Annotated in this window: 60 protein-coding genes, 3 tRNA genes and 1 riboswitch (1 of these 64 only partly in view); of the genes, 22 read left to right on the top strand and 41 right to left on the bottom strand. The window is 65.6% G+C overall.

Annotation, left to right across the window (positions count from 1 at the left end; all coding sequences use genetic code 11):
- Positions 1 to 390, top strand: the 3' end of a protein-coding gene (locus tag GL284_RS16730; protein WP_341870495.1) for a M20 aminoacylase family protein. 780 nt of this gene lie to the left of the window's left edge; the window shows 390 of its 1170 coding nt (coding positions 781-1170); the start codon falls outside the window, past its left edge; it ends in the stop codon at positions 388 to 390.
- A gap of 177 nt (positions 391 to 567) precedes the next feature.
- On the opposite strand, the gene GL284_RS16725 is transcribed toward GL284_RS16730, so the two are convergent.
- The 18 genes from GL284_RS16725 to pqqA form a co-directional block, all read right to left on the bottom strand.
- Positions 568 to 643, bottom strand: a tRNA-Ala gene (locus GL284_RS16725).
- Between the two features lie 60 nt (positions 644 to 703).
- The gene (locus GL284_RS16720; RefSeq protein WP_230383134.1) at positions 704 to 2587 is read right to left on the bottom strand and encodes a pyrroloquinoline quinone-dependent dehydrogenase; all 1884 of its coding nucleotides are present in this window, start codon (positions 2585 to 2587) and stop codon (positions 704 to 706) included.
- 5 nt (positions 2588 to 2592) lie between these two features.
- Positions 2593 to 2958: a hypothetical protein gene (locus tag GL284_RS16715; RefSeq protein WP_155045790.1), complete on the bottom strand. Its 366-nt coding sequence runs from the start codon at positions 2956 to 2958 to the stop codon at positions 2593 to 2595.
- Between the two features lie 174 nt (positions 2959 to 3132).
- A complete protein-coding gene (gcvP, locus tag GL284_RS16710; RefSeq protein WP_155045789.1) occupies positions 3133 to 5958 on the bottom strand; it encodes an aminomethyl-transferring glycine dehydrogenase in 2826 nt (941 codons plus the stop codon).
- Between the two features lie 96 nt (positions 5959 to 6054).
- On the bottom strand, positions 6055 to 6411 hold the full coding sequence (gene gcvH, locus GL284_RS16705; protein ID WP_155045788.1) for a glycine cleavage system protein GcvH: 357 nt from the start codon (positions 6409 to 6411) through the stop codon (positions 6055 to 6057).
- 10 nt (positions 6412 to 6421) lie between these two features.
- Positions 6422 to 7534, bottom strand: coding sequence for a glycine cleavage system aminomethyltransferase GcvT (gene gcvT / locus GL284_RS16700; protein ID WP_155045787.1), 1113 nt, complete (start codon positions 7532 to 7534; stop codon positions 6422 to 6424).
- A 128-nt stretch (positions 7535 to 7662) separates the two neighbouring features.
- A riboswitch (glycine riboswitch) is annotated at positions 7663 to 7752 on the bottom strand.
- Between the two features lie 64 nt (positions 7753 to 7816).
- Entirely contained in the window at positions 7817 to 8599 is a 783-nt protein-coding gene (locus GL284_RS16695; protein WP_155045786.1) for an SDR family oxidoreductase, read from the bottom strand.
- A gap of 61 nt (positions 8600 to 8660) precedes the next feature.
- A complete protein-coding gene (locus GL284_RS16690) occupies positions 8661 to 9002 on the bottom strand; it encodes a hypothetical protein (RefSeq protein WP_155045785.1) in 342 nt (113 codons plus the stop codon).
- Positions 8999 to 9634: a hypothetical protein gene (locus tag GL284_RS16685; protein ID WP_155045784.1), complete on the bottom strand. Its 636-nt coding sequence runs from the start codon at positions 9632 to 9634 to the stop codon at positions 8999 to 9001. The genes GL284_RS16690 and GL284_RS16685 overlap by 4 nt, the downstream gene beginning before the upstream one ends.
- Positions 9635 to 9712: 78 nt before the next feature.
- Entirely contained in the window at positions 9713 to 11038 is a 1326-nt protein-coding gene (locus tag GL284_RS16680; protein ID WP_155045783.1) for an ATP-binding response regulator, read from the bottom strand.
- Positions 11038 to 12219, bottom strand: a complete 1182-nt coding sequence (locus tag GL284_RS16675) for an FIST N-terminal domain-containing protein (protein ID WP_155045782.1) — start codon at positions 12217 to 12219, stop codon at positions 11038 to 11040. The genes GL284_RS16680 and GL284_RS16675 overlap by 1 nt, the downstream gene beginning before the upstream one ends.
- Positions 12216 to 12926: a response regulator transcription factor gene (locus tag GL284_RS16670; RefSeq protein WP_155045781.1), complete on the bottom strand. Its 711-nt coding sequence runs from the start codon at positions 12924 to 12926 to the stop codon at positions 12216 to 12218. The genes GL284_RS16675 and GL284_RS16670 overlap by 4 nt, the downstream gene beginning before the upstream one ends.
- Positions 12927 to 13155: 229 nt before the next feature.
- Positions 13156 to 13929, bottom strand: coding sequence for a quinoprotein dehydrogenase-associated SoxYZ-like carrier (locus GL284_RS16665; protein WP_155045780.1), 774 nt, complete (start codon positions 13927 to 13929; stop codon positions 13156 to 13158).
- Positions 13926 to 15056 carry a pyrroloquinoline quinone biosynthesis protein PqqE gene (gene pqqE, locus GL284_RS16660; RefSeq protein WP_155045779.1) on the bottom strand — a complete coding sequence of 377 codons (1131 nt, stop codon included), beginning with the start codon at positions 15054 to 15056 and terminating at the stop codon, positions 13926 to 13928. The genes GL284_RS16665 and pqqE overlap by 4 nt, the downstream gene beginning before the upstream one ends.
- Positions 15053 to 15355, bottom strand: a complete 303-nt coding sequence (pqqD, locus tag GL284_RS16655) for a pyrroloquinoline quinone biosynthesis peptide chaperone PqqD (RefSeq protein ID WP_155045778.1) — start codon at positions 15353 to 15355, stop codon at positions 15053 to 15055. The genes pqqE and pqqD overlap by 4 nt, the downstream gene beginning before the upstream one ends.
- The gene (pqqC, locus tag GL284_RS16650; protein ID WP_155045777.1) at positions 15352 to 16137 is read right to left on the bottom strand and encodes a pyrroloquinoline-quinone synthase PqqC; all 786 of its coding nucleotides are present in this window, start codon (positions 16135 to 16137) and stop codon (positions 15352 to 15354) included. Before pqqC ends, pqqD begins: the two co-directional genes overlap by 4 nt.
- The gene (gene pqqB / locus GL284_RS16645; protein ID WP_155045776.1) at positions 16134 to 17024 is read right to left on the bottom strand and encodes a pyrroloquinoline quinone biosynthesis protein PqqB; all 891 of its coding nucleotides are present in this window, start codon (positions 17022 to 17024) and stop codon (positions 16134 to 16136) included. Before pqqB ends, pqqC begins: the two co-directional genes overlap by 4 nt.
- Before the next feature lie 59 nt (positions 17025 to 17083).
- Complete coding sequence (pqqA, locus tag GL284_RS16640) at positions 17084 to 17176, bottom strand: pyrroloquinoline quinone precursor peptide PqqA (RefSeq protein WP_155045775.1); 93 nt, start codon at positions 17174 to 17176, stop codon at positions 17084 to 17086.
- Positions 17177 to 17341: 165 nt separating this feature from the next.
- On the opposite strand from pqqA, the gene GL284_RS16635 reads away from it, so the two are divergent.
- From GL284_RS16635 to argC, 7 genes are all read left to right on the top strand, one after another.
- The gene (locus GL284_RS16635) at positions 17342 to 18397 is read left to right on the top strand and encodes a quinoprotein relay system zinc metallohydrolase 2 (protein WP_155045774.1); all 1056 of its coding nucleotides are present in this window, start codon (positions 17342 to 17344) and stop codon (positions 18395 to 18397) included.
- A gap of 61 nt (positions 18398 to 18458) precedes the next feature.
- A complete protein-coding gene (locus GL284_RS16630) occupies positions 18459 to 23981 on the top strand; it encodes an alpha-2-macroglobulin family protein (RefSeq protein ID WP_155045773.1) in 5523 nt (1840 codons plus the stop codon).
- 93 nt (positions 23982 to 24074) lie between these two features.
- Positions 24075 to 25040 (top strand): GAF domain-containing protein, encoded by a 966-nt coding sequence (locus GL284_RS16625; RefSeq protein WP_230383135.1) that lies wholly within the window; start codon positions 24075 to 24077, stop codon positions 25038 to 25040.
- Between the two features lie 107 nt (positions 25041 to 25147).
- On the top strand, positions 25148 to 26674 hold the full coding sequence (adh, locus tag GL284_RS16620) for an aldehyde dehydrogenase (RefSeq protein ID WP_155045771.1): 1527 nt from the start codon (positions 25148 to 25150) through the stop codon (positions 26672 to 26674).
- Between the two features lie 99 nt (positions 26675 to 26773).
- Positions 26774 to 27832 (top strand): DNA topoisomerase IB, encoded by a 1059-nt coding sequence (locus GL284_RS16615; RefSeq protein ID WP_155045770.1) that lies wholly within the window; start codon positions 26774 to 26776, stop codon positions 27830 to 27832.
- The gene (locus tag GL284_RS16610) at positions 27829 to 28170 is read left to right on the top strand and encodes a DUF779 domain-containing protein (RefSeq protein ID WP_155045769.1); all 342 of its coding nucleotides are present in this window, start codon (positions 27829 to 27831) and stop codon (positions 28168 to 28170) included. Before GL284_RS16615 ends, GL284_RS16610 begins: the two co-directional genes overlap by 4 nt.
- Positions 28171 to 28248: 78 nt before the next feature.
- A complete protein-coding gene (gene argC, locus GL284_RS16605; RefSeq protein WP_155045768.1) occupies positions 28249 to 29157 on the top strand; it encodes an N-acetyl-gamma-glutamyl-phosphate reductase in 909 nt (302 codons plus the stop codon).
- Positions 29158 to 29184: 27 nt separating this feature from the next.
- On the opposite strand, the gene GL284_RS16600 is transcribed toward argC, so the two are convergent.
- From GL284_RS16600 to trxA, 3 genes are read right to left on the bottom strand one after another with little or no spacing between them, the layout of a single operon-like run.
- Positions 29185 to 29385 (bottom strand): Trm112 family protein, encoded by a 201-nt coding sequence (locus GL284_RS16600; RefSeq protein ID WP_155045767.1) that lies wholly within the window; start codon positions 29383 to 29385, stop codon positions 29185 to 29187.
- Positions 29382 to 30020: an LON peptidase substrate-binding domain-containing protein gene (locus tag GL284_RS16595; protein WP_155045766.1), complete on the bottom strand. Its 639-nt coding sequence runs from the start codon at positions 30018 to 30020 to the stop codon at positions 29382 to 29384. The genes GL284_RS16600 and GL284_RS16595 overlap by 4 nt, the downstream gene beginning before the upstream one ends.
- A 7-nt stretch (positions 30021 to 30027) precedes the next feature.
- A complete protein-coding gene (gene trxA, locus GL284_RS16590; RefSeq protein ID WP_155045765.1) occupies positions 30028 to 30939 on the bottom strand; it encodes a thioredoxin in 912 nt (303 codons plus the stop codon).
- 160 nt (positions 30940 to 31099) lie between these two features.
- On the opposite strand from trxA, the gene GL284_RS16585 reads away from it, so the two are divergent.
- Positions 31100 to 31363, top strand: coding sequence for a hypothetical protein (locus GL284_RS16585; protein WP_155045764.1), 264 nt, complete (start codon positions 31100 to 31102; stop codon positions 31361 to 31363).
- An 8-nt stretch (positions 31364 to 31371) separates the two neighbouring features.
- Here the strand turns inward: GL284_RS16585 and GL284_RS16580 are convergent, their stop codons facing one another.
- From GL284_RS16580 to GL284_RS16570, 3 genes are all read right to left on the bottom strand, one after another.
- A complete protein-coding gene (locus tag GL284_RS16580; protein WP_155045763.1) occupies positions 31372 to 32157 on the bottom strand; it encodes an exodeoxyribonuclease III in 786 nt (261 codons plus the stop codon).
- 48 nt (positions 32158 to 32205) lie between these two features.
- Complete coding sequence (locus tag GL284_RS16575; protein ID WP_155045762.1) at positions 32206 to 32457, bottom strand: hypothetical protein; 252 nt, start codon at positions 32455 to 32457, stop codon at positions 32206 to 32208.
- A gap of 200 nt (positions 32458 to 32657) precedes the next feature.
- Positions 32658 to 33344, bottom strand: a complete 687-nt coding sequence (locus GL284_RS16570) for a response regulator transcription factor (protein ID WP_155045761.1) — start codon at positions 33342 to 33344, stop codon at positions 32658 to 32660.
- A gap of 135 nt (positions 33345 to 33479) precedes the next feature.
- Between GL284_RS16570 and ribA the strand changes: the two genes are divergently transcribed.
- Both ribA and GL284_RS16560 read left to right on the top strand, forming a co-directional pair.
- The gene (gene ribA, locus GL284_RS16565; protein ID WP_155045760.1) at positions 33480 to 34541 is read left to right on the top strand and encodes a GTP cyclohydrolase II; all 1062 of its coding nucleotides are present in this window, start codon (positions 33480 to 33482) and stop codon (positions 34539 to 34541) included.
- A gap of 11 nt (positions 34542 to 34552) precedes the next feature.
- Entirely contained in the window at positions 34553 to 35068 is a 516-nt protein-coding gene (locus GL284_RS16560) for a L,D-transpeptidase family protein (protein WP_155045801.1), read from the top strand.
- Between the two features lie 25 nt (positions 35069 to 35093).
- Here GL284_RS16560 and GL284_RS16555 read toward each other — a convergent pair whose 3' ends face one another.
- The 3 genes from GL284_RS16555 to GL284_RS16545 all read right to left on the bottom strand — a co-directional run bounded on the left by GL284_RS16555 (position 35094) and on the right by GL284_RS16545 (position 37206).
- Entirely contained in the window at positions 35094 to 35561 is a 468-nt protein-coding gene (locus tag GL284_RS16555) for a hypothetical protein (protein WP_155045759.1), read from the bottom strand.
- The gene (locus tag GL284_RS16550) at positions 35561 to 36031 is read right to left on the bottom strand and encodes a hypothetical protein (RefSeq protein ID WP_155045758.1); all 471 of its coding nucleotides are present in this window, start codon (positions 36029 to 36031) and stop codon (positions 35561 to 35563) included. Before GL284_RS16550 ends, GL284_RS16555 begins: the two co-directional genes overlap by 1 nt.
- An 86-nt stretch (positions 36032 to 36117) precedes the next feature.
- Entirely contained in the window at positions 36118 to 37206 is a 1089-nt protein-coding gene (locus GL284_RS16545) for a THUMP domain-containing class I SAM-dependent RNA methyltransferase (RefSeq protein ID WP_196216801.1), read from the bottom strand.
- A gap of 253 nt (positions 37207 to 37459) precedes the next feature.
- Between GL284_RS16545 and GL284_RS16540 the strand changes: the two genes are divergently transcribed.
- The gene (locus GL284_RS16540; RefSeq protein WP_155045756.1) at positions 37460 to 38248 is read left to right on the top strand and encodes a VOC family protein; all 789 of its coding nucleotides are present in this window, start codon (positions 37460 to 37462) and stop codon (positions 38246 to 38248) included.
- 153 nt (positions 38249 to 38401) lie between these two features.
- On the opposite strand, the gene GL284_RS16535 is transcribed toward GL284_RS16540, so the two are convergent.
- Positions 38402 to 39193, bottom strand: coding sequence for a metallophosphoesterase family protein (locus tag GL284_RS16535; protein ID WP_155045755.1), 792 nt, complete (start codon positions 39191 to 39193; stop codon positions 38402 to 38404).
- Positions 39190 to 40137 carry a diacylglycerol/lipid kinase family protein gene (locus GL284_RS16530; protein WP_230383136.1) on the bottom strand — a complete coding sequence of 316 codons (948 nt, stop codon included), beginning with the start codon at positions 40135 to 40137 and terminating at the stop codon, positions 39190 to 39192. Before GL284_RS16530 ends, GL284_RS16535 begins: the two co-directional genes overlap by 4 nt.
- A 340-nt stretch (positions 40138 to 40477) precedes the next feature.
- Here GL284_RS16530 and GL284_RS16525 point away from each other — a divergent pair, with 340 nt between their 5' ends.
- From GL284_RS16525 to GL284_RS16515, 3 genes are read left to right on the top strand one after another with little or no spacing between them, the layout of a single operon-like run.
- A complete protein-coding gene (locus tag GL284_RS16525) occupies positions 40478 to 41680 on the top strand; it encodes an isochorismate synthase (protein ID WP_155045754.1) in 1203 nt (400 codons plus the stop codon).
- 4 nt (positions 41681 to 41684) lie between these two features.
- Positions 41685 to 42332 carry an isochorismatase family protein gene (locus GL284_RS16520; RefSeq protein WP_155045753.1) on the top strand — a complete coding sequence of 216 codons (648 nt, stop codon included), beginning with the start codon at positions 41685 to 41687 and terminating at the stop codon, positions 42330 to 42332.
- The gene (locus tag GL284_RS16515; protein ID WP_155045752.1) at positions 42323 to 43096 is read left to right on the top strand and encodes an SDR family oxidoreductase; all 774 of its coding nucleotides are present in this window, start codon (positions 42323 to 42325) and stop codon (positions 43094 to 43096) included. Before GL284_RS16520 ends, GL284_RS16515 begins: the two co-directional genes overlap by 10 nt.
- A gap of 24 nt (positions 43097 to 43120) precedes the next feature.
- On the opposite strand, the gene GL284_RS16510 is transcribed toward GL284_RS16515, so the two are convergent.
- Positions 43121 to 43357: a phosphopantetheine-binding protein gene (locus GL284_RS16510; protein ID WP_155045751.1), complete on the bottom strand. Its 237-nt coding sequence runs from the start codon at positions 43355 to 43357 to the stop codon at positions 43121 to 43123.
- Positions 43358 to 43368: 11 nt separating this feature from the next.
- On the bottom strand, positions 43369 to 44985 hold the full coding sequence (locus GL284_RS16505; protein ID WP_155045750.1) for a (2,3-dihydroxybenzoyl)adenylate synthase: 1617 nt from the start codon (positions 44983 to 44985) through the stop codon (positions 43369 to 43371).
- A gap of 196 nt (positions 44986 to 45181) precedes the next feature.
- Here GL284_RS16505 and GL284_RS16500 point away from each other — a divergent pair, with 196 nt between their 5' ends.
- Complete coding sequence (locus tag GL284_RS16500) at positions 45182 to 46537, top strand: condensation domain-containing protein (RefSeq protein ID WP_155045749.1); 1356 nt, start codon at positions 45182 to 45184, stop codon at positions 46535 to 46537.
- Here GL284_RS16500 and GL284_RS16495 read toward each other — a convergent pair.
- Entirely contained in the window at positions 46534 to 46929 is a 396-nt protein-coding gene (locus GL284_RS16495) for a hypothetical protein (protein ID WP_155045748.1), read from the bottom strand. The genes GL284_RS16500 and GL284_RS16495 overlap by 4 nt on opposite strands.
- Positions 46922 to 47539 (bottom strand): DUF5671 domain-containing protein, encoded by a 618-nt coding sequence (locus tag GL284_RS16490; protein ID WP_155045747.1) that lies wholly within the window; start codon positions 47537 to 47539, stop codon positions 46922 to 46924. Before GL284_RS16490 ends, GL284_RS16495 begins: the two co-directional genes overlap by 8 nt.
- 193 nt (positions 47540 to 47732) lie before the next feature.
- On the opposite strand from GL284_RS16490, the gene GL284_RS16485 reads away from it, so the two are divergent.
- From GL284_RS16485 to GL284_RS16475, 3 genes are all read left to right on the top strand, one after another.
- Positions 47733 to 47807, top strand: a tRNA-Gly gene (locus GL284_RS16485).
- Positions 47808 to 47997: 190 nt separating this feature from the next.
- A complete protein-coding gene (locus GL284_RS16480; protein WP_155045746.1) occupies positions 47998 to 49281 on the top strand; it encodes a class I SAM-dependent methyltransferase in 1284 nt (427 codons plus the stop codon).
- A gap of 133 nt (positions 49282 to 49414) precedes the next feature.
- Positions 49415 to 49488, top strand: a tRNA-Cys gene (locus GL284_RS16475).
- Positions 49489 to 49556: 68 nt separating this feature from the next.
- On the opposite strand, the gene GL284_RS16470 is transcribed toward GL284_RS16475, so the two are convergent.
- The 7 genes from GL284_RS16470 to GL284_RS16440 form a co-directional block, all read right to left on the bottom strand.
- A complete protein-coding gene (locus GL284_RS16470) occupies positions 49557 to 50585 on the bottom strand; it encodes a site-specific integrase (protein WP_155045745.1) in 1029 nt (342 codons plus the stop codon).
- Positions 50582 to 50773: a hypothetical protein gene (locus GL284_RS16465; protein ID WP_155045744.1), complete on the bottom strand. Its 192-nt coding sequence runs from the start codon at positions 50771 to 50773 to the stop codon at positions 50582 to 50584. The genes GL284_RS16470 and GL284_RS16465 overlap by 4 nt, the downstream gene beginning before the upstream one ends.
- Before the next feature lie 26 nt (positions 50774 to 50799).
- A complete protein-coding gene (locus GL284_RS16460; protein WP_230383517.1) occupies positions 50800 to 51027 on the bottom strand; it encodes a hypothetical protein in 228 nt (75 codons plus the stop codon).
- Positions 51024 to 51449 (bottom strand): hypothetical protein, encoded by a 426-nt coding sequence (locus tag GL284_RS16455; RefSeq protein ID WP_155045742.1) that lies wholly within the window; start codon positions 51447 to 51449, stop codon positions 51024 to 51026. Before GL284_RS16455 ends, GL284_RS16460 begins: the two co-directional genes overlap by 4 nt.
- 31 nt (positions 51450 to 51480) lie before the next feature.
- Complete coding sequence (locus GL284_RS16450; protein WP_155097804.1) at positions 51481 to 51843, bottom strand: hypothetical protein; 363 nt, start codon at positions 51841 to 51843, stop codon at positions 51481 to 51483.
- A 148-nt stretch (positions 51844 to 51991) separates the two neighbouring features.
- Positions 51992 to 52192: a hypothetical protein gene (locus GL284_RS16445; RefSeq protein WP_155045740.1), complete on the bottom strand. Its 201-nt coding sequence runs from the start codon at positions 52190 to 52192 to the stop codon at positions 51992 to 51994.
- Positions 52193 to 52226: 34 nt separating this feature from the next.
- Positions 52227 to 52367, bottom strand: coding sequence for a hypothetical protein (locus GL284_RS16440; RefSeq protein ID WP_155045739.1), 141 nt, complete (start codon positions 52365 to 52367; stop codon positions 52227 to 52229).
- A 126-nt stretch (positions 52368 to 52493) separates the two neighbouring features.
- Here GL284_RS16440 and GL284_RS16435 point away from each other — a divergent pair, with 126 nt between their 5' ends.
- The 3 genes from GL284_RS16435 to GL284_RS16425 are packed head-to-tail and all read left to right on the top strand — an operon-like array spanning position 52494 to position 54174.
- On the top strand, positions 52494 to 52745 hold the full coding sequence (locus GL284_RS16435) for a helix-turn-helix domain-containing protein (RefSeq protein WP_155045738.1): 252 nt from the start codon (positions 52494 to 52496) through the stop codon (positions 52743 to 52745).
- A 37-nt stretch (positions 52746 to 52782) separates the two neighbouring features.
- Positions 52783 to 53952: an ATP-binding protein gene (locus GL284_RS16430; protein ID WP_155045737.1), complete on the top strand. Its 1170-nt coding sequence runs from the start codon at positions 52783 to 52785 to the stop codon at positions 53950 to 53952.
- Between the two features lie 54 nt (positions 53953 to 54006).
- Positions 54007 to 54174, top strand: coding sequence for a hypothetical protein (locus GL284_RS16425; RefSeq protein ID WP_155045736.1), 168 nt, complete (start codon positions 54007 to 54009; stop codon positions 54172 to 54174).
- Here the strand turns inward: GL284_RS16425 and GL284_RS16420 are convergent.
- Positions 54171 to 54381, bottom strand: a 211-nt coding sequence (locus tag GL284_RS16420) for a hypothetical protein (RefSeq protein WP_230383516.1), incomplete at its 5' end; no start/stop codon positions are given. The genes GL284_RS16425 and GL284_RS16420 overlap by 4 nt on opposite strands.

Raw genomic sequence — 54381 nt, 5'->3', positions numbered from 1 at the left:
TTCTTCAAACCTCAGATCCGCGATCTGATGCAGCGCCGCATGCGCGAGATCTGCGCGGGCTTCGCCCTAGGCTACGGCGTCGAGGTCGAGATCACCTTCCGCGAGATCTTCGAGGTTCTGGAAAACGACCCGGCGCTGTCTGACGAATGGGCGGCTGCGGCGGGCGACATTCTGGGCCTTGATGCGGTCCAGATCGAGACCGTCCCGCAGATGGGGTCCGAAGATTTCGCCGACATGCTGCAGCTGATCCCCGGCGCCTATGGCTATGTCCACCACGCGGGCACGGTTCAGCTGCACAATCCGGGCTTCGTGCTGGACACCGGCATTCTGCCGGTCGGCGCCTCGATCTATGCCCGGCTGATCGAGCGGCGCATGCCGCTGGCCGCCTGAGGCATGGCCTGATCCCGGCGGCGGGCCGGGCATCCCGCTGAACGGGTTTGCTTGTTGGCAAGCAGGTAGAACGGTCAAACCGGATTGGGGAGGTTCCGCGGATCTGTGGTCGCGATATGTGGGAAACACCAGCGGAACAACCGCTTCAACTTCGCACGTTTTGTACAGAAGGAGATATGGTGGAGCCGAGGGGAATCGAACCCCTGACCTCGTCATTGCGAACGACGCGCTCTACCAACTGAGCTACGGCCCCACTTGGGCCGTTAACTGGACGCGCGCGCGGGGATTGTCAAGATCCCCGCGCGGCCAAGGGTCACTCGGGCAGTGCGAAGGCCACCAGTTGATCGCCGACCTGCGGCTTGATGATCGAATTGCCGCCCGCGGTGAACAGCACATATTCGCGGCCCTTGTAATCGAACACCGCCGGGATCGAAACGGCGGGCGCATCGACCTGCGCCTTCCACAGCACAGCGCCGGTCTTGGCGTCCAACGCCCGGACGCGTGCGTCCATGGAACCGCCGATGAAGATCAGCCCGGTTTTCGTCACCACCGGCCCGCCGATGGTGGGCGAGCCCCAGCTTTCGGGCATGTAAAAGCCCCATTGTTGCACCTGGCCAAAGGGCTCTTGCCACAGCGTCTCGCCGGTTTTCAGGTCGATGGCCGACATCTGACCGAAGGGCGGCTTCCAGCAGGGCATGCCCAGCGGGTTCAGGAAGTTGGTCAGCCTGAACCCATAGGGCGCGCCGTTCATCGGAAACAGCCCGCCTTCGGCCTCGGACCCGCCCGAGGCCAGCTTGTCATACTCGGCCCGTTCGATCAGCTGATAGATCTGCACCACGTTCGAGTTGTTGATGTAGAAGATGCCGCTTTCAGGATCGACCGCGCCGCCGCCCCATTGATGCCCGCCCGCGGTGGCCGGGAAAGCCAGCGAGCCTTGCAGTGAGGGCGGCGTGTAGCGGCCTTCGCTGCGCAGCTCGGCCGCCTTGCGCGAACACCAGCCAAAGGATGCCACATCGGCCAGCTTGAAGACGCCGCTCCATTCGTCGGTGGTGGCGGCTTTCGGTAAGGTCGGGAAGGGCTGGACGGGGCTGGAAGCCTCGCCCTCGACATCCGATTGCGGGACGGGACGATCCTCGATGGGGAAGATCGGCTCACCGGTCAGACGGTTCAGCACGAAATACATGCCCATCTTGGTGGTCTGCACCAAGGCCGGGACCGTGCCGCCATCCTTGGGAATGTCGATCAGCGTCGGCGCGGCATTGATGTCGTAATCCCAGATGTCGTGATAGACCAGTTGCCGTGACCAGACGACCTCGCCGGTATCGCCGTTCAGCGCGGTGACCGAGGTGGCATAGGGGATGGTTTCCTTGCGGTCGCCGCCATAGAAATCCGGGCTGGGCGACGACACGGGCAGATAGACCAGCCCATTCGCCTCATCCACCGACATGGCGGTCCAGACATTCGCCGCGCCGGTCTTGCCGGGATAGTCGTCGGGGATGGAATAGAACTTCCATTTCAGCTCGCCCGTGCGGGCATCGACGGCATGGACCGAGCCCAAGGGGTTCTTGCTGTCCACCCAGTCCTTGCCCGCCCAGCCCAGCAGCAGCGTGTCCTTATAGACGGTCGGCGGCTGCAATTGCGACAGCGGGAAATTCGCATCGGGACGGTTCCACTGGTTCACGTCCAGAATGCCGCCTTCGCCGAAATCCTGACACAGCTCGCCGGTATCGGCATCCAGCGCGTGGATCTGGCCGGTCATCGTGCCCAGATAGATCCGCTTGGAACATGTCCCGGTCGAGCCGTCGCTGGCCGCCCAATAGGTCACGCCGCGGTTCTTCAGCTCGGGCTGGGTCAGCGCCTTCAGCAAGGTCTGCGGATCATAGGTCCATTTGACGCGGCCGGTATCCGGCTCGAGCGCGATGACGCGATAGAACGGCGTGCCGATATAGACCGTATCATTGGCGACGATGGGCGTGGCGGACCAGACCGTGCCGGGAATGTCGCCCTTCCCGTTCGATACATCGCCGGTATGCAACTCCCAGACCTTTTCCAACTGACCCACGTTTTCCGGCGTGATCTGGGTCGAGTGCGAATATTTCTGCGCCATCTTGTCGCCGTGAAAGCCGGTCCATTCGGCCTGCTGCGCAAGGGCGGGGGTGGTTGCCAGCAAAGCCAGCGCGGTTGCCAGAATACGCATTGCCATCACCTCGCGATCAGGACGAACAGCAGCCAGCAGACCAGCAGGGCCAGCATGGCGATCAGCACGAACGTGCTTTCCAGAAAGAACGCCGCCAGCGCCGTCAGCGCCGCGCCCAGCAGGATCAGCAGCGTGAAGGTGGTGCGCAGCGCCCCGCCCGACAGCCGCCCCACCAGCAGCGCCGCGCCGGTCAGCGCCACGGTCCCGAACAGCTGCAATCCCGCCCCGCTTGTCCATGCCACACCCGATGCGCGCAGGAAGAACTCGACCGCAGCCGCGATCAGCCCGATGACAGCCGGAACGGCCATGATATTGGCCACCAGTTCTTCCTGAGCGCGCGGCGGCGCCACGCCTGTTAAGCTTCTTGCCATGATGTCATACCATCTGTTTCGCGATTGGGTCGTGCTGCCATGGCCAAGGCTACGGTGACGGCACGCATCACGACAACGTCAGATTGGCTTGAGCAGTTTCGCAATAACCGACAGTTTCATGAAATCCGCATGAAAAATCAAAAAGGGCCGCCCGATCCGGCGGCCCCATGGCAGTCACTCGGCAGCTTCTGCGTAACTTTCCAGCGGCGGGCAGGTGCAGATCAGGTTGCGGTCGCCAAAGACGTTGTCCACCCGCCCGACCGGAGGCCAGTATTTGTCCACCCGGAACGCGCCCGCCGGGAAACAGCCCTGTTCGCGCGAATATTCGCGGCTCCAGTCCGCCACCAGATCCTCGACCGTGTGGGGGGCATGACGCAAAGGCGATGCCTCATGCGAAATGCGGCCCTCGGCAATATCGGTGATCTCGTCGCGGATCGACAGGAAGGCCGTGATCAGGCGGTCGATCTCGGCCTTGGTCTCGGATTCGGTCGGCTCGACCATCAGGGTGCCGGCGACCGGAAAGCTCATGGTCGGGGCGTGAAAGCCGTTGTCGATCAGCCGCTTGGCGATGTCGTCCACGGTGACGCCATGCGCCTGAAAGGGACGCGTGTCCAGAATGCATTCATGCGCCACACGGCCCCGGTTGCCCATGAACAGCACCGGATAGGCCCCGGCCAGACGGCTGGCGATGTAATTGGCGTTCAGGATCGCCACCCGCGTCGCCTGCGTCAGCCCCGCACCGCCCATCATCAGGATATAGGCCCAGGAAATCAGGAGGATCGAGGCCGAGCCCCACGGCGCGGCCGACACCGCACCCGCCGCCTCGCGCGGATCGGCCGGCAGGAAGGGCGCCAGATGCGCCTTGACCCCGATCGGCCCCATGCCGGGACCGCCGCCGCCATGCGGAATGGCAAAGGTCTTGTGCAGGTTCAGGTGGCTGACATCGCCGCCGATGGCGCCGGGCTGGACCAGACCGACCATGGCATTCATGTTGGCCCCGTCGATATAGACCTGCCCGCCATGGCGATGCGTGATGTCGCAGACCTCGCGCACGGTATCTTCAAAGACGCCATGCGTGCTGGGATAGGTGATCATCACAGCCGCCAGCTTCTCCCCCGCCTTCGCGGCCTTGTCGGCAAAATCCTCAAGATCGATGTCGCCATTCGGCGCGGATTTGACCACCACGACCTTCATGCCGCACATCTGCGCCGTCGCGGGGTTTGTGCCATGCGCCGAAACCGGGATCAGGCAGATGTCGCGATCCTCGCCGCGCGACCGGTGATAGGCGGCAATCGTCAAAAGCCCGGCATATTCCCCCTGCGCGCCGCTGTTCGGTTGCAGCGAGAACGCATCATAGCCGGTGATCGCGCACAGCTTTTCCGTCAGATCGGCAAAGACCTCGTGATAGCCCGCCGCCTGATCCTCGGGGGCAAAGGGGTGCAGCGCGCCGAATTCGGGCCAGGTGATCGGCATCATCTCGGCGGCGGCGTTCAGCTTCATCGTGCACGATCCCAGCGGGATCATCGCCCGATCCAGCGCCAGATCGCGGTCCGACAGGCGGCGCATATAGCGCATCATCTCGGATTCGGCCCGGTTCATGTGAAAGACCGGATGGGTCAGATAATCGCTGTCGCGGATCAGCGCCTCGGGGATCGCGGGGGCAAGCGCGGGCATCGCCGCATCGGTAATCCCGAACGCATCCAGCACGCGGGCGATGACCCCGGCATCGGTCGTCTCATCAAGGCTGATGCCCACGCGGTCGCGGCCGACCCGGCGCAGGTTGATGCCGCGATGCCGGGCGGCGGCCATGATGCCCTGCTGACCAACACCGACGCGGACGGTGATCGTGTCGAAAAACGCCTGCGGCTCGACCTCGGCGCCCGCCGCGCGCAGGGCATCGGCCAGCGTCACCGCGTTCAGATGCACGCGCTGCGCAATCGCGCGCAGACCGATAGGCCCGTGAAACACCGCATAGAACGACGCCATCACCGCCAGAAGCGCCTGCGCCGTGCAGACGTTCGAGGTGGCCTTCTCACGCCGGATATGCTGCTCGCGGGTCTGCAGCGACAGGCGGTAAGCCTTGTTGCCCTTGGCATCGATGCTGACGCCGACGATGCGCCCCGGCATGGCGCGCTTCATGTCATCGCGACACGCCATGAACCCGGCATGCGGCCCGCCATAGCCCATCGGCACACCGAACCGCTGCGCGCTGCCCACGGCAATATCGGCCCCCATCGCGCCCGGCTCTTTCAACACGCACAGCGCCAGCAGATCGGTCGCAACAACCGCAATCGCGCCCGCATCATGCAGCGCGGCGCAATCCCCGCTCAGATCGCGGACATGGCCATGCGTGCCGGGATACTGGAAGATCGCGCCGAACACCGCCGCCGGATCCAGCTCACCACGCACGATCTGGATGCCCAGAGGCGCCGCGCGGGTCTCGATCACCGAAACGGTCTGCGGATGCAGATCATCGCTGACAAAGAATGCCCGCGCCTTCGACTTGGCCAGACGCTGCGCCATGGCCATCGCCTCGGCCGCCGCCGTCGCCTCATCCAGCAGGCTGGCATTGGCAACCGGCAAGCCGGTCAGATCGGCCACCATGGTCTGGTAATTCAGCAAGGCCTCCAGACGACCCTGTGCGATCTCGGGCTGATAGGGGGTATAGGCCGTATACCAGGCGGGGTTTTCCAGAATGTTGCGCTGAATGGCGGGTGGGGTCACCGTGCCGTAATAGCCCTGCCCGATCAGGCTGGTCATCACGCGGTTGCGCGCGGCAACCTCGCGCATCCGGCCCAGCAGCGCCGCCTCGGACAGCGCGGGCCAGTCCAGCGCGCGTTCCTGCCGGATGCCCGACGGCACGGTCTGGCCGATCAGATCATCCAGACTCTCCGCGCCGACCACACGCAGCATCTCGGCCATTTCCGCAGGGGACGGGCCGATATGCCGCCGGTTGGCGAAATCGTCGGGGTTATAGTCGGTCGGCGTCCATTTCGTCATGGCCATGCCCTCAAACAATCCAGAAGCGCGCCTCCGAAGCGCGAACTCCAAAGGCTTCCTTGTTTTTCAAATACCCATGCGGCGCTGCCGCCGGGATCAGCCGATCAGCTGCTGATAGGCGTCTTCGTCCAGAAACCCCGACAGATCGGGATTGCTGGGCTTGATGCGAAAGAACCACGCCGTCAGCGGATCGTCATTCACCAGACCGGGCGTATCGGGCAGCGCATCGTTGACGGCGGTGATGACCCCCGCCAAAGGCGCCACGATATCCGAGGCCGCCTTGACGGATTCGATCACCACGATCTCCTCGCCCGTGTCGACCTCGCGCCCGACCTCGGGCAATTCGACAAAGACCACATCGCCCAGCTGTTCGCTGGCATGTGCGGTGATGCCGACGACGATCTCGTCGCCGTCCTGACGCAGCCATTCATGATCCGGAGTATATTTCAACATGCCTTGCCTCTCAGCGCTTGTAGCTTGGTTTGTGGAAGGGAAGCGGCGTCAGCGTCACGGCGACGCGCTTGCCGCGCAACTCTGCCCAGACGGTCGCCCCGTCGGAAAGATCGGCGGGCAGGACGGCCATGGCGATGGGGCCACCGACCGAAGGTCCGAACCCGCCGGAACAGACCTTGCCGATGGGCGCACCGCCTTCGTCAGCGGCAAAGATCGCGACGCCTTCGCGGATCGGGGCGCGGCCTTCGGGACGCAGCCCGCGGCGGGTGCGCGCGGGCCCCCGGGCCAGTTCGGGCAGCACGGCAGATGCACCGGGAAAGCCGCCCTGACGCGCGCCGCCCTGACGGCGCAGCTTGGGAACCGACCAGCCAAGCGCCGCCTGGGCGGGGCGGGTCTCGGCGTCCATGTCATGACCGTAAAGCGGCATCCCCGCCTCAAGCCTCAGGCTGTCGCGCGCGCCAAGCCCGATCGGGGCCACGTCGGGCGATGCCAGCAGCGCACGCGCCAAAGCCTCGGCCTCGGCCAAGGGAACCGAGATCTCGAACCCATCCTCGCCGGTATAGCCCGAGCGGCTGACCCACAGCGTCACGCCCTGCCAGTCGAATTCCGCCACATCCATGAACCGCATCACGGCCACACCGGGGATCAGCGCGGCCAGCACCGCCGCGGCCTTCGGGCCCTGCAGCGCCAACAGCGCGCGGTCGGTCACGGGCTGGACCTGAATGCCCTGCGCCTCAAGCTGGCGCAGATGCGCGATGTCGGCATCGGCGCAGGCGGCGTTCACGACCAGCAGCAGGTGATCGCCCTTATTGGCGATCATCAGATCGTCAAGGATGCCGCCCGCATCATTGGTGAACAGCCCATAGCGCTGGCGACCCGGCTCCAGCCCGACGATATCTGCGGGAACCAGCGTCTCAAGCGCCTGCGCCGCAGTGTCGCCGCGCAGGATTACCTGTCCCATATGGCTGACATCGAACAGCCCGGCGGCAGTGCGGGTGTGCAGATGTTCGGCCATGACGCCCATCGGGAATTGCACCGGCATGTCCCAGCCGGCAAAGGGGACCATCTTGCCGCCCAGCGACAGGTTCAGGTCATAAAGCGCGGTTCGCCGCAGATCGGCCATGGGCATCCCCTGTTTGACAGACGGAATAAGCCCGCCCGCTTCAGATGCCCCCTCTGTCCTTACCCCTGCGGGGCGCCTGAGATCGTTATCCCTTCGGCGGGCAGCACGCTGCCACTCTCCAGTCCTTCATATGGAAAACGGTTCGTTTTGCCTGAGAGTTTCCCGGGGCGGTTGCTCCTTCGGCCCTGACTTTCGTCAGCGTCTCCCGATTTCCACCTTTCGTCGTAGAGAGGCGGCGACATTCCGGCAAGTCCATTCTGCAAGAATGTCGCATCCATTCCATTACATCGTGCTGTTCGAGACGCCGCCGTCCAGCAGGATGTTCTGGCCGACCATGAAGCGGGCGTGCTGGCTGCACATGAACGCGCAGGTCGCACCAAAGTCTTCGGGCAGGCCATAGGTGCCGGTGGGGATCGTCGCCTCGCGCTTGGCGCGGGCCTCGTCCATGCTGATGCCCTCGGCCTTGGAAACGCCGGTATCAAGGCTGACGGCGCGGTCGGTGGCATGGATGCCGGGCAGCAGGTTGTTGACGACGACGCCATGCGGCGCGACCTGCCGCGACATGCCCGCGACAAAGCCGGTCAGTCCGGTGCGAGCGGTGTTCGACAGCCCAAGAATGGCGATGGGCGTCTTGACCGATTGCGAGGTGATGTTGACCACCCGGCCCCAGCCCCGGTCCATCATGCCGGGCACCAGCGCCTGCATCAGCGCCACGGCGGTCAGCATGTTGGCGTCCAGCGCCTTGATGAAATCGTCCCGGCTCCAGTCCGTCCACTTGCCGGGCGGCGGGCCGCCCGCATTGTTCACCAGAATATCGGCCTGCCCGCCCAGGGCCTCCAGCACGGCGGCGCGGCCGTCCTCGGTGGCGATGTCGGCGGCGACGGGCGTGACGCTGACGCCGTATTTCGCCGCGATCTCATCGGCGGTGGCCTGCAGCACATCGGCGCTGCGGGCATTGATGACCAGATCCACGCCCGCCTCGGCCAAGGCTTCGGCGCAGCCGCGGCCCAAGCCCTTGGACGCGGCGCAGACCAGCCCGCGCTTTCCCCTGATGCCAAGATCCATGCGCAATCCCCTTTTGTTTGATCCGGCAAAGGGAAGCGCGCGCAGCCCGGCTTGTCCAGCCCTAGAAGCACAGGATCTCGGCCTCGGCCTCGGCGCGGCGGTAATTGGCAACCATGTCATTGACCGCCGTGCCCTGCCGGAACATGCCCGCACGCTCGCCGGGTGTCTGGCGCATCGACAGCACGGTTTCGGCCTTCACATAGTCATCATAGGACAGCACGCCCGCGATCTGGTCGATGGCGCAGGAACAGCGGTCCAGCATGTCGCGGGTCTGGCCGTTCGTCGCCATGCAGACAAAGACGTAATCGGCCCGCGCATTGGTTGGATAGTCATTCACCGCCTGCGCGCCCGCGCTGCCCGCCCAGAAAGCGACGGCGGCGGCACATGTCAGCTTGCGGATCATTTCAGCACCATCCGGTTTTCATAGGCGGGTTGATTGCCTGCCAAGGGCCCGGTCCGCGCAGCCATCTGGCGGATCGGCTGTTTCGGATCATCCAGCGTGAACCGCAGCTCCAGCGTCTCGAAGCCCAGCATCCGGGCGCGGTTCTGATCCTGCTGAAACGGCATGAAAACGGCGACGCGGGCCGCGCCGTCCTGCTGCACCTCGCCGCCCCGGAACAGCGCGTCCTTCAGGCGGTTGCGGATATAGAACGGGCTGCCGCCGGTCAGCGCCGCCATATCGCGCGCCACCGTCTCAAGGAAGAACGTCAGCACCGGATCGCCGCCCGTCACCGGAAAGGGGCCGATCTTGCGGGTGATCCGCGTGGTCTGTTCGGCCAGTTCCAGAACCGGCTTTCCATCCGCCGGATCGGTCGCGGCGCTCAGCGTCACCGTGCCCTGCCCCAGCGGCTTGAAGCCTTCGACCACGGGGCCGGTCTGGTCGATCGACCAGATCAGCGGGTCCGCCAGTTGCCATGGGCCGCGTTCGGCAAAGACCAGATCGCCTGCCTCATTCGCATGGCCGGGCGCGGTGGCGGGCACGGCGGCTGCCAGCGCCAGCAGCCCGATCACGGCCATAGGACGCAAAATCTTCATCGTCATTCTCCCTTCGGGCAGCCTGCGCCCGTGGTGCGGGACGCGAAAGCCCGCGCCCGGTCTTATGCGGCTTTGGTCTTAGACCAGTATGTGATGCAGCATGGCCTGCAGATCCTCGAAGCGCAGCGGCTTTTCCAGCACCGGCACGCCCAGTTCCAGACTGGCGCGGCTGATTTCCGGGTCGCGCCGGGCCGAGACGATGATCGCAGGCACTACCTCTCCAGCCGCCTTGCGCAAGGCGCGGATCGCCTCAAGCCCGGTATCGCCATTGTCCAGATTGTAATCGGCGATGACGACATCGGGGGGATCGTCGCCCATCTGAGCCAGCGCCTCGGGGATGCCTGCGGTGACGCGCGCCACCATGCCCAGCCGGTCGCGCAGGATCAACTGATAGGCGCGGCGCATGGCGGTGTCGTTTTCCACGACCAGCGCCACCCGCCCGCGCAGCGACGGCCCGGCCTGCGGCAAGGCGATGCGCCCGATTTCGGCATGAGCCCCGATCAGGGGCAGGCTGACGCGAAATACCGTGCCGCGGCCCGGTTCGCTGTCCATGGCGATGGGATGGCCCAGCTTGGCGCAGGCGCGGCGCACGATGGAAAGCCCCAGCCCCATGCCCGGCGCGCCACCTTCGCGCCCAATGCGCTGGAACTCATCGAAGATGCGGGAGCGGTCGGCGGCGGCGATGCCGATGCCGGTATCCATGATCTCCAGCCATGCCCGCCCGCCGCGCTTGCGCACGCCGACCAGCACGCCGCCGCGGTCGGTATATTTGATCGCGTTCGAGACCAGATTCTGCGCGATCCGCCGCAGAAAGGTCGGGTCGCTTTCCACCATGGCACTGGTCGGCGCAAAGGCCAGCTTCAGCCCCTTCGCCTCGGCCATGGGGGCGTATTCGATGGCAAGGCGGCGGAACAGATCGCCCAGATCGACGGGTTTGCGCTGAAATTCGATCCGCTGGCTGTCCAGGCGCGAGATGTCCAGCACCGCGTGCATCAGCTCCTCGACCGATTCAAAGGCGCCCGACAGGCGGTCGGCCAGTTCGGTCTGCAACGCGTCCAGCGGCGTGTCCTTCAGCGCCGACAGAAACAGCTTGGCGGCGGACAGGGGTTGCAGCAGGTCATGGCTGGCCGCACGCAGAAAGCGGGTCTTGGAGCGGTTGGCCTCTTCGGCCAAGGCGCGCGCCACGGCCAGTTCGCGGTTTCGTTCCGACAGATCGGCCAGCGCCTGTTCCAGTTCGCGGGTGCGGACCTGCACCTCTTGTTCAAGGGCCATGGCGGCCTGAAACATCGACCACGATGAGCCGCGCGATTCCTCAAGCCGGTCGATGCGGGCGACAAGCACGTCGGAAATCCGGGTCAGCTTTTCCACCCGCCGCGTGTCGGGATCGTCGTCGCGCAGAAACATCACGCCCCCTCGGGCGGCATCAGCGCCATGCCGACAAAGGTCTGGTTCACATGCATGCCGCTGCATTGTTCGCCGAAGGTGTTGAACCCCGCCACGCGATAACGCGCCAGCAGCGCCGACATCTGCGCGGTCATGCCCGCGCGCTCCAGCGCAAGGCGGCGCAGGATGCAGTCGAAGCCCAGCACCATCAGCGGCGCGCGCGGCAGCGCGTCCATCGCATCGGCAAAGCCGCGCGTCATGTCGATGGCGCGGCCCAGCGTCAGGATGTTGCCGGCCTCGATCCCCGACAGCAGTTGCAGACCGCCATCCGGCGTCATGGCGCGGATGGCGCGGACGTGATGGCGCCGCCCGGTGCGCAGCAGCAGCGGGTGGCGGGCAAACTCGGTCGCGGTCAACTGCTCCAGCGGAATGCCGGTCAGCCGGGCATATTCCTGCGCGGCGGGTTCGGCGTTCAGTTCCCAGATGACGCGGTTATGCGCATCCGCCGCCGTCACCACGGCCCGCCGGTCGGTCGGGTGGAAATGCGCAAAGCTGACTTCGGCCACGGCAAGATCGGTTTCCACCATCAGAAACAGCGCCGCCCCCACCTGCGCGCGGCCATCGACCATCTGGCAGGTGGGCAGAAACTCGATCCCCTCGGCCGCCGAGCCGCCGACGACGGGCAGGCCGGGCATGGCCGCATCCAGCGTGGCGACCAGCACATCCTCTTGCCGGGCCAGCGCATCGGCCAGCAGGATGCCAAAGCCAGAGCGGCGCGGATCAGGCGCGAAATCGGCGTGAAAGCGGCGCAGCGTCGCCATCCAGTCCGAAACCGGGATCTGCGCCTGATCGCGCAGCACGCAGATGCCGACCCGGAAGCTGGCCGAGGGCAAACCCAGCGCGACGACGCTTTCGTTGCAATAGCCCTGCGGCCCGATCTCACCGGCCGAGGCGCAGCCGACCACCCGGCACCCCGCCCCCAGGGCGTGACGCAGTTCCGCGCCCACCTGCGCCATGCCCTTGGCGGGGCTTCCGAACAAAAGCACCAGCGCCGGATCCAGCGGCGCCATGCGCGACAGGATCTGCGCCACCAGATCGGGCGCGGCGGCCGGGACCGACAGGAAGGCAGGCGCTGCGGGCGCGGTGCGGGCCGCGCCCTGTCGCAGATCGCCCGGCCATGGCGCGGGCTGGACCTGCTTCATGCCGGCTCGAACAGCCTGACGCTATTGGCCAGAAGCACGGCCTGCGTGCGGCGCCGCGCGTTGATCTTGGACATGATGGCGGTGATATGGGTCTTGACCGTGGCCTCGGCGATGGACAGCTCATAGCTGATTTCCTTGTTCGCCTTGCCCTGACAGATCAGCCGCAGGATCTTCATCTGCTGCGGCGTCAGGCTGGCAAAGCGCCGCGCCAGTTCCGCGCGGGCCGCGTCCTCTTCGCCGGCATGTTCGGGCTGATAGCTGTCGGGGGTCACCCGCTCGCCCTCCCACATGCGGCGCAGGCTTTCGACCAGCGCCTCGCGGCCAAGGGATTTGCTGATATAGCCCTGCGCGCCCGCAGCCATCGCGGCCGAGATCATGGCGTTTTCCAGATCGGCCGAGATCATGGTGATCGGCACATCCGGGATCTGGCGGCGCAGCGTCACCAGCCCTTCGGCGCCCCGCGCATCGGGCAGGTTCAGATCAAGGATCACCGCATCCGGCGCGCCCTGCGCCCGGATCTGGTCCTGTGCGGCGGCAAGGCTGCGGGCGGTGCGGACATTTTTCAGCCCGAAGCTGATCTTCAGCGTCAACGCCAGTGCGTCGCACATCAGCGGGTGGTCATCGACGATCAGGATTTCGCGCACGCGATCCGCCGAAAGCCTTGGCGAGGGGGTGCGTTCGGATATCTGCAATGTGGCTAAGGCCATCGTTCTCCTCCCAAAGAAACGAATGGTTGCCGGGCACTTGGCATCTCCGGCGGCTGCCTGTCCCATCTTAGGCCGCTTGGCCCATCGTGCAAGCGTCATGGTGCCGCATGGCGGTTTCTGTTCCGGCGGCGGACCCGTTGGCCGGCCTTTTGCCCGCATCGCGGGCTGTCGCCGCTGGAAGAATCACCCTGCCAGCCCTCGGCAGGCCGGGATGCCGCCCACGAAGCGCCTAGCTTCCGCCGTTGAAGGACTGGTCCCAGACCCGGCCTTCGGTATCCTGCGCGTGGACGCTGACCGGCCCGTCCGCCCGATAGGCAAAGCGGAACACCGGATCCTCGGAAATCGAGATGCCCGCATTCATCGTGAACAGCTGGGCGCTGCCTTGCTTGACCTCAAGCGTCTGGATGAATTCCGCGGGAATGGTCAGCAGCGTCACCTGATCGCGCTGCAACCCCGAGAAATTGGGATGGCGGATCATCAGCGTGCCGATGTCGCGCCCGCCTTCGGCGGCCTGACGAAACCGCATCTCGCCCATGGTGGCGCGCACCTGATCCATGCTTTTGCCTGCAGGCGCGGCGCACCCGCCCGAGGCGCGCACAAAGCGCCCCGCCATCACCTTGCGCCCATCGGCCAGCGTGGCGATGGCGCGCACATCCGAATAGGTATCGACGCGCAGCCGCACTTCGAAATCAAGCGGCATCAGCGCCTTGCCAAAGGTGAATTCAGCGGCCACCGGCGCGGGGTTGCCATCCACGACCAGCGACAGCGCGGTCACATCGGGCGCGCCCGGCGGCTGGGTGATGTGGATCGGCACAAGCGCGGGATTGTCGGCGCGCTTGGGCGCATCAAGCAAAAGAACCGCCGGATCGACCGGCGGTTCCTGGTTGGTTCCAATGACGCTTTCCCGCATGTCATCCCATAATTCGGACGGCTGCAGCGGGTTTTCCACGTCCTGCGCCAAGGCGGGCGCGGCAAGCAATGCAAACACGAAAGCCAGTCTCATATCCGTCTTTCCTTTGCCATGCGCCGATAGACCAGCGCGGTGTCGTCGCTGGCGGCATCCGCCTCGGCTTCGGCGCGCAGCCGGGCGTTGAACGAGGACCGCGAGCAGACGGGATCGGTCGCGGTTGCATCGCCCGCCATCGCCATGGCCTGACAGCGGCAGCCCCCGAAATCGATCTCGCGCCGGTCGCAGCCCGCGCAGGGTTCGGGCAGCCATGCGGTGCCACGAAATGCGTTGAAGGCGGGGCTGTCGCGCCAGATATCGGCAAGACGGGCCTCGCGCACGGTCTGGAATTCCAGCCCCTTGATGGTCTGCGCCGCGTGGCAGGGCAGAACCACGCCATCGGGCGCGATATTGATGCCGGTGCTGGCCCAGCCGCCCATGCAGGCCTTGGGAAAGGCCGCGTGATGATCGGCGGGCACATAGTCGATGACCATGATGCCGCGCAGCCGCTGCCTTGCCTCATTCACCACGTCACGGGCGCGCTGCGCCTGCGCCAGCGTAGGCATCAGCGGGCGGCGGTTCAGATCGGCCCAGCCGTGGAACTGCACGGTCGCGACCTCGATCCGGCGGCAGCCCAGCCGCTCGGCCAGATCGATCATCTCGGGCAGGCGGTCAAGGTTCTGGCGATGCACCACGGCGTTCAGCGTCATGGGAAAGCCGATCTGACCGGCCCATTCGGCCACCTGCATCTTGCGCGCGAAGCTGCCGCCATAGCCGCTGATCCAGTCGGCCATCTCGGCGTCGATGCCCTGCAGCGACAGCTGGACATGATCCACCACGCCATCCAGCTCGGCCAGCCGCGCCTGTGTCAGCCCGATCCCCGAGGTGATCAGGTTCACATACAGCCCCGCATCCCGCGCCATGGTCGCGATCTGCGTCAGATCCCGGCGCGAGGCAGGCTCGCCCCCCGACAGATGCACCTGCAAGACGCCCAGATCCGCCGCCTGCCGGAACACGTCGCCCCATTCCTCGGCGGAAAGTTCGGTCTGCACCCGCGCCAGCTCCACCGGGTTCGAGCAATAGGGGCAGGCCAGAGGGCAGCGATGCGTCAACTCGGCCAGCATCGCCATGGGCAGGCCCACACGCACCGGATTGCCCCGGATATCGCGCGGCACGTCATTCATGGCTCGGCCCCCACGCAGGACAGATGCACCATGCGCCGGTCCACCAGCCCGGTCAGGAAATCGCGCACATCGCCCTCGATCTGTTCGACGGGGGCCTGATAGCGCTGGCACAGGATCAGGATGACTTCGGCTACACTGCGCTTGCCGTCCAGTTCGGACAGGATCGCATCGCCCACGGCATCCAGCTGCATCGCGCGTTCGGGCGCCAGCAGCACGCGAATGCCGCGCACCCGGTCGTCATGCAGCCGCACGCCGCGCGGCAGAAAGGGCACGCTGGCATTGTTCAGCCGATGGGTCATGACACACCCACCATGTCTGCGCCCTGCTGCAGCCTGGCCATGCCTTCGCCCGGTCGCCATGCGCCGGGGGGCGTGCGCCCTTCGACATAGCCATTCCACAGCGCGTCAAGCTGCGCCCAAAGCACATCGGTCTTGAACGTCAGCGCCGCCGCCGCCGCATCCTGCTTTTCCAGCGTGTCGGCATGGTCCAGCACATAGGTCAGGCCGAATTCCACATCCTTGCGCGCCTCGGTCAGGCGGTTGCGGAAATAGGCAAGGCTTGTCTCATCGGCGAAATCGTAATGCTTCAGCAGCCCCTCGATGCGTTCGGCATGGATCTTGGGGGCGAACATTTCCGTCAGCGAGGCCGCGACCGCATCCAGCAGCGGCATGTCGCGCACGAAGCGGACATAGGCATCGACGGCAAAGCGCGTGGCGGGCAGCACGCCCACGCCGCTGGCGACGTAATCGGGATCCAGCCCCACCGCCTGCGCCAAAGCCAGCCAGCGCCGGATGCCGCCGCCCGCATCGACGCCGCCATCATGATCCTCGATGCGACTGCGCCAGATGCGGCGCAGCTGCGGATCCTCCAGCCGGGACATGAAGGCCGCGTCCTTCATCGGAATGCGCGACTGGTATTGCCAGCGGTTGATGACCCATGCCCGCACCTCGTCCCCCGAACATTCGCCGCCATGCAGCCGCTTATGAAACGGGTGGCGGTCGTGATAGCGTTCGACGCCGATGCGGCGCAGGCGGTCGTGAAAATCGGCGCGGGACTGGGGCCGGTGGTCGGCAAGCTTCATGGCGTGATCTCCATGCCGTCATGGGCGATCTGCCAGCCCGCCGCGGCGGCTTCGGCGCGCTGCGGGCTGTCGGGATCGACCAGAGGGTTAGAATTGTTCAGATGCACATAGATGCGCTGACCGACCGTCAGCCCGGCCAGACCTGCCATGCTGCCCTCGGGGCCAAAGACCGAGACATGGCCCATCCGCCGCCCCGTCTTGGGGCCAAGGCCTGCGCGCACCATTTCGTCATCGGTCCACAGCGTGCCGTCGAACAGCAACACATCCGCCCCCGAGATCCGGGCCGCCAGCCAGTCGGGCACATGGGCGCAGCCGGGGATGTAATAGACGCGGCGGCCATTGGCGGTGAATTCGACCCCCACGGTCTGTTCGCCGACAAGGCCGGTGTCCACGGTGTCGCCCTCAAGGTAAAGCGGCACTTTTCCGGGCACGGCAAACAGCGTGGCCTGCAACCCCGGTGCGATCTGGAAGGGCTGGTCCATCACCACCGGGCGGCGCGCCACCTTGTCGGCCGCCAAGGCCGAAACCATGGGGTTCGCGGCCAGCACGTCATGAATGGCGGGCGTGGCAAACAGATCGAAGACCTGCCCTTCGCGCAGGGTCAGCAGACCCGCGACGTGGTCGATGTCGCCATTCGTCACCAGCACCGACCGGATGGGCGATCCGCGCAACTGCCCCGGCCACAGGGCGGGCGTGGCGGAAAGCTGCTGGCGCAGGTCGGGTGAGGCGTTGATCAGCGCCCAATCCGTGCCATTCGCCGATACGGCGATCGAGCTTTGGGTCATGGGCGGAATGCGCCCATCGCGGGCCGCGTCGCAATGCGCGCAGCCACAGTTCCACTGCGGCAGCCCGCCACCGGCGCCGGTGCCCAGAATTACGATACGCATGATCCACGCTTCCGGCGCGTCCGGCCCCAAGTCAGGGACCGGACGTTTCTAGTTTCGCTTCAGAACAGCACCGGCTCGTCATCGGCCGGGGCATACATGTTGATTTCCATGCCGCAGGAAATTTCCTTCAGCGCAGGTTTGGTCCAAGCCATGAGTAGTCTCTCCTCTTCAAGCAGCCGCAGATGCGGACAGGTTGATGCTAGGCGCATGACCCAGCCAGTCAACCCGCCAAAGGTCTTATGCCGAGGCCGCTATGGTGGGAAGGGGGCGGGCGTGTTAATCTTCGCCCCCGCGCCGAAGAAGATGAAGGGAACGGCATGTTCCATCTGGTCCTTGCCGCCTGTCTGGTGGCCAGCCCCGACACCTGCGCCCCGCGGCTTCTGCCCGCCGGAGACGCCGCGCAGCAGCAGCAATGCGAACAGCGCGCAGGCCCCATCGCGCGGGACTGGCTGGCGCGCCATCCCGACCTGACGGGTGGGGCCATCTCCTGCGTGCCGACCGCTGACCTCCCGGCGCTGAGCGTGCAGGAAATCGCGGATGATGTTTATCTGCATCAGGGCACAATCGCGCAGATTTCCCCGCAAAATCAGGGACGCATCGCCAATCTGGCCTTTGTGGTCGGCGACAGCGTGGCGGTGATCGACGCAGGCGGCACCCGCGCCGAGGGCGAGGCGCTTTACGCCGCGATCCGCCGCGTCACCGATGCGCCCATCAGCCATGTCGTCCTGACCCATATGCATCCCGACCACATTCTGGGGGCCGAGGTGTTTTCCGAAGCGGGCGCGACCGTCACCGCCAATGCCCGACTGCCCGAGGCGGTGGCGCAAAGGACCGCCGCATGGATGGTCTCGATCCCGCGCCAGATCGGGGCCGGGGCCTTTGCGGGCAGCCGCATCACGGGTGTCGATCAGCCGGTCAGCCAGCCGATCACAATTTCTTTGGGTCGCACGGAATTGCAGCTGACCCCGGTCGGTCCGGCCCATACCGACAATGATCTGACCGTGCTGGACACCGAGTCGGGGACGCTCTTTACCGGCGATCTGCTGTTTCGCGGTCTGACGCCTTCGCTGGACGGGTCGCTGTCGGGCTGGCTGGACTGGCTGTCCGCCCCGCCGCAGCCGACGCCCGCGCTGATCGTTCCCGGCCATGGCCCGGCCAGCGCGACATGGGATCAGGCCAGCGCGCCGACCATCCAGTATCTGACGCAACTGCGCGACACGACGCGCCGGGCGATCCGCGGCGGCATGGCGCTGTCTCAGGCGATCCCGGCGATCACCCAGATGATGAAGCCCTATTCCGAAGGCTGGGCCGATTTCAACGCCACCACCGCAAGGAACGCGGCCACCGCATATTCTCAACTTGAATGGGAATAGCGTGATTGCCTGATCCGCGCGGCAATGCGACAACGAAGCCGCGCGCGCAGGAGGGGACATCATGCAAGATCGCAGCTGGCTTCGGATCATTCCCGCAACCTTGGCCCTTGGGCTGTCGCTGGCCATGCCGGTTCACGCACAGGATGGGCCGCTGCCTGCCAAGCGCATCCAGTTGCAGGCCGATACCGACATGCCGGGCGGCGATCTGGGCCAGATCTTCGACACCACGTTGCAGGCCTGCATTCAGGCCTGTCTGGGCGATGCGCAATGCACGGCGCTGACCTATAACCAGAATGCCCGCGCCTGTTTCCCCAAGGGCGAAGGCGCAGGTGCGCCCGCCGCTTTCGCGGGCGCCCTGTCGGGCCGGGTCGTGGCCACCAGCGCCGAGATCCGGCTGCGGGCCGAATCGCGTGCGGCGGCCGCGCCCTTCATCGCCGCCCCGGATCTGACGGCGGCGCAGGCACAGGCGCGGACATTCGCGGCGATGAATGCCGCACTGGGTGCGGGCGACGCGCGTCAGGCCGCGACCCAGGCCGAAAATCGCGGCGATCTGGCCGAGGCGGCGCGCATCACGGCGCAGATCGTCGCCCGCGACGATACCGGCGCCGACTGGACGGACCTTGCGCGGCTGACGCTTTATACCAGCGATTCCGACAGCAGCGATGCCTCGGCGGCCATCGCCTCGATGGCGGTGAACGGCTATCTGCGCGCCGATCAGGACGCGGTCGCAGCCCGGGCGCTGTCATGGCTGGCCATGGCGCAGGAACGGCTGGGCCGTGGCCCCGACGCACTGAAGGCGCTGCGGCTGGCGGCGGTTCTGGTACCGGGCGACAGCGCCATCGCCACGGCATTGCAGGAATCCGAGGCCCGCAACGGCTTGCGCGTCACCGACAGTCAGGTCGGATCCGAAGGCCGGATGCCGCGCTTCTGCGCCGTCATGTCGCGCGAACTGGACAGCGGCACCGATTATGCGCCGTTCCTGCGCCTGCCCGCCGGCGATCTGACGGTCGAGGCGGACGGCAACCGTCTGTGCATCGGCGGGCTGACCCATGGCCAACAGGTCGCGCTGACACTGCGCGCGGGTCTGCCTTCGGCGGATGGCGAAAAACTGGCCCGCGACGTGGCGCTGACCGGCTATGTCCGCGACCGCAGCCCCGAGGTCCGCTTTGCGGGCCGGGCCTATGTGCTGCCCGCCTCGGGCGATCAGCGGCTGTCGGTGGTGACGGTGAATGCCGATCAGCTGAACCTGGGTTTGCTGAAGATCTCGGACCGCAACCTGATCCGCGCCATGACCGAGGACATGTTCGCCAAGCCTCTGGACAGCTGGCAGGCGGATTATTTCAGCGACCAGATGGCGCGCGAGGTCTGGAAGGGCACGGCGCAGGTGGCCAAGCCCGTGGGGCAGGACGTGCTGAACCGCGAACTGACCACCAGTCTGGCCATTCCCGCCGAGGCAGGCCCGCTGGAGCCCGGTATCTATATCCTTCAGGCCGGGATCCAGAACGAAAACGTCTCGGATACCGGGCTTGCGGCGCAGTGGTTCGTCATTTCGGATTTCGGGATTTCCACCTTCTCGGGGACGGACGGGCTGACGGTCGCGGTGCGCAGCCTGAAAGACACCTCGGCCAAGGTCGATGCCGAGGTGGCGCTGGTCAGCCGCTCGAACGAGGTGCTGGCCAAGACCGTGACCGACGATCAGGGCGTGGCGCGTTTCGCGCCGGGGCTGGCACTTGGCAAGGATGGCGCGGCCCCCGCGCTGGTCACCGTGACCTATTGGCAGGGCGAAGGCGACAATCTTGCGCCGCGTGACATGGCCTTTCTGTCGCTGTCGGACCCGGAATTCGATCTGTCCGATCGCGGCGTCGAAGGCGCGCCGCCTGCCCCGCCCATCGACCTGTTCGTGACGACCGATCGCGGCGCCTATCGCGTGGGCGAAACGGTGAACGCCACGATTCTGGCCCGCGACGCCGATGCCCGTGCGCTGGAGAACCTGCCCTTGACCGCCGTGGTCCTGCGTCCCGATGGGGTCGAGGCCACGCGCCTTGCCCCCACCGCCGCTGCTGCGGGGGGCGCGACCGTCAACTGGCAGATCCCCGGCAATGCGCCACGCGGCACATGGCGGCTGGAACTGCGCGCCGAGGCCGATGGCCCGGCCCTGGCCACCCAGCGCCTGCTGGTCGAGGATTTCCTGCCCGAGCGCATCGACTTCACCCCCTCCCTGCCCGAAGGCGCGGCGCGGGCGGGCGGCACGCTGGATCTGTCGCTGACCGCGCGCTGGCTGTTCGGCGCGCCCGCCGCCAATCTGCCGGTCGAAGGCCAGTTGCGCCTGTCGCCAACCCGCAGGCTGGCAGGCTTTGACGGCTTTGCCTTTGGCCGCGAAGACGACGATGCCTCGCCGGTGACGAACAGCCTGCCCGGCGGTTCGACCGATGCGACGGGCAGCTATCAGACGCAGATCACCCTGCCCGGCGATCTTGGCCCCCGCCCCTATGACGCGCAGGCGATCATCGACATCCGCGAAGGCGCAGGCCGCCCGGTCGAGCGTGTGGAATCGCGGGTGGTGATGCCGGATCAGCCGGTCATCGGCATCCGCCCGCTGTTTCAGGGCGACACCGTGTCCGAAGGGTCCGAGGCGCGCTTTGCCGTGGTTGCCGTCGGCCCCGATCTGAAACCGGCAGCCCAGCCCGTGCGCTGGGTGCTGAACCGCATCGACACGGATTATCAGTGGTATTCCATCGGCGGACAATGGAACTGGGAAGCGATCACCTCGCGCAGCCGGATCGCCGAGGGCACGGCCGAACCCGGCGACGCCCCCGCCGAGATTACCGCCACCGTCGCATGGGGGCAGTATGAGCTGGTGGTCGAACCTGCCTCGGGTCAGGGCGGCGCGTCCTCGGTGCAGTTCCATGCGGGCTGGGGCGCGATTGCCGATGCAGGCACGCCCACGCCCGACCGGCTGCAGGTCGTGCTGGACAAGCCCGCCTATCGCAGCGGCGATACCGCGCAGGTGAAGGTGCAGGCGGCCAGCGACGGCATGGGGATCGTGTCGGTGCTGTCGAACCGGCTGGTGTCGATGCGCACCGTCTCGCTGAAAGCGGGCGAAAACAGCATCGAGATGCCGGTGACGGACGATTGGGGGGCGGGGGTCTATGTCACCGTGTCCGCCATCCGCCCGCTGGAGGCCGCGGCCCCCGGCCAGCGCGAGCCGATCCGGGCGCTGGGTCTGGCCCATGCCGCCGTCGATCCCGGCGACCGCAGGCTGACCGCCAGCATCGAGGCGCCCCAGGAAACCCGTCCGCGCGGCACGGTTCCCGTGACCCTGCGCGTCGAAGGCGCCGCCGAAGGCGACACGGTGCAGGCCACCATCGCCGCCGTGGATCAGGGCATCCTGAACCTGACCAAATTCACCCCGCCCGATCCCTCGGATCACTATTTCGGCCAGCGCCGCCTTGGCGTGGGCCTGCGCGATCTGTATGGGCGGCTGATCCTGCCCACCGGCGCGCCGGACGGTGCGCTGCGCGAAGGCGGCGATGCCAGCCTTGCCAGCAATGCCGAAGCCCCGCCGCCCACGGAAAAGCTGATGAGCTGGTTTTCCGGCCCGGTCACGCTTGGCCCGGACGGCACGGCCACGGTGCAGGTGCCGGTCGGCGATTTCAACGGCGAGGTCCGCGTCATGGCCGTGGTCTGGTCGGCCAAGGGCGTGGGGCAGGCCGATGCCTCGGTGCTGGTGCGCGACCCGGTGGTGATGACCGTGACCGCGCCCGCCTTCCTTGCGCCGGGCGATCAGGCGCAGGTCGGCCTGCGGCTGACCCATGCGACCGGCCCCTCGGGGCAGATGGGGCTGGCGGTCGAACAGACCGGAGGCGATGCGCCGGTGAGCCTGACCCTGCCCGTGGACAGCGTGACGCTGGCCGACCGGGCCGAGGCGCAGGTGCAGATGCCGGTGACCGCCGGCATGTCCGAAGGCCGCGCCAATCTGCGCCTGACGCTGACCACGCCCGACGGGCAGGCGCTGACCAAGGACATCGTGATCCCCGTGGCGCTGAACGAAACCGACATCCAGCGTCAGGACCGGCTGGTCGTCGCGCCCGGCCAAAGCATCACCCTGCCGCCCGCGCTGACGCAGGGCATTCTGCCCGGCGCGATGCTGACGGCGGCAGTCGGGCCCTATGCGCGGCTGGACGTGGCGGGTGCCATCGCGCGGCTGGACCGCTATCCCTATGGCTGCACCGAGCAATTGACCTCGGGGGCAATGCCGCTGTTGTATCTGCCCGGCCTTGCCGCCACCGAGGGCGTGGAAGGTGGGGGCGTGAAGGAGGCGGGCGATACCGGCCAGCAGGTCCAACAGGCGATCACCCAGATCCTGACCCGGCAGGGCAGCAATGGCGGCTTCGGGCTGTGGCAGGCCGACAGCGGCGATCTGTGGCTTGAGGCCTATGTGACCGACTTCCTGTCCAAGGCCCGTGCGGCGGGCTATGCCGTGCCGGACACCGCCTTCCGTCAGGCCATCGACAACCTGCGCAACCGCGCCAATTACGCCACCGAGCCCAGCGCGGCAGACCCCGAAGACAACGCGGCCCTTGCCTATGCGCTGGCGGTTCTGGCCCGCGAACGCGCGGCGACAGTGGGCGATCTGCGCTATTACGCGGACACGGCGGCGGGGGCCTTTGCCACACCGATGGCTGCGGCCAATCTGGGGGCGGCGCTGGCATCCTATGGCGATCAGCAGCGCGCCGACCGCATGTTCACGCAGGCCCGCAATCTGCTGAACCTTGGCGCGCCCGAACCTTATGGCTTCCGCAGCGATTACGGCACCAAGCTGCGCGATGCCACCGCCATGCTGGCCCTGGCGGCCGAGGCAAAGACCCAGGTGATCGACACCACCGAACTGACCAGTCAGGTCGCCGAACGCATCGCGCGGGCGCAGGAAGACGGGCGCAGCCTGTCCACGCAGGAATCGGTCTGGACGGTGATGGCGGCGCGGGCGCTGTCGCAATCGACGCCGCCCGCGATGCTGAACGGCGTGGCGCTGAACCAGCCCGTTACCGCCCTGCCCGACGCCGATGCCGCCATCGCCAATAGCGGCGACACGCCTCTGGAGGTGACGCTGACCGCGACCGGCAAGCCTGCCGGCCCTCCGGCAGCGGGCGGGCGCGGCTATCAGATCAGCCGCAGCTATTTCTCGACCGAGGGTGAGGCGATCGACCCGGCATCCGTGGCGCAGGGCACGCGCATGGTGGCCCGGATCACCGTCCAGCCGCAGCAGGCAGGCGGCGGTCGGCTGATCGTCAGCGACCCCCTGCCCGCCGGCTGGGAGATCGACAACCCGAACCTGATCCGGGCGGGCGATGTCTCGGCGCTGGACTGGCTGGAGGGGCAGACCGATGCCGAGATGACCGAGTTCCGCGCCGACCGGTTCGCCGCCGCGCTGACCTGGACCAGCGAAGACCCGTTCACGCTGGTCTATATCCTGCGCGCCGTGACACCCGGCACGTTCCGCCACCCCGCCGCCAGCGTCGAGGACATGTATCGCCCCGAATACCGCGCATGGAGCGATGGCGGCACAGTCACCGTCACCCCCTGAAGACAAACCCCGGCCCATCCCTGGCCGGGGTTTTTCATTTGCCCGACCGCCCCGCACGCGCAATAATGGCCGGATATGGGAAAGGGGGGAGCCTTGCCCGAAGATCGCCACGAAGACCGCGTTGCCCTTGCATCGGCATCGCCCGCCGCCGTGACGCGGCTGGCCGCAAGCTGGCGCCGCTCGATGCTGAAACACGGGCTTGATCCGGCGCGCGCGCCGCAGATCCAGGCCATGACCACCCGTGAACTGGCCGAGCGCCGCGAACGGCTGGACGGGTTTCTGACCGTCGCCCGCCCGCAGCTCGATCAGTTGTTCCAGCTTGTCTGCCCGACCGGCTGCAATGTGCTGCTGACGGATGCCTCGGGGATCGTGCTGGAACAGCGCGTCAACGACGCCGATGCCGAGACCTTTCGCGAATGGGGGCTGTGGAACGGCACGGACTGGTCGGAACAGGCCGAGGGCACGAATGGCATCGGCACCTGTCTGGCCGAGGGGCGGCAGGTCACGATCCATCGCGACGAACATTTCTATGCCCGCAATACCGGGCTGTCCTGCATGGATGCGCCGATCTGGGGCCCGGACGGGCGGCTGATCGGGGCGCTGGATGTCAGCTCGGCCCGGTCGGATCACACCGAGCGCTGGAACGCGCTGATCGGCGCGCAGGTCGCGCAAAGCGCCCGGCAGATCGAGGCGGCGTTCTTTCGCGCCTCGTTTCCCGGCGCGCGCATCCTGTCGGCGCAGACCGATGGGATCGAGGCGCTGGTCGCCGTGGACAAGGACGATCTGGCCATCGGCGCGAACCGCGCGGCCCGTCGTGCCTTCGGGCTGGAAAAGGAAGGCGTGCTGCGCCCGCGTCCCGCATCGGACCTGTTTGGCCGCGACGATGAGGTGACGGGCTTTGAACGTGCCGAACGCGCTGCGGTGATTCGGGCGCTGGCCCGGGCCGAAGGCAATGTCTCGGCCGCGGCCCGCGCGCTGGGGGTCGGACGCGCGACGCTGTATCGGCGGATGCAGCGGCTGGGTATTTCGGAAAATCCGGGGCGACTGTCCCGTGGGTGAAACACATTCCGCGCTGCGGCATGGATGGCCGCGTTGATTTGTGCGCCGGGCGGTTCAAACTGACTTCATGAAACCGGCAGGAGGAGCCGGTGTGAATGGAGGAACACATGCCCAACGATCAGACGCATGACTTCAAGGGTGTCGGCGTACTGCCCTTTGCCAAGCGCTATGAGAATTTCATCGGCGGCGATTGGGTGGCCCCGAAAGCGGGTCGCTATTTCACCAACACCACCCCCATCACCGGCGCCGAGATCGGCGAGATCGCCCGCTCGGGTGCAGAAGATGTCGAGGCCGCGCTGGACGCCGCCCATGCGGTGAAAGACCGCTGGGGCGCGACGCCCGCCGCCGAGCGGTCGAACATCCTGCTGAAGATCGCCGACCGGATGGAAGCCAATCTGGAACTGCTGGCCACCGCCGAGACATGGGACAACGGCAAGCCGATCCGTGAAACCATGGCCGCCGACGTGCCGCTGGCCATCGACCATTTCCGCTATTTCGCCGGTGTGCTGCGGGCGCAGGAAGGCTCGATTTCCGAAATCGACGAAACCACCATCGCGTATCACTTCCACGAGCCGCTGGGCGTTGTGGGCCAGATCATCCCGTGGAACTTCCCGCTGCTGATGGCCTGCTGGAAACTGGCCCCGGCGCTGGCCGCCGGCAACTGCGTGGTGCTGAAACCCGCCGAACAGACCCCGGCCAGCATCATGGTCTGGATCAGCCTGATCGGCGATCTGCTGCCGCCGGGCGTGCTGAACGTCGTCAACGGCTTCGGCCTTGAGGCAGGCAAGCCACTGGCCTCCAGCCCGCGCATCTCGAAGATCGCCTTTACCGGCGAAACCTCGACCGGGCGGCTGATCATGCAATACGCCTCGGAAAACCTGATCCCGGTGACGCTGGAACTGGGTGGCAAAAGCCCCAACGTCTTCTTTGACGATGTGGGCCGCGAAGACGACGACTTCTTCGACAAGGCGCTGGAAGGCTTTGCGATGTTCGCGCTGAATCAGGGCGAGGTCTGCACCTGCCCGTCGCGCGTGCTGATCCAGGAATCGCTCTATGACCGCTTCATGGAGCGTGCGGTGAAGCGCGTGGAGGCGATCAAGCAGGGCGACCCGCGCGATTCCTCGACCATGATCGGCGCGCAGGCCTCCAGCGAACAGAAGGAAAAGATCCTGTCCTATCTGGACATCGGCAAGAAGGAAGGCGCCGAGGTGTTGACCGGCGGGTCGGCGGCGGATCTGGGGGGCGAGCTTTCCAGCGGCTTCTATGTCCAGCCGACGATCTTCCGCGGCAACAACAAGATGCGCATCTTCCAAGAGGAAATCTTTGGCCCCGTGGTGTCCGTCACCACCTTCAAGGATGAGGCCGAGGCGCTGTCCATCGCCAATGACACGCTTTACGGCCTTGGCGCGGGCGTGTGGTCGCGCGATGCCAATACCTGCTTCCGCATGGGGCGCGGCATCAAGGCCGGGCGGGTCTGGACCAACTGCTATCACGCCTATCCGGCCCATGCGGCCTTTGGCGGCTACAAGCAGTCGGGCATCGGCCGCGAGACGCACAAGATGATGCTGGACCACTACCAGCAGACCAAGAACATGCTGGTCAGCTATTCTCCCAAGAAGCTGGGCTTCTTCTGACCGCATGACCTTGCCGGGCGGGCCTTCGCGGTCTGCCCGGTGAACCCGTGGCGGGGTCGCGGCGTTTGTCCCGATAGCCCCGCAAGCCGGATGGCCGCCATGCCCAAGGACAGCCTGATCGTCGACCCCAAGGACGCCGCCAGCGATGCGGGTCTGGTGCATGTCAGCGACGACATGCCGGGCATCACCCGACGCCGCAGCGGCAAGGGGTTTTCCTATCGCGATGCCAAGGGCGATCTGCTGCGCGACAAGCGCACGCTGGACCGCATCCGCGCACTGGCGATCCCGCCCGCCTATGCCGATGTCTGGATCTGCGCCAATCCGCGCGGGCATCTGCAAGCGACCGGACGCGATGCGCGCGGGCGCAAGCAATACCGCTATCACCCCAAGTTCCGGGCGTTCCGCGACAGCGCCAAGTTTGAACATATGCTGGACTTCGCCGCCAGCCTGCCCAGGATCCGCGCCCGCGTCGATGCCGACATGTCACTGCGCGGTCTGGGGGCCGACAAGGTGCTGGCGACCATCGTGCATCTGCTGGAGGTGACGATGATCCGGGTCGGCAATGACATCTATGCCCGCGACAACAAATCGCACGGCCTGACCACATTGCGCGACCGTCATGCCCGCATCAGCGGCAGCAATGTGCAGTTCCGCTTCAAGGGCAAGGGCGGCAAGGAATGGGATATCGGGCTGCGCGACCGCCGCGTCGCCACCACGCTGCGCAAGGTTCAGGATCTGCCGGGCCAGCGGCTGTTTCAATATCTGGACGAGGACGGCACCCGGTGCAGCGTCACCTCGACCGAGGTGAACGACTATCTGCGTGACATTTCCGGGCGCGAGGTGACGGCCAAGGATTTCCGCACATGGACCGGCACGGTGCTGGCCGCGATGGCTCTGGCCGCCTATGAGGCGTTCGACAGCGAAGCCGCCGCCAAGCGCAACGTGCGCGAAGCCATTGTCACGGTCGCCGCGACCTTGGGCAATACCCCGGCGATCTGCCGGAAATGCTATATCCACCCGATGATCATCGACGCCTATCTGGCGGATGATCTGAAGATCGTGCTGCGCGACGAAATCGAACAGTCGCTGGATGGCACCGATCTGACCGCCGAGGAACGTCAGGTGATGCGCCTGCTGAAGAAAAGGCTGAAAACATGAATACCGTTCTGGATCAGGTCGAGGCGACCCCTGCCGCGCTGGAATTGCTGTCCGAGATCATCGCCGATCATGGCCCGGTGATGTTTCACCAGTCGGGCGGCTGCTGCGACGGGTCATCCCCCATGTGTTATGCGCAGGGCGATTTCCGCATCGGCGAACGCGATGTCAAACTGGGAGAGATCGGCGGCATGCCCTTCTATATCTCGGCCAGCCAATATGAGGCGTGGAAGCACACGCGGCTGATCATCGACGTGGTGCCCGGTCGCGGCGGCATGTTCAGTCTGGACAACGGGCGCGAAAAACGGTTCCTGACCCGCTCGGACCTGTGCGCGGTGTGACCACTTCGTGACAACCATGTGAACCGTTGTCCCGCAGGTCCAGCCGCGCTAATCATGCGCGCAAATGCAGGAGGCCCCATGGCACACAAGGTTTTCATCGACGGCGAAGCTGGCACGACGGGCCTGCAGATCCGTGACCGTCTGCAACAGCGCAGCGATGTCGAACTGATCCAGATCGATCCCGCCCGCCGCAAAGAGGCCGGGGCACGCCGTGACGCCATGGCCGCCGCCGATGTGGCGATCCTGTGCCTGCCCGACGGCCCGGCCAAGGACGCCGTTGCGCTGGCCGAGGGTCTGGACGTGCGCTTCATCGACGCCTCGACCGCGCATCGCGTCGATCCCGACTGGGTCTTCGGTTTCGCCGAACTGACGCCGGATGCCCGCACAGCGATTGCCGGGGCGAAATACCTGTCCAATCCCGGCTGCTATTCCACCGGCGCGATTGCCCTGCTGGCTCCGCTGGTCAAGGCCGGTCTGATCGCCCCGGATGAGGCTTTGTCGATCAATGCCGTGTCGGGCTATACCGGCGGCGGCAAGGAACTGATCGGCGAATATGACCGGGGCGAGGCCCCTGCGGCCTTCGTCTATGCGCTGGCGCAAAAGCACAAGCACCTGCCCGAGATCGTGAAATATGCCGGTCTGGGTGCGCGCCCGGTCTTTGCGCCCTCGGTCGGCAATTTCGCGCAAGGCATGGCGGTGCAGATCCCGCTGCATCTGAACGGCCAGCGCAATCTGGACAATCTGCGCGCCGCGCTGGCGGCCCATTACGATGGCCAGCGTTTCATCAGCGTGGTCGATGCCGAGGCCCGCGTCGTGCCGACCAAGCTGAACGACACGAACCGGCTGGAAATCTCGGTGCATGGCGATGCCGAAAACGGCTGCGCGGTGCTGGTTGCCGTTCTGGACAACCTTGGCAAGGGGGCATCCGGCGCGGCGGTCCAGAACCTGAACATCATGCTGGGCACGGATGAGGGGCTGGGGCTTTAAGCCCCGGCACCAGCCAAGGGTCTTGGCCTAGTCGGCCTTGATCTGACGCGCGCCGTCGATCAGCATGATCGGAATGCCGTCATGGATCGGAAAGGCCAGCCCCGCCGCATCCGAGATCAGCTCTTGCGCCTGCGCGTCATAGCGCAGCGTCGTATGCGTCACCGGGCAGACCAGCGCCTCAAGCATGTGGCGATCAAAGCCGCGTTGCTGGGTGGTGGATTCGCTCATTGCAGGATTTCCTCATCATCGCCGCCGCGCAGGGCGTATTCCAGCAACCCGTCCAGCAATTCGCGGCGATCCGCAAGGGTCGGGCTTTCCAGCAGCGCCTGTTTTTCCTCGGCCGAGAAGGGCAGCAGCATGGACAGCGAATTGACCAGCAGCTCCTCCTCGGACGCCTCGGCGGCGTCCCAATCGGTCGTCAGCCCGCGCCGTTCGGCATAGCGCGACAGCCGTTGCAGCAGCGCGCTGCGGTCAAAGCCCGCCAGGGATTCCGGGCGCGGGTCAAGATCACCCTCGAAGCCGCGCCAATCGGCCTGCCCGCGCAGATAGGGCAGAAAGCCCTGTTCGGTCTTTTGCAGGCGAAAGCGTGATCGCGCCTTCAGCGAGATCATCAGACGGTTGTCGTCCAGTTCCGAAAACGCCACGATCCGCCCCGCGCAGCCGATCAGCGACAGTGTATCGCTGCCGGGCTGAGCGGGCTGGATCATGCCGATCAGCCGGTCCGGGGTTTTCAGCACATCCTCGACCATCTGCAGATAGCGCGGCTCGAAGATCTGCAGGGGCAGGCGCGTGCGGGGCAGCAGCACCGCGCCCGCCAGAGGGAACAGGGGGATGGTCTGCGGCAGATCGGCGCTGCGGGGCATGATGGCCTCAGGCAAAGATCAGCGACGACAGACGCCTGCGACCTTTCTGCGCGATGGGATCGGTGGCTTTCAGCGAATCGAAGATGGTGATCAGCTGCGCCTTGGCCGCCGCATCGTTCCATTCGCGGTCCCGGCGGAAGGCGTCCAGAAGCTGGTCGATCGCCTCTTCGATCTGGCCGCCGGCATGCAGCGCCGTGGCATAGTCGAAGCGCGCCTGCTGGTCCGAGGGATCGGCCTCGACCTTCTGGCGCAGATCGTCCAGCGGACCGGCCGATGCTGCCTGCCGCGCCAGTTGCACCTGCGCACGCGCGTTTTCGACCGGGGCGGCCTTGGCGGCAGCGGCGGGCACGCGGGCCAGATCGGCTTCGGCGGCGTCCAGATCTCCTGCGGCCACGCGGGCGCGGATCAGCCCGCCCCATGCGGCGGCGTTTTCGGGTTCTTCGTCCAGAATGGCGGCAAAGGTTTCGGCAGCGTCTTCCGCCGCGCCTTCGGTCAGCATGGCTTCGGCGGCCTCCAGCGCGTCGGCAAGGCCGTTGTCTTCGGGCGACATGGCGACCAGCTTGTCGACGAATTGCTTGATCTGGCTTTGCGGCACCGCGCCCTGAAAGCCGTCGACGGGCTGGCCCTGAAAGAAGGCATAGACCGTCGGGATCGACTGCACGCGCATCTGGCCCGCGATCATCTGGTTTTCGTCCACGTTCACCTTGACCATGCGGACGCGGCCCTTGGCCTTTTTCACCTCTTCTTCAAGCTGAGGGCCAAGTGTCTTGCACGGCCCGCACCACGGCGCCCAGAAATCGACGATGACCGGCACCTGCATCGAGGCATCGACGACATCGGCCATGAACGTCGCCTCGGACGTGTCCTTGATCAGATCGGTCGGGGCATCGGCGGGGGCGGCAGAGCCAAGCTCAAGCATCGGATATCCTCATGCGGAACGTTTGGTTCCTAGATGGAGGATGGGGCCGGGGGTTGCAAGGTTTGGCGGCCCTGCGCCGCTGTCGCGGATGCATTCGGCTTGCGTCAGGGCGATTGGGACTGTCTGCTGCCCAGATGGCCCACGGCGCAAAGGACATACAATGCGACCGATCCGAATTGTCATGCTTGCGGGGCATACCGCCGAAGCGTCGATCCACTGCGATGGGGCGTGCGACGAGGATGGCGCCTTCTATGCGACCGTCACGATTGCCGGTCAGCTTGAGGAGAAGCGCATCTATGGCGCCGATCCATTGCAGGCATTCGTGCTGGGCTGCACGCTGATCGAAAACCTGACGCAGGACCGGCGCATGTCAGCGGCGGATGCCCAGACACCGGAAACCGTCTGGCAGATCAGCTCCGGGTAAGCGCGCCCTTAAAGATCAAAGCTTGCCAGCACCGGCACATGATCGCTGGGCTGTTCCCAGCCGCGCACGGGGCGCAGGATGCGGCTGTTGTGGCCGGCATTGGCAATATCGGGGGTGGCCCAGATATGGTCCAGACGGCGGCCCTTGTCGGCGGCGTCCCAGTCGCGGGCGCGGTAGCTCCACCACGAATAAAGCTGGCCTTGGGGGATGTCCTTGCGGGTGATGTCCACCCATTTTCCGGCATCCTGCGCCGCGCCCAGATGTTCGACCTCGATCGGGGTATGGCTGACGATCTTCAGCAATTGCTTGTGCGACCACACATCGTCTTCGCGCGGCGCGATGTTCAGATCGCCCACCATGATCGCGCGCGTCGGGTTGTCGGCATGGAAGGCGTCGCGCATCTCGGTCAGGAAATCCAGCTTCTGGCCGAATTTGATGTTCTGTTCGCGGTCGGGAATGTCGCCGCCCGCCGGGACATAGAAATTGTGGATCGTCACGCCGTTTTCCAGTCTGGCCGCGACATGGCGGGCATGGCCAAGGCTGGCGTAATCGCGGTCCCCCGCATCCTCGATCGGCAGTTTCGACAGGATCGCCACGCCGTTATAGCCCTTTTGGCCGCGCGCCACGATGTGGCGGTAGCCAAGCGCGTGGAACGCCTCAAGCGGGATCTTCTCGACCGGGCTTTTGATTTCCTGAAGGCACAGGATGTCGGGGGCTTCCTGGGTCAGGAACCGCGCCACCAGCGCCTCGCGCAGGCGGACCGAATTGATGTTCCAGGTGGCAAGGGTGAACATGGGCGCGCTCCGGATCTGGGGGTGTCGGGTCTGGGGTGTCGGCGGACCCTAGGGGCTGGGTGGGCGCTTGTCCACATGACGCATGTGCAGCCCCGAGGCGACCAGCGCCACGGACAGGATCAGCGGGAACCAGTAGAACCATGCCTCGGCCGAGACGATGAAGCGCAGAAACAGCGTCAGCCCATCGGTCCGGCATCCGGTCGTGTTCATGCCGCAGCCGAAATTCACCAGCCACCAGATGACGACATGGGTGGCGATCACGCCGAAGCTGCCGAGAAGGATCAGGAACAGGCCGAGCATTGCGGCATCATGCCCGCAATCCCAACGTCGCGCCAAGGGGTTATGTCGCGATGTGAGTATTTGCAGAACAGAGAAGACCTTGCCCGGCCGCCTGCGCCTTGCAGGAAACGGGCCGGGCATCTGGTGGCCATATCCGCTGACCACTGGGCTTCGGGGTGGTAACGCGCGGACCTGCCGCGCGTTCCGGGCCTGGGTGATTTTCAGGCGACCAGACGGTAGCCGCCGGATTCCGTCACCAGCAGGCGGGCGTTCGAGGGGTCGGGCTCGATCTTCTGGCGCAGGCGATAGATGTGGGTTTCCAGCGTGTGCGTGGTGACGCCCGCGTTATAGCCCCAGACCTCGTGCAGCAGGATGTCGCGCGGCACGACGCCGTCCTGCGCGCGATACAGGAACTTGAGGATGTTGGTTTCCTTTTCCGTCAGGCGGATCTTGCGGTCCTTCACGTCGATCAGCATCTTCATCGCCGGTTTGAACGTATAAGGGCCAAGCTGGAAGATGGCGTCCTCGGATTGTTCATGCGTGCGCAGCTGGGCGCGCAGGCGGGCCAGCAGGACCGGGAATTTGAACGGCTTGGTGATATAGTCGTTCGCGCCGCTGTCGAGGCCGAGGATGGTATCGGCATCGGTATCATGCCCGGTCAGCATGACGATGGGGCATTTCACGCCCTGCTTGCGCAGCCGTTTGCACAGCTCGCGCCCGTCAGTGTCGGGCAGGCCCACGTCAAGGACGACCAGATCGTAGATCGCGCCCTTGGTGCGTTCGACGGCTTCGTGGCCCGAGCCTGCCTCGAAGACCTCGAAATCCTCGGTTGCGGTCAGTTGTTCGGCCAAGGCCTCGCGCAGGTCTTCTTCGTCATCGACCAGCAGGATCTTTTTCAGTCCGGCCATTCTCTTGCCTCCTTTGGCGATTTGACGGAAAGGTGAGGGCGCATGGGGCGGGCGTCCAGCGCATTGCAGCAATTCTCACATGGAGTTGTCGGAAATCGGCCCTATGTTACAGTTTGTTTCAATCCGGCGTGTGCCATGTCCCTGATCCCGACCCTGACCGAAACCGTTTCCCGTGCGCGGGCCGATCTGCGCATGGGGCTGCCGGTCAGTCTGGGCGGCTATGTCGCGGCGGCGGTCGAGACGCTGTCGCGCGACCGGCTGGCCCTGATGCGCGCGCTGGGACCGGCGGTGCTGGTCATCACGGAACGGCGGGCGGGCACGCTGAAGGCGCGGGCCTATGACGGCGATCTGGCGCGGATCGTGCTGCCGGACAGCGCCGACTGGGCATGGCTGCGCGCGGTTGCCGATCCGGCGGGCGATCTGATGACGCCGATGAAGGGGCCCTTTGTCAGCGAGCGTGGCGGCAACGCCCTGCCGCATCGGGCGGCGATTGCACTGGCCAAATCGGCGCAACTGCTGCCTGCGGCCTTGCTGGTGCGCGTGGCCGCGCCGCTGGACGGGCTGACCGCGCTGGAGCCGGGCGCGGCCCTGGCGCAGCTGGCGACCGAGGCGCATCTGGCGCCGGTGGCCGCGGCGCGGCTGCCCTTGCTGGCGGCCGAGAATTCGAAGCTGCACATCTTTCGCCCCGATGACGGCGCGGCCGAACATTACGCGGTCGAGATCGGCGCGCCGCCCCGCGATGCCCCGGTTCTGGCGCGGCTGCATTCGGCCTGTTTCACCGGCGATGTGCTGGGCAGCCTGAAATGCGATTGCGGACCGCAGTTGCACGCCGCACTGCAAGCCATGGGGCGGGCGGGCGAAGGCGTGCTGCTGTATCTGAATCAGGAAGGCCGCGGCATCGGGCTGGCCAACAAGATGCGCGCCTATGCCCTGCAAAATCAGGGCTTCGACACGGTCGAGGCCAACCACCGTCTGGGCTTTGAGGATGATGAGCGGGATTTCCGCATCGGCGCGGGCATCCTGCGCGAAATGGGCTTCAGCGCCGCCCGGCTGATGACGAACAATCCGCGCAAGGTCGACATGCTGGCCAGCCACGGCATTGCCGTGACCGAACGTGTGCCGCTGATCACGCCGCGCAACCGGCACAATACCGGCTATCTGGACGTGAAGGCCGCCAAATCGGGGCATCTGCTGTGATCCTGTCCCCGATGGGTCTGCGCATCGGCGCGCGCGTCATCCCCTGCAGCGTCGGGCGCGGCGGCCTCAGCGCCGACAAGCGCGAAGGCGACGGCGCGACGCCGATCGGTCTGCACCGCATCGTGGGGGTGCTGTACCGCCCCGATCGCGTGGCGCGGCCCAGCCCTTGGGCGCGGCCGATCCTGCCGGGCGATCTGTGGTGCGATGCCTCGGGGCATGCGGCCTATAACCATGCGGTGCGCGCGCCCTTTGCCGCCAGCCATGAGGCGATGCGGCGGCCCGATCCGCTGTATGACATCGTGCTGCTGACCGACTGGAACTGGCCCGAGGGGCTGGCGGATCGCGGCTCGGCGATCTTTCTGCATCAGTGGCGCAGGCCGGGCTTTCCGACGGCGGGCTGCATCGCCATGGCCCGGCGCGATCTGATCTGGCTGGCGGGCCAAATCAGGCCGGGCGACACGCTGGAGGTGCCCGCCCTGCCCCGCTGGCCCGCGCGGCAGGCCATGGCGCGGCACGGCAAGGATTAGCGGCAAGGATCAGGGGCGCCAAGGATCAGGGGCGGATAAAATCCCAGTTCACGCGGGTCGTGTCGGGCGCGCAGTAAAGCCGCAGCGTTTCGGTTTCGCCGGCCTCGCTTTGGAAATCCGGCACGCTGTCATAGACATGCAGTTGCGCCGCGCGGACATACCCGCCATCCACGCCGGTCAGATGCACCGCATAGACCGTGCCGCCATGTTCAAGCCCGATGCCGGTGGTGTTTTCCGCCTGTTCGCGGATGCGGTAATATTTCGTCGAGAAGTAATAGCCGGGCGTTTCAAAATACAGCTCGGACGGGGCCATGCCCGAGGCGAAGTTATAGGTGAAGGTCTGCGACACCCCGTCCTGACCCGGCGGCGAGGCGCAGATCTCGACCCGCTGATCAGCGGTCATGATATTGCACGAAAAGACCGGCATCAGGGGCGGCACGCAGTTCGCGGTGGCCGGGGTCGCCGTCAGGGCAAGGATCAGATATCGCAGCATCAGCCCGGCCCGAAATTGCTGCGGTCGAACTGGATGCTGGGCGGATAGCAGACGCGCCGCGCGATGGGGGCGTCGGCCCGATAGGCGGTGAAATCCGCCTCTGAGCCATAGACCTGCAACACGGCCGGGTTGGGCGAGCCCAGATCCTGCCCTTCGCCGTCCAGCGCCATCATCGCGCCGTCCACCCAGACCGCGTAGAAGCTGTCGCCGGTGCGCGCTGCGCTGCCATAGGTCGCGCCGTGGATGCCCTGCACCCGCGCCTTGACACCACCCCATGCCGGGCCGGTGAATTGCAGTTCGGGTTCGCCATCGACCGCGTAGGTGTAGCGGATCTGACCGTCGCCACGGCACATCTCGATCTGGGCATTGCGTTCGACGATCAAACAGCCGAACAGCAGCTCCGTATCGTCAGGACATTCCGCAAAGGCGGGGGCGGCGCACAGGCTGGCCAGAGCAGCAAGGGTTTTCATGATGAAATGAACCGGATCAAAGGCGTTATGCCATATGATCCGGTGTCTTGCGTTTCTGCAAGGACGGCGTTTGTGCAAGGACGGCGTTACAGCGGCGCGGTCTGATACAGTCGCACCTTCAGCCCGCCATGCGCGACATAGGGCCCCGGCTCGCGGAAGGGCAGGCCGGTGGCGCGGGCCAGTTGCGCCTCGCTGGTGACGATGCCGATGCGCCAGCCCGCAAAGCGGCTGCGCAGGGTTTCCCCCATCGCGGCATGCAGGCCGAACAGCGGGCCCTTGTTGCCGATCCGCGCGCCATAGGGCGGGTTGATGATGACCAGACCGGGCGGACCCTCGGGCGGCTGGATGTCGCTGATGGACAGGTTCTGGAAATCCGTGATCGCGCCAAGGCCCGCGCGTTCGGCGTTGTCGCGGCTCATGCGGATGGCGCCGGGGTCGCGGTCGCTGCCGTAAAAGCGCAGCGCCGTCTGCACGGGGGCCGGCATGCGCAGGGCGGCCCATGCTTCGGGGTCGAAGCTGGTCAGGTGCTGGAACGCAAAGTCGCGCAGGCGGCCCGGTTGCAGGCCGGTGGCCATCTCGGCGGCCTCAAGCGGGAATGTCCCCGACCCGCACATCGGATCCAGCACGGGTTCGCGCCCGTCAAAGCCGCATTGGCGCAAGAACATCGCCGCCATGGTTTCGCGCATCGGGGCCTTGCCCACGGCCTGCTTGTGGCCGCGGCGATGCAGGCTTTCGCCCGAGGTATCAAGGCTGATGGTGCACAGATCGTCCTCGATCCGCACCTTGATCGTCAGCGGCGCATCCTCGGCGATGGTGACGCCCAGACTGTCTTTCAGCGCGGCCTCGATCCGCTGGATGATGGCCCCGGCGTGATAGATGCGGGATTTGCGGCTGGTCGCCTCGACCCGGACGGGAATGGCGGGGGTCAGGAAATCGGCCCAAGGAAAGCGGTGCGCGCGCTTGTCCAGTTGCGCCGGATGCATGGCGCGAAAGCTGCCGATGCGCGCCAGCACCCGCGTTGCCCCGCGAATGCACAGATTGGCGCGCCAGACATCGGGCCAGCCACCGATAAAGGTGACGCCGCCGGGCTGGATCTGCGGGCTGTAGCCCAGATCGCGGACCTCATCGGCCAGCGGATCCTCAAGGCCGGGCGTGGCGACCAGAAAGATCTCCATCCGCGACTGGTCCACCGCCAGCGGCGCAGGTTCGGGGCGTTCCGGCTGGCGCGCAGGTTGCGGGGCGGCTTTGGGTCTGGCTTTGGCTTTGGGGGGCATGTCGGTCCGGCAAAAATGGTCCCGCATCATGCGCGTTTTGCACCGGATTGGCAAATCGCCCAATTGTCGCCATTTCAGGGAATGACTTCCCATATCTGCGCCATTTAACGACATAATCAGCGCCGCTATCTTCTGCCCAACACAGGAGATCATCATGGCTATCAGCGACGCCCCCATCCAGATCAGCAAAGTCCTGCTGACCGTCAATGACCTGGCGAAAGTCGGGGATTACTACGAAAAGATCATCGGCCTGCACCCGCTGTCGGGCGATGGCGAAACCCGCGTTCTGGGCATCGGCGCAAAACCCCTGCTTGAGCTGCGCCGCGACACCGCCGCCCGCGCCCGCCCGAATGAGGCCGGGCTGTTTCACACCGCCTTTCTGCTGCCCGACCGTCAGGCGCTGGCCGACTGGCTGCACCACATCGCCGTGAACCGCATCGCGCTGGACGGCGCATCGGACCATCTGGTCAGCGAGGCGATCTATCTGCGCGACCCGGAAGGCAACGGCATCGAGATCTATGCCGACCGTCCCCGCGACCAGTGGACATGGATCGGCGACGAGGTGCAGATGGACACGATCCGTCTGGACGTGCAGGCGCTGCTGGATCAGGGCCGGGCATGGCAGGCCGCACCCGATGGCACGGTCGTCGGCCACGTTCACCTGCAGGTCGGCGATGTCGGTCAGGCCGAAGGCTTCATGCTGAACGATCTGAACATGGACCGCACCTCGCACCGCTTCGGGGCCAGTTTCTTTTCCACCGGCGGCTATCACCACCATCTGGCCGGCAATATCTGGAACAGCCGCGGCGCGCGCAAACGCAGCGCCAATGCCACCGGGCTGGCCGAAGTGGTGCTTGAGGCCGATGCGGATGCGCTGGCCAAGCTGAAGGCGCATGAGTTCGCCGACCCATGGGGCACGCAGTTCCGCGTGGTCGCGAAGTAACCTTTCCTGTTGCGTTAACCAGTTCCGACACGGGGTTTTCCCAAGTTGCCCCGTGTCACCCTTGTGCCGTTCACGATTGCCACGGGCCGTCCCATGCGAAGCCGCCGCATGGGGCGGCCCGGTTTCGTTCCGAACCGGGCATATCGGCGCGGATCAGCCCAGCTTTCGCCAGCGCCGGTCGATGCGGGCAAAACGGATGATCTGGGGGTCGCGAAAGCCGCGTTCGTCCATCGGCGCGATATGGCGCTGGATGATCAGTTCGGGGCCGTCGAAATCCAGCACGGCAAATTCGTTCTGCAGATCGCTTTCGCGCGCGCACAGCGCGGTGCCACCCTGCACCTGCAGGATGCCGCGCCCCTCGGGGCCCTGAAACGCGCCGACGGACCAGATATGCAGATGCCCGGTCAGCACCACCTGAATGCCCTGCAATTCAAACAGCGCCAGCGCCTCGGGCGCGCCGCGCATCAGGGCCTTGTCCACCTCGGGGCGCTGCTGCATCGGATGGTGCAGCGCGGCGATGTTGATGCAATCGGGGTCGATGCCCTGCACGACGCGGCGCATCTGCGCGGCGGTCAGCACGCCCCGCTGCCATGCCATCGGATCGACGCTGTTCACGCCCTGCACGCGCAGATTGCCGACATGGCCCACCGGCTCCATGTTCTGGGCGATGGCGCGGCGATAGCGCTTGTAGGGCTTCGTCATCCGGTCGGCCAGCTTGTACAGCGGAATGTCGTGATTGCCCGGCACGGCGATCATCGGCGCTTCGATCTGGCGCAGAAACGCTGCCGCCTGCGCGAACTGCGCCGAGCGTCCACGATGCGTCAGATCGCCCGTGACCACCACCAGATCGGCCTTGGCCTGGTTCACGCGGTCCAGCAGCGGATAGATCAGCGTCTCGCGCTCATAGCCGAAATGCAGGTCGGACAGATGCACCAGTCGCGTCATGACATGCCGGAACCTTGCTGGCGGCCCTGATTGCCCGCAGGCACCAGCACGGCCAGATCGTCATGGCGCACCCGCACCTTGAACGGCGAATCCATCCAGGTCTTTTCCCCGTCATGGGCGACATATTCATGGCGAGGCACGGTCTCCAGCTCCATCTTCTCGGCGGCGATCAGGTCGAAATCCTGATAGCGCGCCGTCTTGCCCATCGCCAGCCGCAGCGCCGCGCGGACCAAAGGCGCGGGGCGCTGCGCGCGCGCCACCAGCAGGGCCAGCTTGCCGTCGCGGATGTCCTGCGCGCCTTCCAACCCGAACACCTCAAGCTGATAGGCGCTTTTGGCGACAAAGGCCAAAGCGGTGGTAAAGTGCTTTTCGGTCCCGTCGGCGCGCACCACAAGTTGCAAGGGCTTGCGCAGGGTCCACAGGGCCGCGACGGCCGACCAATAGGCCGCGACCCGCGACCGGCCCCAGCGCTTGTAGATGCTTTCGCGGCGCTTCAGAATTTCGGGATAGGCGCCGAAACTGCAATTGTTCAGAAAGATCATGCCGTTCATTTCGCCGACATGGATGCGGCGCAGATGCGGCGCGTCAAAGATCTTCATCGCCTCATCGACGGTTTCGCCCGACCCAAGATCGCGCGCGAAATAGTTGAACGTGCCGCCGGGGATCACCACCATCGCGGCATCCGTGCCGGTGACCGCGCTGGCAACCGCCGCCTGCGTGCCGTCCCCCCCTGCCGCCACCAGCAGATCGAACCCGTCGGCCACTGCGCCGCGCGCGATGGCCACCAGATCGTCGCCCTTGCCGAAGGCGCGGATCTGGAAATCCGCGACCTGCGATTCCAGCCGGTCGCGCAGCCGCTGGGCAATGGCGGGCCCCGCCTTGCGCCCCGAGGCGGCATTGACGATCACGCAGACGCGCGCCTTGGCAAGTTCATAGCGTTCCATAAGCATCCCCTGACCGGCGCGCCCCTGTGCCAACTTCCTGAAAGCGTGCGGGTTCCGCGCCGCAGCATATTCCCATCCGGCGTATCTTCGCCGCGCCGGAATAATCCTGACGATTTCACTTGCCTCGGTCTGGGGCCTCTGACAGATTGCCGCCGGGCAGCTTGGGACGGCATATCGTGCCGCCCCCATAACCTTTCCCATGAAAGGCTATCCGCCACCCGGAAATGTCATGAGCAGGAGAGCTCGATCCGCCCGTGGATCAATTTCTGCGGCGCGATCCGTGATCCCCGACAGCAGTATTGCGCTGCGGGGCGGAAAAAAGCATTCGATGAGAAAACACATGAACATTCGCATGTCTGAGGCCATCGAGACATTGGCAAAGCCCGCCGACCACCCAGTTCTGTTCGCGTTCGACGGCCCGCAGGGACAGATCACCGGACGCGGCGCACCGATCCCGCTGCCGCGCGGGACCAGCCGCACCCTGCCCGACCGCGTGGCGCGCGCCATGGCGACCATGGGCGACAAGGCCATTCTGGGCGGCGCGCTGCCCTTTGACCGCGAGGATGAGGATTGCCTTTGGCTGTGCCCCGCCTCGGAGGACGCGGGCCATGCCGCAAGCGGCGATCCGCAGGCGCTGCCGCTGCGCGACTGGGATCTGACCGCCCAGCCCGCCGCTGCCGATTACGCAGCCGCCGTCGATCATGCCCTGCGCATCATGGCCGATGAGGCCGGAAAGCCGCAGGCGCTGGAAAAGATCGTGCTGGCCCGCAGCCTGCTGATCCGGGCGGGCGCGACGATCCCGGTTCAGGCCCTGATGGACCGGCTGGGCGCCGATCCGGCCGTCACCGCCTTCCGCGTGACGCTGCCCGCGCGGGGCAAGGACGCGCGGCGCGTGCTGTGCGGAGCGACGCCCGAACTGCTGCTGGAAAAGCGCGGCCGCGCCATCGCCTCGCACCCGCTGGCGGGTTCGGCCCGCAGGATGGCGGACGAGGGGCAGGACCGCGCCAATGCGACCGCGCTGGAGCAGTCCGAAAAGGACCGCCGCGAACATGCCTTCGTAGTGGAATACATCATGGATGTGCTGGGTCCGCATTGCCGCAGTCTCAGCGCGCCCGCGGGCACGACCCTGACCCATACCCGCAGCATGTGGCATCTGGGCACGCGGATCGAGGGTGAGCTGAAGGATCCCGACACGCCCTCGGTCGTGCTGGCGGGGTTGTTGCATCCGACGCCTGCGGTCTGCGGTGCGCCGATGCGCCGCGCCTATGATCTGATTGGCGCGCTTGAGCCTTTGCCGCGCGACTTCTATGCCGGTGCGGTCGGCTGGTGCGACGCCAAGGGCGACGGCGCATGGCAGGTGGCCATCCGCTGCGCCCAGATCAGCGGCGCCGAGGCCCGGCTTTATGCCGGCGCGGGCATCGTTCCCGGCTCGGACCCGATGGCCGAGGCGGCTGAAACCGGCGCCAAGTTCGGCGCCTTCCTGACCGCCCTTGGGCTGCCGCTGGATGCGGGGCTTGCGGGCGTGACCAAAGTGACGGAGTAACTCGATGGCACTTCCCGGCATCGCCCCCTATGCCCAGCCAAGCTTGGCCGATCTGCCAAAGCCGCGCGGCGCATGGCAGCCCAGCCGCGACCGGATGGCCGTGCTGGTCCACGACATGCAGCGCTATTTCTGCCGCCCCTTTCCCGACACGGTGCTGGATCCGGTCACCGCCAATATCGCGCGGCTGATCCAGTCGGCGCGCGCGGCGGGCGTGCCGGTGTTCTACACCGCGCAAAAGGGCAATCAGTTCCGCCCGGATCGCGGCTTGCAGGCCGATCTGTGGGGGCCCGGCATGCAGGCCACCCCGGAACACGAGGAGGTGCTGCCCGCTCTGGCCCCGGCCGAGGGCGATATCGTGCTGGTCAAGCATCGCTACAGCGCCTTCCAACGATCGAACCTTGAGACGCTGATGCGCGCGCGCGGGCGGGACCAGCTGATGATCTGCGGCGTCTATGCCCATATCGGCTGCCTTGCCACGGCGGTCGAGGCGTTTCAGCGCGACATCGAAACCTTTGCCGTCGCGGATGCGCAGGCCGATTTCAGCCGCAACAAGCTGGATCTGGCGATGGGCTGGATCGCTGCGACCTGCGGCATTCCGATGATGACCGATCAGGCGGTCGCCACATTCGCGCAGGTCGCCGAATGCGCCTGACCGGGTTTCACGGGAAACTGGCCATCGTCACCGGGGCCGCAGGCGGCATCGGTCAGGCGGTGACGCGCGCCTTGCTGGATGCAGGCGCGGTCGTGATCGCCACGGATACCGAGGCCGCACTGGCTGCGAACCCGGTCGCCTCGGGGGCCATCGCCCATGTGCTGGACGTGCGCGACGGTGCTGCGGCGGATGCGCTGGTCGCATGGGCCGAGGATCTGCACGGACCGCTGGCGCTTGGCATCCATGTCGCGGGGATCGTCACCATTGGCCCGCTGCTGGACATGCCCGCCGAGGAGTGGCAGCGGGTCTTCGACATCAACACCACCGGCACGTTCAACGTCACCCGCGCCTTCGGCTCTGCCATGGCACGGCACGGCGCGGGGGCGATCGTCGCGGTCAGTTCGAACGCGGCGGGCATCCCACGGCTGAACATGGGGGCCTACGCCGCGTCAAAGGCGGCGGCCACGATGCTGGTGCGCTGTCTGGGGCTGGAACTGGCGGCCAAGGGCGTGCGCTGCAACATCATCGCGCCGGGATCGACCCTGACGCCGATGCAGACCGGCATGTGGGCATCCGATGGCGGCGCGGGCGAGCGCGCGGTGCTGGACGGCAATCTTGAGGCCTATCGCACCGGCATCCCCCTGAAAAAGCTGGCGACCCCCGATGATGTCGCGGGGGCCGTCATGTTCCTGCTGTCCGATCAGGCGGGCCATGTCACCATGGCCGACCTGTATGTGGACGGCGGCGCGACGCTGCGCGGCTGACGCCCGGACCTTTGCGGCGCGCCCCTAGCGGCGCGCCGAAATCAGCGCCCACCATGCCTGAAGCGTCGGCTCTTTGGCCAGTTCCTCGAAGCTGGCCTCGATGCCCATCTGCTTCAGCTCGGACGAAAAGGTCATGACGGCGATGGAATCCAGCCCGTAAAGCACAAGGTTTTCGGCAGGCTCGATCTCGCAATCGTCCTCGATCATCGTCTGGATGCGGGCGGCCAGCCATTCCGGGCCAAGTTCGGCGGTGTCGGTCATCGGTCTTCCTTTCAGGCGGGTGCCGCAAGGCTGTCGCGCAGGCGGCGCTTGTCGATCTTGCCCACCGCCGTCAATGGCAGGTCGGGCAGGATGCGGAAACGGTCGGGCAGCTTGTATTCGGCCACGCCCTGCGCCAGCAGCCATCGCCGCAAGGCGGGCGGCGACAGCTTGTCCGCGCCGTCGCGCAGCACAAGGAAGGCACAGCTTTTTTCGCCCAGATGCGCATCCGGTGCAGCGACCAGCGCGGCATGGGTGATATCGGCATGGCGCATCAGCAGGTTCTCGATTTCCTCGGCGGCGATCTTTTCGCCGCCCCGGTTGATCTGATCCTTGATGCGCCCGACCACGCGCAGATAGCCGTTCTCGCGCACCACCACATCGCCCGAGTGATAAAACCCATCCGCATCGAAGGCCGAGGCGTTGTGGTCGGGGCTGCGGTAATAGCCGCGGAAGGTATAGGGGCCGCGCGTCGCCAGCGCGCCGGGCTGGCCATCGGCCACCGGGTCGCCGTTTTCATCCAGCACGCGGATTTCGTCATCTGGGCTGATCGGACGGCCCTGCGTGGTGAAGACGGTCTGCGCGTCATCGCCAAGCCGGGTATAATTCACCAGCCCCTCGGCCATGCCAAAGACCTGCTGCAACTGGCAGCCCAGCAGTTCGGGAACCCGGCGCGCGGTCGCCTCGGCGAAACTTGCGCCACCGACCAGCATCAGCTGCACCGTTGCCAGCTTGTCGCGGCGGCTGGGATCTTCTTCGACCGCGCGCTGCCACAGGGCGACAGCGGGCGGGACCAGCGGGACCATGGTGACGCCTTCGCGGGCGATGATCTCAAAGCAGGACAGCGGTTCGGGGCTGGGGGCCAGAACCACGGTGCCGCCGGCATGAAACACCCCCAGCGACCCCGGAGAACTGAGCGTGAAGTTATGCGCCGCAGGCAGCGCGCACAAAAACCGCGTCTGCGCGGTGCAGCCGCAGATGTCAGCACTGGCGCGGACGCTGTAATCGTAATCGTTATGCGTGCGCGGGATCAGCTTGGGCGTGCCGGTGCTGCCACCGGAAAGCTGGAAAAACGCCACCTGATCGGCGGGCGTCGGCGTGGCGGTGTCGGGCAGGTCAGGGCCCGCGGTCAGCCAATGCGCAAGGCTGTTTTCCGGCGCATCCTCGCCCAGCAGCAGGATATGGCGCACGCCCCCGGCGCGCAGTTCGTCGCAAAAGGCGTCATCCGCGAAAAGCTCATGCGCGCGTGAGGCGATGACCACGCGCGGCGCGATCTGCTGGGCATAGGACGACATCTCAAGCCGGCGGTGGCTGAACAGCGCATTGACCGGCGCGACGCCGATGCGCAGCAGGGCAAAGAAGCTGACGAAGAACTCGGCCACATTGGGCAATTGCACCAGCGCCGTGTCGCCGTGACCCAGACCCTGCGCGGCCAGACGGGCGGCAAGGTGGCGCGACAGCCGGTCCAGATCGGCATAGCTGAAGCGGCGCGACCCGCAGACGATCGCCGTAGCATCGGGCTGCGCGGCCATCTGCGCATCCAGAATATGCGTCAGCGGCTGGTCGATCCAATAGCCGGCGTCACGGTAACGGCTGGCCTGTTCGGGCGGCCAAGGGGTGAATTCGATCATCTGCGAAACTGCCTGTCCTTCGATGGTGGCGGGGTTCAGCCCATGCCACGACGCCCGCTTGACGGAGCATAATAGTCGAGTATTTTTATCCAGCTTTCTCTCTCGAAGCAAGCCGGACCGATGGCTTTTGCCACCGCCCAAGCCAGCCATCCCATTTCCGAACGGATTTGCCCGCCTTGGCGGGCGGCAGGTTTACATGACGCATCATCACGCCACCCCGCATGAGCTGACCCTGGCGCAACTGGATTTCTGGGAGGAGTTCCGCCTGCATCCCGGCGAGGCGGTCTCGACCGTGGCCCATGCCATCGAACTGACCGGCGAAATCGACGCTGCCGCGCTGGCCCGCGCCATCCGTCAGACGGTCGCCGAAACCGACGTGCTGGCCCTGCGCTTTACCGAGGATGCCCAAGGCCCGCGGCAGTTTCTGGACGAAACGCGTCGCCCCGACTTGCAGCAGATCGACCTGAGCGACCGCGCCGACCCGCGGGCCAGCGCCATGGCGCTGATGCAGGCAGATGTTCAGGCTCCGCTGGATCTGGTCAATCAACCGCTGGCGCGGCAATGCCTGATCCGGCTGCGGGACGATCATGTCATCTGGTACAATCGCGGCCATCACATCGTGCTGGACGGCTATGCCATGGGCCTGATCGAGACCCGCTGCGCCCAGCTTTACGCCGCGTATCGCTGCGGCCTGCCTGCGGGCGATCCGCTGGCCGCCTTCCCTGCCTATCTGGCCGAGGAACGCGATTACCGCGAAAGCCCGCGCCATGACCGGGACGGCCAGCACTGGGCGGAAATCCTTGCCGCGCCCCCCGCCCCCAAGGTGCTGCGCAAAGGGTCCGAGGATTACCCCGCCAGCCCCATGTCGCATGAAGAACCGCTGACGGATCTGCGCGCCCCTCTGCTGGCCCGCGCCGCCGAAATGGGCATCGGCTGGCCCGATCTGCTGACCGCGCTGTGCGCCGCATGGGCCGTGCTGGAATTGCGCGACAACTCGGCCGCGCGCAGTCAGGACGATTCCGGTCGTGTCACCATGCCGATCTGGCTGCCCTATATGAGCAGGATGGGCAGCGTCGCCATCCGCATCCCGGCGCTGGTCGTGAACATCCTGCCCTTCGATGCCAGTGTCGCGGCGACCGAGACCGTCGCCCAGACCGTGACCCGGCTGACGGGCCGTCTGCGCAAAGTGCGTCGTCATGGCCGCTACCGGATCGAACAGATCGGCTTCGATCACGGGCTGGACAGCGCGCAACGCTTCTTCTTTTCGCCGCTCATCAACGTGCTGCCATTTGAACCGGCGCGCTTTGCGGGCTGCCGGACACAGCGCCATGTGCTGTCGAACGGGCCCGGCGACGGCTTCAACATCACCATTCGGGGCGACGGAGAGGCGAACGGGCTGGACCTGTGCATCGAGGCCGACCCGACCCTGACGCCGCAGGCCGACTTCACCCGACACGCCGCGACCCTGCCCGCCTTCCTGCGCGCCGCCCTGCGCGAGGGTGCATGTGCGCGCCCCATCGGTGCGATGCTGCCGCAGCCCGCCTTGGCCTAGCCATCCTTGCCGGGCTGATAATCACGCAGAATGCAGCCATCCGAATTGCGTCCCCAACGGTCGGCAGGCCGCTGGGGCGGCAGCTCGAAATCCGCGCACAGGCGATAGCTGGTCTGTCCCGTCACCTCATAGCGATAGGGCTTCTGGCTGTAGGGGTCGGTCAGACGCGCCCGGAAATCGCATTGTGGCAGGTCTGAAAGCGTGGCGGGCAGCGCGCCTTCAGCGGTGGCAAGGCAATCGACCCAACCGGCCATGGACATCAGATCCTGTTCCCGCTGGGCATCGCGCTGCTGTTTGCGGGCATGGCCGGGGCCGCCGGTCAGAACCAGACCCAGCACCACCGCCAAGGCCGTGACGATGCCGATCGCGGGCGCGGCCCAGCCCTTAGCCATTCATCTCATCCCGGTAATAGGCCAGCACCAGCCCGGTGATCGCGGCGACCAGCCCCGCCTTCAGGATGAACCGCAACGTCAGATCGCCGTTCAGGAAGGTATAGATCACCCAGATCGCATCCGCCAACAACACCAGCGCGGCCACCATCAGCGTCAGCGAGGCAAACCATTTGCGCACCAGCGACCGCCTGCGCCCGGCATCGTCGCGACCCAGCCGTGCGACGCGGCGGTTCAACAGCAGAAACACCGGCCCAAAGGCAATCAGCGCCGCAATCGACCAGCGTTCCGCACTGCCCGGCGCGGTGGGGTAATCCGCAACATCCGGGACAAGATAATCGATCAGCGCCACTCCAAGCTGGCACAGGTGCCACGAGATCACGCCCAAGGACACGAACAGCAGCCCGTAAAGCAGCGCCTCTTGCGCCGAGGCATAGGGGCGCGGCCGTGGCACAGGCGGCAGACCGGGCGTCACGCCCCAGCCTGCAATGGCCTCGTCGATCTCGGGGCGCGACCAGCCCGCCTGCTCAAGCGCGGCCAGAATCGCATCGGGCGGCGTGCCCTGCATCAGCGACTGGCGGACGAATTGCGAAAGCTGCTCTGCCGGTTTCATGGGGTTATCCCGTTTTTCCGGCAAGTTTCGGTGCATCGGGGCACAGCGTCAACCCCGCCGCTGCCCCGGCCCCGCCCCGGCATTGCGCCGCCTTGGCAAGATTTTTCGCAGATCGACGATTTTCTTCTTGCGCCCATCCGCAGGCTCCCATAAATGACCGCTCACCGAAGGCGAAACGCCATCGGGATGGAGTGCGGGCGTAGCTCAGGGGTAGAGCATAACCTTGCCAAGGTTAGGGTCGTGAGTTCGAATCTCATCGCCCGCTCCAAAATTCTTCCTGCGAAGAAAACGACATGGCGGCCAAATGGCCGCCTTCGTTTTTTTCCGGGACTGACTTTACGTCGCGAACCGCTGCACGGGCTGTAAAAGGCTTGACCCGACAGCGTATCGGCAGATTATTCCCCCTCGTATGGTAGCGGCCGGGCCGTGATCCGGCCTCCGATCCGCGAGGTCTGCCCATGACATCCATTGAACACGCGATCCAGAACCGACTCGATCATCTGCCAGCGCCGCTGCGCATCCGCCTGCCATCGGGCCGGCTTCTTGGCCCGCCCGAGGCCGAGGTCGAGATTGCCTTTCGCGACATGGCCTCGCTTATGCCCATGGCATCGGGCAATCTGGGCGAGGTCGGCGCCAGAATCGTCAGCGGCGACATCGGCATTTCTGGCAGCATGCGCGCGCTGATGCATGTGGTCGCGGCGCTTGTTCCCGATGACGGCCAGACGCAGAAGCCGAAGCCGTGGCAGCGCGTCTGGTGGAGCTTGACCTCTATCCTGCGCCACAACCGCGACCGCGACGCGCAGCAGATCCGCTTTCACTATGATGTCTCGGACGAGTTCTATCAGATCTGGCTGGACCCGCTGCAGGTCTATTCCTGCGCCTATTTCCGCGAACCGGACATGACACTGGCACAGGCGCAGGTCGCCAAGCTGGACCACATCTGCCGCAAGCTGGACCTGCACCCGGGCGAGCGTTTCGTCGATATCGGCGCGGGCTGGGGCGGCCTGCTGCTGCACGCCGCCGAGCATTACGGCGTCGACGCGACCGGCATCACGCTGTCGCAGAACCAGTTCAACCATGTCTCGCGGTTGATCCAGACCAAGGGCCTTGCCGATCGCGTCCGGATCCAGCTGTGCGATTACCGCGATCTGCAACCGCAGCAGCCCTTCGACAAGCTTGCCTCGGTCGGGATGTTCGAACATGTCGGCCGCGCCAACATGCTGCGATATTTCCAGCGCATCCATGAATTGCTGCGCCCCGGCGGCATCGCCATGAACCACGGCATCACCGTGACCGGGCTTGACGATGCCACGGTCGGTGGCCATCTGGGCGATTTCATCGAGAAGTTCATCTTTCCGGGTGGTGAGCTGATGCATGTCAGCCGCGCGATCCGCATCGCCTCGCAGGCGGGGCTTGAGATGGTCGATACCGAAAACCTGCGTCCGCATTACGCCCGCACGCTGTGGTGCTGGTCCGACAACCTAGAGGCCCGGCTGCCCGAAGCCGAGGCCGTCTTGCAGAAATCCATGCCCCCCGAGCGCGCGGCGCAGGTGCTGCGGGCCTTCCGGCTGTATCTTGCCGGCTGCGCCCTTGCCTTCGAGGAAGGCTGGACATCGCTTTACCAGATCCTGCTGACACGCCCGGACGGCCCACCAGACGGCCAGGCCCAGCCCTCGGACCTGCCGGGCGCGGGCGCCGACTATCCGTTCCGCCGGGACTATATCTATCACCGCCGCCCCTGACCGTAACCGCCCGCCGCGCGCGAACGCCCGCGCCTGAACGTCCGCGCCGGAACAGCCACGCGGCGAATATTGCCGCAGCCCCGATAACCCACTTGACCCCGCCGCACGAAAACCATAGCAAACGCAAGGCTCCGGCGGGTTGGCGGAGAGGTTACGCAGCGGATTGCAAATCCGTGAAGACCGGTTCGATTCCGGTACCCGCCTCCAATAAAATCAACAGCTTGCCGGATGTTTTGCATCATCTGGACCTTTCTTTGAAACAGGCGTTGAAACATTCACGTTCCGCCCTTGTTCTGTTCCGCACGGTTTCGGGCGTCTTGCGCACGCCGCGCCAGCTCTTTCTGCCGAACGCGCCCGCCGTATTTTTTCAGCATTTCAGCGCCGGAATGGCCCGTGACGGCCTTGACCATTTCGTCGTCGCACCCGGCTTGATAAAGCTCGATGGTCGCGTTCTTCCGCAGGCCGTGGGTCACATAGGTGCGCGCGTCAGGATGCGTCATCGCGTCTTTAACCTTGCGCATTTCCTGCGTGACCGTGCGATAATCCGCAGGCCGTCCATCGCGCCCGCAAATGATGGTCAGGCCCTCTTTCCTGACATTCGCTAGGAAAGCGATCAGCCGATTGGTCAGAGGGACGGTAAGTGGCTTGTCGCCCTTGCCTTGGGTAAAGTCGTATTCCCCGTCCTTGATATGGTCCCAGCGGATTTTCAGCGTGTCGCCGATGCGCTGGCCCAGCCCTATCGAGAGCTCGTAAACCAAACGCGCGCGGGGCGTCGCCAGCTGTTCAAATTCGCTGCGCACATCATCAGGCCGAGGTTCCCAGCCTTCGCCTGGCTGCTTGAAAAGCGGGATGCCTTTAGCAGCGTTGCCATGCTCTTTGTTCAGAAAGCCGATCAAGCGGGCATGGTTCAGCAGCACGACCAGTACCTGAACCAAATAATTCGCCTGCCGCCACCTGTCGCGATTGGCCTGATGCAGCTTATAGACATGGTGCGGCTCGACCTTACGCGGATCCAGATCCCCCCATATCTCCATGATATGGTCCATGTACTTTTGATAATCCTGCTTCGTGCGCGGCTTTAGCTGCGTGAAGCTGTCACTTTCGACATAGCTTAGCCGCAGCGTCTTGAAGGTGCGCTTTGTCGGGATCGGCTCGCGGCCTTTCAAAAGGCGGTTATAGTGATCCCAGAATTCAGGCGAGCCGGGTTCTTCCTTCATCATCACCGACTGCCCGCGCGCACGCCGGATAAACCGCAGGTATCCGCGATCCGCGTAAACATAGGCAGGCAGGTTGTTTCGGGTCATTTACCCATCCGCAGATTGGCGGCTTCGAATGCGTCTGCCGCCGGTACATCATCCATCCGAACGTCAAGCATCAGAGTTCCGTCTGGCTTGAGCTGGACAGCAGCTTGCGACCAGCCCGCATCGCGGGCATCGCGCAGGAATGACGAGACGACATGCTTTGCTGCGGTCACTGGTCGAACATTGGACATCCAGAAACTCCCAGATCACACGATCATTATGGCATCGGCAAATAGCAGCGCGGCACCGAGAACAGGTTGGCCTTGAAAGCCCTGCCGCGTTTCACAAGCTTCATGCCGCCCGGCTCGCTATCGTCAGCCATGTAAAGATCGCGGCGAATGACATGCTCCAACGCTGTGCGCTTCACCGTTTCATCAACGGTGAAGAACTCCATGCTGCCCACAAAATCGCCGAAGTCGACCTTCTTTGACGTCAGCATTTTCACCCACCAAGCAGCTGCGAGAAAAGAGCATCAACCCGCTCAACGATCTGCCTTTGCGGGATCGCCACAACAGCGCCGGTCGCGGATTTTGCTGACATCTCACGCAGGGACTCCGCTGTGGGGTTGTCGGTCGAAATGCCCGCCGAATAGTCTCCGGCAGGGAATATCAACCATTCCTGGACCGTCCCAATCTTGCTCGCGCGAATGAGGCTGTTCGCATAGGCAATCGCAGCCTTGGGCTGCATCCCGGATTTGACGAATGCAGCCGTTGCGGCCAGCTCCAAGACATTCTCACGCGAATATTCCTGCGCCTTGCCTGCTGTCGTTGCCTTGTAGGATGTCAGCAGCCCTACACGACGACGCCAGTTCTCAGCGTCATAGCGGGTAAGTCCGATATGTTCGTCAAAATCAGTAATAGTCAGCATATTTAGCCTCCGTTGTTGACCGAGGATATCATCACCCCTTACCTCCGTCAATAACGCAACCACTGTTCGAGACACTTCGCGCATCCGCCAAGATCAAGCGCGATAGCCGACCATCATCATCTAAGAAGCACTCACCGTCACAGGTGAACGCGGTCAGCTTGGCGCACACGTCCCGGCCATCGCGGCTGGGCGCGCCTATCATCCGGTCCAGAATGCGGTTTATCCCATCGACCTCAGCATTGATGCGAGCCTGTGGCCAGCCGTCGGTTACAAGATCCTCCACCCTGTCGAAAGCGACTTTCCATTCACGAAACAGCGCCATGACCGGCGTTTCTGTGTTTGTCAGCGCGGGAACCACGGGCAGCAGTGACGCAACCGGCCCGGCGATCATCACCTGCCGCCGGTTCCTGCCCGCCCCGCGATGAGCTGCCGCGCCTCCACCCACAGATTGCCGCGCTGAGTGTCAGAAAATATCGATCCCTCGCAGGTGTCGACCATGAGCTTCGCGGCAAAATCCGCTGCGCAACTGGACGGCATTGCCATCATCGCATCTTCAATCTGGTCCCGCTCTTGATAGAAAAGCCGGTCCAGCTCAGCGTCTTCATGTTCGACCCGCAGACATGCACCGCCGCCTGATCGGTCGGAGCCACATAGCGCCGATACATCACCAGAATAGGCGTATCCGCCTTGTCGGCCCCGATGCCCGCCAGAGACAGCGACGAACCCGCCCCTGCGCCCAGCATCGGCCCGCAGCGCCCGTGAAAAATTCGCGCCGCATCATGCCACGCCCTCCATCAGCTTGTTGACCCGGTCGCCGACAGATACGACTTCGCCGCGCCAGACGTGGAGTTGGGCATGCATGGTGTTGTGCCGATCTGCGGCGGGTGCGGCTTGCGGCCAAGGTTCCATTTTACTCACGCTTTCCCCTCCCATCGGTCGGACCACCGCGCTCGAAGGCACTGACCTGAACATTGCACCCCCATTTTGGGGGTAATCCTATAGCCGGAGTAGCTGACCTGTCGATTTTTCAACGGCAGGCGGGACTTGGCTGGAAGCGTTCACTCAGATGCCTATCGTAGCTTTCTGAAGGCACTGGTTGCTCTTCGGAACAAGAGAGGCATGTCGCAAGCCGAGTTGGCGGAGAAGCTGCGCAAACCGCCTTCTTTTGTGGGAAAGTACGAGCTAGGCGAGCGTCGACTGGATGTGATCGAGCTGCTGGTCATCCTGCGTGAACTTGATGCTGACTTTGGGCCGTTCTGGGCAAAGGCAGAAATCACGTTGCCGGACCGCATTTAACCTTGCAAATCGGGAATAAAACTCCCTAATTGCAAGGATGATTATAGAGCGCCGCATAGCCGACACCCTTAAATCCCTTCTGGATGACAGCCCCGCAGTAGCCCTGCTGGGGCCGCGACAGGTTGGCAAAACAACCTTGGCGCAGGAGCTGGGCGACGAGCGTCCCTCGATCTACCTCGACCTCGAATCCAGCGCCGATCTGGCAAAGCTGTCAGACCCCGAGCTCTACCTCTCGCCGCATGAGGACAAGCTGGTGATCCTTGACGAAGTGCAGCGCATGCCGGGCCTGTTCCAGAACCTGCGCGGGTTGATCGACCGGGGGCGGCGCAAGGGGCTGCGGTCTGGTCGCTTCCTGCTGCTGGGATCGGCCTCTATCGAGCTGCTACGCCAATCGGGCGAGACGCTGGCGGGCCGGATCGCCTATGCCGAGCTTGCGCCTCTGGATGCGACCGAGGTGCCGCAGGCCGATCTGGATAAGCTATGGCTGCGCGGCGGCTTCCCCGACAGTTTCCTCGCCCGTGACGATCAAGCGAGCCTGCGTTGGCGGCGCGACTTTATCCGCACCTATCTTGAACGCGACATTCCTGCGCTCGGCCCCCGCATCGCCGCCGAAACTCTGCGCCGGTTCTGGACCATGCTGGCTCACCGGCAATCCAGCCTGTCGAACGGGGCAGAACTCGCCCGAGCGCTTGGTGTCGATGGCAAGACCGTGGCTTCCTATCTCGACCTACTGGTCGATCTGATGCTGGTGCGCCGATTGGGGCCCTGGCACGCCAATATCGGCAAAAGGCTGGTGAAATCGCCCCGCATCTATGTGCGCGACACCGGCATCCTGCACGCCCTTTTAGGGCTTACATCACTCGATGACGTTCTGGGCCACCCCGTCGCAGGGGCAAGCTGGGAAGGTCTCGTCATCGAAACGGCGCACGCCACGATGCCGGAAGGAACGCAGGCCCAATTCTACCGCAGCGGCGCAGGGGCCGAGGTCGATCTGGTCCTGACCCTGCCGGGCGGGGCGGTCTGGGCCATTGAGGTCAAACGCAACCTCGCCCCCAAGGTCGAGCGCGGCTTCCATTCGGCCTGTGAAGACCTGCAACCCGAGCGGCGGATCGTGATCTATCCCGGCACCGAAGCTTTCCCGCTGCCAAACGGGATCGAGGTCATATCGCTGCATCAGCTTGGGCAAGACCTGCTGGCGCTCCACTGAGCCTCATTCCCGCGCCATCACTCGGTACATCCGACCATTATAGTGCGCAAGCTCATGCAGCCCCGCCGCCCGCCATGGCCGGATTTCCTGCCCCTCGGGCGCGATGATGACTGGCTGGGACCGCCCATCGACAAGATGAATTACAAGGCGGTCACGCAGGGCGACAAAATGCTCCAGATCGGCACGAACGTCATCCCGGTCGGCAGAAAGCCCCGAAGTTAGGCCACATTGCGCACGACCCACGCGTCATAGTCGGCGAGCGCTTCCGGATCGGCGTTGATCTGCGTGGTCAGATACGGGTACGGGCAGTGTCCCAACACATGGTGTAGGAGGCCGCGCGCGGAGCCTTCGGCGTAGCGCAGCGCGCGGCCGTTGGTGACGCTGGCGGTCACCGTCGATCTTCGGACAAGTTTCGGGTTGCGAGACCTT

Source organism: Paracoccus shanxieyensis, from assembly GCF_009711265.1.
Taxonomy (GTDB): Bacteria; Pseudomonadota; Alphaproteobacteria; order Rhodobacterales; family Rhodobacteraceae; genus Paracoccus; species Paracoccus shanxieyensis.
The sequence above is the reverse complement of the archived record's forward strand: the minus strand, read 5'-3'. Positions and strand labels throughout refer to the sequence as shown.

What these genes read in the sequence shown, in the direction of transcription:
- GL284_RS16720 (WP_230383134.1), bottom strand. Translation starts at nt 2,587, where the DNA reads ATGCGTATTCTGGCAACCGCGCTGGCTTTGCTGGCAACCACCCCCGCC.
- GL284_RS16715 (WP_155045790.1), bottom strand. Translation starts at nt 2,958, where the DNA reads ATGGCAAGAAGCTTAACAGGCGTGGCGCCGCCGCGCGCTCAGGAAGAA.
- gcvP (WP_155045789.1), bottom strand. Translation starts at nt 5,958, where the DNA reads ATGACGAAATGGACGCCGACCGACTATAACCCCGACGATTTCGCCAAC.
- gcvH (WP_155045788.1), bottom strand. Translation starts at nt 6,411, where the DNA reads ATGTTGAAATATACTCCGGATCATGAATGGCTGCGTCAGGACGGCGAC.
- gcvT (WP_155045787.1), bottom strand. Translation starts at nt 7,534, where the DNA reads ATGGCCGATCTGCGGCGAACCGCGCTTTATGACCTGAACCTGTCGCTG.
- GL284_RS16695 (WP_155045786.1), bottom strand. Translation starts at nt 8,599, where the DNA reads ATGGATCTTGGCATCAGGGGAAAGCGCGGGCTGGTCTGCGCCGCGTCC.
- GL284_RS16690 (WP_155045785.1), bottom strand. Translation starts at nt 9,002, where the DNA reads ATGATCCGCAAGCTGACATGTGCCGCCGCCGTCGCTTTCTGGGCGGGC.
- GL284_RS16685 (WP_155045784.1), bottom strand. Translation starts at nt 9,634, where the DNA reads ATGAAGATTTTGCGTCCTATGGCCGTGATCGGGCTGCTGGCGCTGGCA.
- GL284_RS16680 (WP_155045783.1), bottom strand. Translation starts at nt 11,038, where the DNA reads ATGTTTCTGCGCGACGACGATCCCGACACGCGGCGGGTGGAAAAGCTG.
- GL284_RS16675 (WP_155045782.1), bottom strand. Translation starts at nt 12,219, where the DNA reads ATGAAGCAGGTCCAGCCCGCGCCATGGCCGGGCGATCTGCGACAGGGC.
- GL284_RS16670 (WP_155045781.1), bottom strand. Translation starts at nt 12,926, where the DNA reads ATGGCCTTAGCCACATTGCAGATATCCGAACGCACCCCCTCGCCAAGG.
- GL284_RS16665 (WP_155045780.1), bottom strand. Translation starts at nt 13,929, where the DNA reads ATGAGACTGGCTTTCGTGTTTGCATTGCTTGCCGCGCCCGCCTTGGCG.
- pqqE (WP_155045779.1), bottom strand. Translation starts at nt 15,056, where the DNA reads ATGAATGACGTGCCGCGCGATATCCGGGGCAATCCGGTGCGTGTGGGC.
- pqqD (WP_155045778.1), bottom strand. Translation starts at nt 15,355, where the DNA reads ATGACCCATCGGCTGAACAATGCCAGCGTGCCCTTTCTGCCGCGCGGC.
- pqqC (WP_155045777.1), bottom strand. Translation starts at nt 16,137, where the DNA reads ATGAAGCTTGCCGACCACCGGCCCCAGTCCCGCGCCGATTTTCACGAC.
- pqqB (WP_155045776.1), bottom strand. Translation starts at nt 17,024, where the DNA reads ATGCGTATCGTAATTCTGGGCACCGGCGCCGGTGGCGGGCTGCCGCAG.
- pqqA (WP_155045775.1), bottom strand. Translation starts at nt 17,176, where the DNA reads ATGGCTTGGACCAAACCTGCGCTGAAGGAAATTTCCTGCGGCATGGAA.
- GL284_RS16635 (WP_155045774.1), top strand. Translation starts at nt 17,342, where the DNA reads ATGTTCCATCTGGTCCTTGCCGCCTGTCTGGTGGCCAGCCCCGACACC.
- GL284_RS16630 (WP_155045773.1), top strand. Translation starts at nt 18,459, where the DNA reads ATGCAAGATCGCAGCTGGCTTCGGATCATTCCCGCAACCTTGGCCCTT.
- adh (WP_155045771.1), top strand. Translation starts at nt 25,148, where the DNA reads ATGCCCAACGATCAGACGCATGACTTCAAGGGTGTCGGCGTACTGCCC.
- GL284_RS16615 (WP_155045770.1), top strand. Translation starts at nt 26,774, where the DNA reads ATGCCCAAGGACAGCCTGATCGTCGACCCCAAGGACGCCGCCAGCGAT.
- GL284_RS16610 (WP_155045769.1), top strand. Translation starts at nt 27,829, where the DNA reads ATGAATACCGTTCTGGATCAGGTCGAGGCGACCCCTGCCGCGCTGGAA.
- argC (WP_155045768.1), top strand. Translation starts at nt 28,249, where the DNA reads ATGGCACACAAGGTTTTCATCGACGGCGAAGCTGGCACGACGGGCCTG.
- GL284_RS16600 (WP_155045767.1), bottom strand. Translation starts at nt 29,385, where the DNA reads ATGAGCGAATCCACCACCCAGCAACGCGGCTTTGATCGCCACATGCTT.
- GL284_RS16595 (WP_155045766.1), bottom strand. Translation starts at nt 30,020, where the DNA reads ATGCCCCGCAGCGCCGATCTGCCGCAGACCATCCCCCTGTTCCCTCTG.
- trxA (WP_155045765.1), bottom strand. Translation starts at nt 30,939, where the DNA reads ATGCTTGAGCTTGGCTCTGCCGCCCCCGCCGATGCCCCGACCGATCTG.
- GL284_RS16585 (WP_155045764.1), top strand. Translation starts at nt 31,100, where the DNA reads ATGCGACCGATCCGAATTGTCATGCTTGCGGGGCATACCGCCGAAGCG.
- GL284_RS16580 (WP_155045763.1), bottom strand. Translation starts at nt 32,157, where the DNA reads ATGTTCACCCTTGCCACCTGGAACATCAATTCGGTCCGCCTGCGCGAG.
- GL284_RS16575 (WP_155045762.1), bottom strand. Translation starts at nt 32,457, where the DNA reads ATGCTCGGCCTGTTCCTGATCCTTCTCGGCAGCTTCGGCGTGATCGCC.
- GL284_RS16570 (WP_155045761.1), bottom strand. Translation starts at nt 33,344, where the DNA reads ATGGCCGGACTGAAAAAGATCCTGCTGGTCGATGACGAAGAAGACCTG.
- ribA (WP_155045760.1), top strand. Translation starts at nt 33,480, where the DNA reads ATGTCCCTGATCCCGACCCTGACCGAAACCGTTTCCCGTGCGCGGGCC.
- GL284_RS16560 (WP_155045801.1), top strand. Translation starts at nt 34,553, where the DNA reads ATGGGTCTGCGCATCGGCGCGCGCGTCATCCCCTGCAGCGTCGGGCGC.
- GL284_RS16555 (WP_155045759.1), bottom strand. Translation starts at nt 35,561, where the DNA reads ATGCTGCGATATCTGATCCTTGCCCTGACGGCGACCCCGGCCACCGCG.
- GL284_RS16550 (WP_155045758.1), bottom strand. Translation starts at nt 36,031, where the DNA reads ATGAAAACCCTTGCTGCTCTGGCCAGCCTGTGCGCCGCCCCCGCCTTT.
- GL284_RS16545 (WP_196216801.1), bottom strand. Translation starts at nt 37,206, where the DNA reads ATGGAGATCTTTCTGGTCGCCACGCCCGGCCTTGAGGATCCGCTGGCC.
- GL284_RS16540 (WP_155045756.1), top strand. Translation starts at nt 37,460, where the DNA reads ATGGCTATCAGCGACGCCCCCATCCAGATCAGCAAAGTCCTGCTGACC.
- GL284_RS16535 (WP_155045755.1), bottom strand. Translation starts at nt 39,193, where the DNA reads ATGACGCGACTGGTGCATCTGTCCGACCTGCATTTCGGCTATGAGCGC.
- GL284_RS16530 (WP_230383136.1), bottom strand. Translation starts at nt 40,137, where the DNA reads ATGGAACGCTATGAACTTGCCAAGGCGCGCGTCTGCGTGATCGTCAAT.
- GL284_RS16525 (WP_155045754.1), top strand. Translation starts at nt 40,478, where the DNA reads ATGAACATTCGCATGTCTGAGGCCATCGAGACATTGGCAAAGCCCGCC.
- GL284_RS16520 (WP_155045753.1), top strand. Translation starts at nt 41,685, where the DNA reads ATGGCACTTCCCGGCATCGCCCCCTATGCCCAGCCAAGCTTGGCCGAT.
- GL284_RS16515 (WP_155045752.1), top strand. Translation starts at nt 42,323, where the DNA reads ATGCGCCTGACCGGGTTTCACGGGAAACTGGCCATCGTCACCGGGGCC.
- GL284_RS16510 (WP_155045751.1), bottom strand. Translation starts at nt 43,357, where the DNA reads ATGACCGACACCGCCGAACTTGGCCCGGAATGGCTGGCCGCCCGCATC.
- GL284_RS16505 (WP_155045750.1), bottom strand. Translation starts at nt 44,985, where the DNA reads ATGATCGAATTCACCCCTTGGCCGCCCGAACAGGCCAGCCGTTACCGT.
- GL284_RS16500 (WP_155045749.1), top strand. Translation starts at nt 45,182, where the DNA reads ATGACGCATCATCACGCCACCCCGCATGAGCTGACCCTGGCGCAACTG.
- GL284_RS16495 (WP_155045748.1), bottom strand. Translation starts at nt 46,929, where the DNA reads ATGGCTAAGGGCTGGGCCGCGCCCGCGATCGGCATCGTCACGGCCTTG.
- GL284_RS16490 (WP_155045747.1), bottom strand. Translation starts at nt 47,539, where the DNA reads ATGAAACCGGCAGAGCAGCTTTCGCAATTCGTCCGCCAGTCGCTGATG.
- GL284_RS16480 (WP_155045746.1), top strand. Translation starts at nt 47,998, where the DNA reads ATGACATCCATTGAACACGCGATCCAGAACCGACTCGATCATCTGCCA.
- GL284_RS16470 (WP_155045745.1), bottom strand. Translation starts at nt 50,585, where the DNA reads ATGACCCGAAACAACCTGCCTGCCTATGTTTACGCGGATCGCGGATAC.
- GL284_RS16465 (WP_155045744.1), bottom strand. Translation starts at nt 50,773, where the DNA reads ATGTCCAATGTTCGACCAGTGACCGCAGCAAAGCATGTCGTCTCGTCA.
- GL284_RS16455 (WP_155045742.1), bottom strand. Translation starts at nt 51,449, where the DNA reads ATGCTGACTATTACTGATTTTGACGAACATATCGGACTTACCCGCTAT.
- GL284_RS16445 (WP_155045740.1), bottom strand. Translation starts at nt 52,192, where the DNA reads ATGCTGGGCGCAGGGGCGGGTTCGTCGCTGTCTCTGGCGGGCATCGGG.
- GL284_RS16430 (WP_155045737.1), top strand. Translation starts at nt 52,783, where the DNA reads ATGATTATAGAGCGCCGCATAGCCGACACCCTTAAATCCCTTCTGGAT.
- GL284_RS16425 (WP_155045736.1), top strand. Translation starts at nt 54,007, where the DNA reads ATGCAGCCCCGCCGCCCGCCATGGCCGGATTTCCTGCCCCTCGGGCGC.